52 protein-coding genes (2 of these 52 cut by a window edge) are annotated in these 57671 nt (G+C 50.6%); 21 read left to right on the top strand and 31 right to left on the bottom strand.

Annotated elements, in window-relative coordinates; genetic code table 11:
• From ybiJ to mcbA, 5 genes are all read right to left on the bottom strand, one after another.
• Window positions 1–170: the 5' portion of a DUF1471 family protein YbiJ gene (gene ybiJ, locus AACS05_RS06955; protein WP_045441180.1), read on the bottom strand. 91 nt of this gene lie to the left of the window's left edge; the window shows 170 of its 261 coding nt (coding positions 1–170); it begins with the start codon at window positions 168–170; its stop codon lies beyond the left edge, outside the window.
• Between the two features lie 301 nt (window positions 171–471).
• Window positions 472–738 carry a DksA/TraR family C4-type zinc finger protein gene (locus tag AACS05_RS06960; RefSeq protein ID WP_045441181.1) on the bottom strand — a complete coding sequence of 89 codons (267 nt, stop codon included), beginning with the start codon at window positions 736–738 and terminating at the stop codon, window positions 472–474.
• A 76-nt stretch (window positions 739–814) separates the two neighbouring features.
• Window positions 815–1492: a PKHD-type hydroxylase YbiX gene (gene ybiX / locus AACS05_RS06965; RefSeq protein ID WP_045441182.1), complete on the bottom strand. Its 678-nt coding sequence runs from the start codon at window positions 1490–1492 to the stop codon at window positions 815–817.
• A gap of 43 nt (window positions 1493–1535) precedes the next feature.
• Window positions 1536–3821 (bottom strand): catecholate siderophore receptor Fiu, encoded by a 2286-nt coding sequence (locus AACS05_RS06970; RefSeq protein ID WP_045449509.1) that lies wholly within the window; start codon window positions 3819–3821, stop codon window positions 1536–1538.
• Window positions 3822–4113: 292 nt separating this feature from the next.
• The gene (mcbA, locus tag AACS05_RS06975; protein ID WP_045441183.1) at window positions 4114–4374 is read right to left on the bottom strand and encodes a DUF1471 family periplasmic protein McbA; all 261 of its coding nucleotides are present in this window, start codon (window positions 4372–4374) and stop codon (window positions 4114–4116) included.
• 218 nt (window positions 4375–4592) lie between these two features.
• Between mcbA and rlmF the strand changes: the two genes are divergently transcribed.
• Window positions 4593–5519 carry a 23S rRNA (adenine(1618)-N(6))-methyltransferase RlmF gene (gene rlmF, locus AACS05_RS06980; RefSeq protein WP_045441184.1) on the top strand — a complete coding sequence of 309 codons (927 nt, stop codon included), beginning with the start codon at window positions 4593–4595 and terminating at the stop codon, window positions 5517–5519.
• Here rlmF and ybiO read toward each other — a convergent pair.
• From ybiO to rhtA, 6 genes are all read right to left on the bottom strand, one after another.
• Entirely contained in the window at window positions 5516–7750 is a 2235-nt protein-coding gene (gene ybiO, locus AACS05_RS06985; protein ID WP_045441185.1) for a mechanosensitive channel protein, read from the bottom strand. The genes rlmF and ybiO overlap by 4 nt on opposite strands.
• 117 nt (window positions 7751–7867) lie before the next feature.
• Window positions 7868–8590, bottom strand: a complete 723-nt coding sequence (gene glnQ / locus AACS05_RS06990) for a glutamine ABC transporter ATP-binding protein GlnQ (protein ID WP_045441186.1) — start codon at window positions 8588–8590, stop codon at window positions 7868–7870.
• The gene (gene glnP, locus AACS05_RS06995) at window positions 8587–9246 is read right to left on the bottom strand and encodes a glutamine ABC transporter permease GlnP (protein WP_003035248.1); all 660 of its coding nucleotides are present in this window, start codon (window positions 9244–9246) and stop codon (window positions 8587–8589) included. Before glnP ends, glnQ begins: the two co-directional genes overlap by 4 nt.
• Window positions 9247–9376: 130 nt before the next feature.
• Window positions 9377–10123, bottom strand: a complete 747-nt coding sequence (gene glnH, locus AACS05_RS07000; RefSeq protein ID WP_045441187.1) for a glutamine ABC transporter substrate-binding protein GlnH — start codon at window positions 10121–10123, stop codon at window positions 9377–9379.
• Between the two features lie 365 nt (window positions 10124–10488).
• Entirely contained in the window at window positions 10489–10992 is a 504-nt protein-coding gene (gene dps, locus AACS05_RS07005; RefSeq protein WP_045441188.1) for a DNA starvation/stationary phase protection protein Dps, read from the bottom strand.
• Between the two features lie 304 nt (window positions 10993–11296).
• Window positions 11297–12184, bottom strand: a complete 888-nt coding sequence (gene rhtA / locus AACS05_RS07010) for a threonine/homoserine exporter RhtA (protein ID WP_045441189.1) — start codon at window positions 12182–12184, stop codon at window positions 11297–11299.
• Between the two features lie 411 nt (window positions 12185–12595).
• Between rhtA and ompX the strand changes: the two genes are divergently transcribed.
• Complete coding sequence (gene ompX / locus AACS05_RS07015) at window positions 12596–13111, top strand: outer membrane protein OmpX (RefSeq protein WP_045441190.1); 516 nt, start codon at window positions 12596–12598, stop codon at window positions 13109–13111.
• Between the two features lie 64 nt (window positions 13112–13175).
• Here ompX and AACS05_RS07020 read toward each other — a convergent pair whose 3' ends face one another.
• Both AACS05_RS07020 and mntS read right to left on the bottom strand, forming a co-directional pair.
• The gene (locus AACS05_RS07020) at window positions 13176–14762 is read right to left on the bottom strand and encodes a phosphoethanolamine transferase (protein ID WP_045449511.1); all 1587 of its coding nucleotides are present in this window, start codon (window positions 14760–14762) and stop codon (window positions 13176–13178) included.
• Between the two features lie 276 nt (window positions 14763–15038).
• Window positions 15039–15167: a manganase accumulation protein MntS gene (mntS, locus tag AACS05_RS07025; RefSeq protein WP_045441191.1), complete on the bottom strand. Its 129-nt coding sequence runs from the start codon at window positions 15165–15167 to the stop codon at window positions 15039–15041.
• Between the two features lie 186 nt (window positions 15168–15353).
• On the opposite strand from mntS, the gene mntR reads away from it, so the two are divergent.
• Window positions 15354–15827 carry a manganese-binding transcriptional regulator MntR gene (gene mntR, locus AACS05_RS07030; RefSeq protein WP_045441192.1) on the top strand — a complete coding sequence of 158 codons (474 nt, stop codon included), beginning with the start codon at window positions 15354–15356 and terminating at the stop codon, window positions 15825–15827.
• On the top strand, window positions 15824–16933 hold the full coding sequence (locus AACS05_RS07035) for an anion transporter (protein WP_045441193.1): 1110 nt from the start codon (window positions 15824–15826) through the stop codon (window positions 16931–16933). The genes mntR and AACS05_RS07035 overlap by 4 nt, the downstream gene beginning before the upstream one ends.
• 62 nt (window positions 16934–16995) lie before the next feature.
• On the opposite strand, the gene ldtB is transcribed toward AACS05_RS07035, so the two are convergent.
• The gene (ldtB, locus tag AACS05_RS07040; RefSeq protein WP_045441194.1) at window positions 16996–17916 is read right to left on the bottom strand and encodes a L,D-transpeptidase; all 921 of its coding nucleotides are present in this window, start codon (window positions 17914–17916) and stop codon (window positions 16996–16998) included.
• A 221-nt stretch (window positions 17917–18137) separates the two neighbouring features.
• Here ldtB and AACS05_RS07045 point away from each other — a divergent pair, with 221 nt between their 5' ends.
• Window positions 18138–19733, top strand: a complete 1596-nt coding sequence (locus AACS05_RS07045) for an ABC-F family ATPase (RefSeq protein ID WP_045441195.1) — start codon at window positions 18138–18140, stop codon at window positions 19731–19733.
• A gap of 86 nt (window positions 19734–19819) precedes the next feature.
• Here the strand turns inward: AACS05_RS07045 and AACS05_RS07050 are convergent, their stop codons facing one another.
• A complete protein-coding gene (locus AACS05_RS07050; protein ID WP_045441196.1) occupies window positions 19820–22183 on the bottom strand; it encodes a glycoside hydrolase family 31 protein in 2364 nt (787 codons plus the stop codon).
• Between the two features lie 17 nt (window positions 22184–22200).
• Window positions 22201–23502 carry an MFS transporter gene (locus tag AACS05_RS07055; RefSeq protein ID WP_045441197.1) on the bottom strand — a complete coding sequence of 434 codons (1302 nt, stop codon included), beginning with the start codon at window positions 23500–23502 and terminating at the stop codon, window positions 22201–22203.
• 287 nt (window positions 23503–23789) lie between these two features.
• On the opposite strand from AACS05_RS07055, the gene AACS05_RS07060 reads away from it, so the two are divergent.
• The gene (locus tag AACS05_RS07060; protein ID WP_045441198.1) at window positions 23790–24863 is read left to right on the top strand and encodes a LacI family DNA-binding transcriptional regulator; all 1074 of its coding nucleotides are present in this window, start codon (window positions 23790–23792) and stop codon (window positions 24861–24863) included.
• Here the strand turns inward: AACS05_RS07060 and AACS05_RS07065 are convergent.
• From AACS05_RS07065 to AACS05_RS07080, 4 genes are all read right to left on the bottom strand, one after another.
• Entirely contained in the window at window positions 24860–26122 is a 1263-nt protein-coding gene (locus AACS05_RS07065) for a DUF1479 domain-containing protein (protein WP_045441199.1), read from the bottom strand. The two genes, AACS05_RS07060 and AACS05_RS07065, sit on opposite strands and share 4 nt — an antisense overlap.
• Before the next feature lie 151 nt (window positions 26123–26273).
• Window positions 26274–27089 (bottom strand): Cof-type HAD-IIB family hydrolase, encoded by an 816-nt coding sequence (locus AACS05_RS07070; RefSeq protein ID WP_045441200.1) that lies wholly within the window; start codon window positions 27087–27089, stop codon window positions 26274–26276.
• A gap of 248 nt (window positions 27090–27337) precedes the next feature.
• A complete protein-coding gene (locus AACS05_RS07075) occupies window positions 27338–29770 on the bottom strand; it encodes a glycyl radical protein (protein ID WP_045441201.1) in 2433 nt (810 codons plus the stop codon).
• A 5-nt stretch (window positions 29771–29775) separates the two neighbouring features.
• Window positions 29776–30675 (bottom strand): glycyl-radical enzyme activating protein, encoded by a 900-nt coding sequence (locus AACS05_RS07080; RefSeq protein ID WP_045441202.1) that lies wholly within the window; start codon window positions 30673–30675, stop codon window positions 29776–29778.
• Between the two features lie 130 nt (window positions 30676–30805).
• Here AACS05_RS07080 and fsa point away from each other — a divergent pair, with 130 nt between their 5' ends.
• Together fsa and AACS05_RS07090 are read left to right on the top strand one after the other, a co-directional pair.
• Entirely contained in the window at window positions 30806–31468 is a 663-nt protein-coding gene (gene fsa, locus AACS05_RS07085) for a fructose-6-phosphate aldolase (protein WP_045441203.1), read from the top strand.
• A gap of 177 nt (window positions 31469–31645) precedes the next feature.
• Window positions 31646–32587 carry an Rpn family recombination-promoting nuclease/putative transposase gene (locus AACS05_RS07090; protein WP_045441204.1) on the top strand — a complete coding sequence of 314 codons (942 nt, stop codon included), beginning with the start codon at window positions 31646–31648 and terminating at the stop codon, window positions 32585–32587.
• Window positions 32588–32637: 50 nt separating this feature from the next.
• On the opposite strand, the gene moeB is transcribed toward AACS05_RS07090, so the two are convergent.
• On the bottom strand, window positions 32638–33387 hold the full coding sequence (gene moeB / locus AACS05_RS07095) for a molybdopterin-synthase adenylyltransferase MoeB (RefSeq protein WP_045441205.1): 750 nt from the start codon (window positions 33385–33387) through the stop codon (window positions 32638–32640).
• Entirely contained in the window at window positions 33387–34622 is a 1236-nt protein-coding gene (moeA, locus tag AACS05_RS07100) for a molybdopterin molybdotransferase MoeA (protein WP_045441206.1), read from the bottom strand. Before moeA ends, moeB begins: the two co-directional genes overlap by 1 nt.
• 201 nt (window positions 34623–34823) lie before the next feature.
• Between moeA and iaaA the strand changes: the two genes are divergently transcribed.
• The 5 genes from iaaA to gsiD are packed head-to-tail and all read left to right on the top strand — an operon-like array spanning window position 34824 to window position 41095.
• Window positions 34824–35789 (top strand): beta-aspartyl-peptidase, encoded by a 966-nt coding sequence (gene iaaA / locus AACS05_RS07105; RefSeq protein WP_045441207.1) that lies wholly within the window; start codon window positions 34824–34826, stop codon window positions 35787–35789.
• Window positions 35776–37647: a glutathione ABC transporter ATP-binding protein GsiA gene (gene gsiA / locus AACS05_RS07110; RefSeq protein WP_045441208.1), complete on the top strand. Its 1872-nt coding sequence runs from the start codon at window positions 35776–35778 to the stop codon at window positions 37645–37647. The genes iaaA and gsiA overlap by 14 nt, the downstream gene beginning before the upstream one ends.
• Window positions 37648–37674: 27 nt before the next feature.
• On the top strand, window positions 37675–39213 hold the full coding sequence (gsiB, locus tag AACS05_RS07115; protein WP_045441209.1) for a glutathione ABC transporter substrate-binding protein GsiB: 1539 nt from the start codon (window positions 37675–37677) through the stop codon (window positions 39211–39213).
• A gap of 47 nt (window positions 39214–39260) precedes the next feature.
• On the top strand, window positions 39261–40181 hold the full coding sequence (gene gsiC, locus AACS05_RS07120; protein ID WP_045441210.1) for a glutathione ABC transporter permease GsiC: 921 nt from the start codon (window positions 39261–39263) through the stop codon (window positions 40179–40181).
• 2 nt (window positions 40182–40183) lie between these two features.
• Window positions 40184–41095, top strand: a complete 912-nt coding sequence (gsiD, locus tag AACS05_RS07125; RefSeq protein ID WP_045441211.1) for a glutathione ABC transporter permease GsiD — start codon at window positions 40184–40186, stop codon at window positions 41093–41095.
• Between the two features lie 95 nt (window positions 41096–41190).
• On the opposite strand, the gene rimO is transcribed toward gsiD, so the two are convergent.
• Entirely contained in the window at window positions 41191–42498 is a 1308-nt protein-coding gene (gene rimO, locus AACS05_RS07130; protein ID WP_045441212.1) for a 30S ribosomal protein S12 methylthiotransferase RimO, read from the bottom strand.
• A gap of 225 nt (window positions 42499–42723) precedes the next feature.
• Between rimO and AACS05_RS07135 the strand changes: the two genes are divergently transcribed.
• Both AACS05_RS07135 and glgP read left to right on the top strand, forming a co-directional pair.
• Window positions 42724–42909, top strand: a complete 186-nt coding sequence (locus AACS05_RS07135; RefSeq protein ID WP_223306978.1) for a glycine cleavage system protein T — start codon at window positions 42724–42726, stop codon at window positions 42907–42909.
• A 53-nt stretch (window positions 42910–42962) separates the two neighbouring features.
• A complete protein-coding gene (gene glgP / locus AACS05_RS07140; protein WP_045441214.1) occupies window positions 42963–45413 on the top strand; it encodes a glycogen phosphorylase in 2451 nt (816 codons plus the stop codon).
• 10 nt (window positions 45414–45423) lie between these two features.
• Here glgP and AACS05_RS07145 read toward each other — a convergent pair whose 3' ends face one another.
• Window positions 45424–46371 (bottom strand): LysR family transcriptional regulator, encoded by a 948-nt coding sequence (locus AACS05_RS07145; protein ID WP_045441215.1) that lies wholly within the window; start codon window positions 46369–46371, stop codon window positions 45424–45426.
• A gap of 239 nt (window positions 46372–46610) precedes the next feature.
• On the opposite strand from AACS05_RS07145, the gene bssR reads away from it, so the two are divergent.
• Window positions 46611–46994 carry a biofilm formation regulator BssR gene (bssR, locus tag AACS05_RS07150; RefSeq protein ID WP_045441216.1) on the top strand — a complete coding sequence of 128 codons (384 nt, stop codon included), beginning with the start codon at window positions 46611–46613 and terminating at the stop codon, window positions 46992–46994.
• A gap of 102 nt (window positions 46995–47096) precedes the next feature.
• Window positions 47097–48206 (top strand): PQQ-dependent sugar dehydrogenase, encoded by a 1110-nt coding sequence (locus AACS05_RS07155; protein WP_045441217.1) that lies wholly within the window; start codon window positions 47097–47099, stop codon window positions 48204–48206.
• A gap of 20 nt (window positions 48207–48226) precedes the next feature.
• On the opposite strand, the gene AACS05_RS07160 is transcribed toward AACS05_RS07155, so the two are convergent.
• Window positions 48227–48853, bottom strand: a complete 627-nt coding sequence (locus tag AACS05_RS07160; protein WP_045441218.1) for a glutathione S-transferase family protein — start codon at window positions 48851–48853, stop codon at window positions 48227–48229.
• A gap of 319 nt (window positions 48854–49172) precedes the next feature.
• Between AACS05_RS07160 and dacC the strand changes: the two genes are divergently transcribed.
• Window positions 49173–50375: a serine-type D-Ala-D-Ala carboxypeptidase gene (dacC, locus tag AACS05_RS07165; RefSeq protein ID WP_045449513.1), complete on the top strand. Its 1203-nt coding sequence runs from the start codon at window positions 49173–49175 to the stop codon at window positions 50373–50375.
• 45 nt (window positions 50376–50420) lie between these two features.
• Here the strand turns inward: dacC and deoR are convergent, their stop codons facing one another.
• Both deoR and ybjG read right to left on the bottom strand, forming a co-directional pair.
• Window positions 50421–51179, bottom strand: coding sequence for a DNA-binding transcriptional repressor DeoR (gene deoR / locus AACS05_RS07170; RefSeq protein ID WP_045441219.1), 759 nt, complete (start codon window positions 51177–51179; stop codon window positions 50421–50423).
• Window positions 51180–51245: 66 nt separating this feature from the next.
• Window positions 51246–51854 carry an undecaprenyl-diphosphate phosphatase gene (gene ybjG / locus AACS05_RS07175; RefSeq protein WP_045441220.1) on the bottom strand — a complete coding sequence of 203 codons (609 nt, stop codon included), beginning with the start codon at window positions 51852–51854 and terminating at the stop codon, window positions 51246–51248.
• Between the two features lie 319 nt (window positions 51855–52173).
• Between ybjG and AACS05_RS07180 the strand changes: the two genes are divergently transcribed.
• Window positions 52174–53406: an MFS transporter gene (locus tag AACS05_RS07180; protein ID WP_045441221.1), complete on the top strand. Its 1233-nt coding sequence runs from the start codon at window positions 52174–52176 to the stop codon at window positions 53404–53406.
• Window positions 53407–53450: 44 nt separating this feature from the next.
• Here AACS05_RS07180 and AACS05_RS07185 read toward each other — a convergent pair whose 3' ends face one another.
• The 3 genes from AACS05_RS07185 to AACS05_RS07195 form a co-directional block, all read right to left on the bottom strand.
• Window positions 53451–53732 carry a hypothetical protein gene (locus AACS05_RS07185; RefSeq protein WP_045449517.1) on the bottom strand — a complete coding sequence of 94 codons (282 nt, stop codon included), beginning with the start codon at window positions 53730–53732 and terminating at the stop codon, window positions 53451–53453.
• Window positions 53733–53839: 107 nt separating this feature from the next.
• Entirely contained in the window at window positions 53840–54655 is an 816-nt protein-coding gene (locus AACS05_RS07190) for a Cof-type HAD-IIB family hydrolase (protein ID WP_045441222.1), read from the bottom strand.
• A complete protein-coding gene (locus tag AACS05_RS07195) occupies window positions 54655–55863 on the bottom strand; it encodes an MFS transporter (RefSeq protein ID WP_045441223.1) in 1209 nt (402 codons plus the stop codon). Before AACS05_RS07195 ends, AACS05_RS07190 begins: the two co-directional genes overlap by 1 nt.
• Window positions 55864–55948: 85 nt before the next feature.
• Between AACS05_RS07195 and AACS05_RS07200 the strand changes: the two genes are divergently transcribed.
• Window positions 55949–56497 (top strand): TetR/AcrR family transcriptional regulator, encoded by a 549-nt coding sequence (locus AACS05_RS07200; RefSeq protein ID WP_045441224.1) that lies wholly within the window; start codon window positions 55949–55951, stop codon window positions 56495–56497.
• Between the two features lie 5 nt (window positions 56498–56502).
• Here AACS05_RS07200 and AACS05_RS07205 read toward each other — a convergent pair whose 3' ends face one another.
• On the bottom strand, window positions 56503–57417 hold the full coding sequence (locus AACS05_RS07205) for a LysR family transcriptional regulator (protein ID WP_045441225.1): 915 nt from the start codon (window positions 57415–57417) through the stop codon (window positions 56503–56505).
• 102 nt (window positions 57418–57519) lie between these two features.
• On the opposite strand from AACS05_RS07205, the gene AACS05_RS07210 reads away from it, so the two are divergent.
• Window positions 57520–57671: the beginning of a DMT family transporter gene (locus AACS05_RS07210; protein ID WP_045441226.1), read on the top strand. 763 nt of this gene lie beyond the right edge of the window; 152 of the gene's 915 nt are visible here — the first part of the coding sequence; the start codon lies at window positions 57520–57522; its stop codon lies beyond the right edge, outside the window.

Here is a 57671-nt window from a genome sequence, read left to right on the forward strand (position 1 = left end):
TCAGCCAGTTTTGCTTCCAGGCCATCCAGCGTACTGGCACCATCAGCGGATACCACACCAATTTTATTCATGCTTTGTGCCTGGGTTGAAGTAACCGGCTCGGCAGCAAAAGCGCCAAATGACAGGGTAGAGAGGGCGATGGCGGCAACAGCATATTTGATATTTTTCATGATTAATCTCTCGCAGGTTGTTCTGTTAGTCAGTTGTTTTGTTAAGTAGACGTTGTTCTGTCGATGTGAGAAGTATCACGCTTTTTTATGTGAGAGAAAATCGAATAGAATTGACGGCATCCATCAAATAAATTGAATGACAAATAACTTATTGAATATTAATAAATTAGAAGGGGAGATTTACAGTTCTTGCCATTGCACTTTACAGAGAAAGTCTGGACGGCACATTTTGCTACACAGTGTGTGAAAAACCGTGCTCGTAAAGTAAATCGTATGCGCTGAAACTTTCGGTAAAGATAGGTCAACGTAGCTGGCTGTCTTTCGAACCTCTGCGATTATATCCTGAGAAAGCCGAATTATGTGAATCTTTGTCCTGCTGGCAGGTGATGCATAAGCGCACGCCAGGAACGGCCTCACGTCTGGCCTGAGGGATAGGATCACCACATTCCTCACACTCATAAAGACTTTCTCCCGTGGGTAATTCACCCTGGGCGCGGGCAACAGCATCTTCAATAGTATTGCTGATCTGTTCGTTTACCGCGTCGTCATTTGCCCATCCGGATGCCATATATGCCTCCCCATAGTCGGTATACAAATAAGTATAGCGAATGCTATGGGTGAAAAACGACCATCAGGGAGACGCATCAGATTTCGGACCATTCACGCAGCAGGTTATGGTAGAGATTGAGCAAGGAAAGGATCTCTGTGTTTTCTCCATGGCGTGACTTCAGGGACTGGATGTTTTTATCCAGTTCAAAGAGCATTGCGCGTTTTTTATCATCACGGATCATAGACTGGATCCACATAAATGAAGCGACGCGAATGCCGCGAGTGACCGGCGTTACACAATGCAGGCTGCTGGAGGGGTAGAGAACCAGATCGCCTGCCGGGAGCTTCACCGCGTGTTGACCGTAGGTGTCATTCACCAGCAGTTCTCCACCTTCGTAACTGTCGGGATCGCTTAAGAATAAGGTGGCAGACAGATCTGTACGCATCCAGCCGTTTTCCGGGTGACTGCGTACCGCACCATCGACGTGAAAACCGTAAGTTTCGTTGTTCTGATAGCGATTGAACAGCGGAGTTGAAAGTGTTTTTGGCAGTGCAGCGGCAAAGAAAAGCGCGTTGTTGTTAACGGCGTTCTGCACTGCTTGTTGCAATGCTGCATAGCGTTCGTCGCGTGTATCAACCTGTTGGTTATTCTTAACCTGCGCCCCCTGAGCGCCCGTGGTTACGCGGCCATCAACCCACCCTGTGGTGCTCAGTTGTTCGCGAAACCAGGTTACATCCTGCGCCGACAGGATGCCGGGAATGTGGTACATCATTAGTGTCTCTCCTGAGAGTGGGGCTTGCGCCCCACGTAATGGATCAGAAATGCATGTTGGCGGTGAGCAGGAAGGTTCTTGGTTCACCTGGATGGTAACGGTATCCGCTCTTGTTGATTGAGGATACGTAATCGGTATCGAACAGGTTGTAGACGTTCAACTGGAAGTCGAGATTGCGGTTCACTCGGTAACCCAGCTTGACGTCGGCTACCCAGTACCCTTCGGTATAGGATGGTGTACCCACCGCACCGTCAGAGCCGCGATGCATGCTGCCAACGTAGCGTGCGCCTGCGCCTACGGAAACATCATCAGTGGCCTGATACTGGCTCCACAGCGTGAACGCATGTTCCGGAGTATACGGCAGCGAGGATGAGCCATCCTGGGCAACATCTTTACCGTTGTGCACCGTAGCACGCTGCTGGGTATAACCCCCAATCACCTGCCATGCAGGAGTGATATTACCTGCGACAGAGAGTTCGTACCCTTCAACACGTTTCTCTCCGTACTGGGACCAGGTCCCGTCGTCATTCTGTTCAACTTCGTTCTCAATATCCGTGCGGAAAATCGCTGCGGTTAACAGCAGACGTTTATCCAGTACTTCCCACTTGGTGCCGATCTCGCTGGTTTTCGCTTTTTGCGGTTTGAAGTCGGTACGGTTTGCGCTGTTACCTGTTCCGCTCTGGGCAAGGGCGAAGTTGCTGCCGCCCGGCGGTTGCTGAGAAACGGCGTAGTTAATGTAAACGTTGCCGTTATCGGTCAGATGATAAAGCGCACCGGCTTTCCAGTTCACCAGATTATCTGACTTTGCGGTATCAATGGTGGTGACTGGTGACCCTTTAGCTACCCCTGCCGGGCACGCAACTGCGCCACGACCAGAAGCGCCGCATGCAGTCGCGCTGTCATACTCGGTACGATAATTATCCAGTCGGATACCGCCGTTCAGTTCGATATCACGGGTAATTTGCAGGGTGTCGAAGGCGTAAATGCCGAAGGTGTCAGTCTGACCGTTGGCGTTTGCGCCATTGCGGGACAATCCGCCCAGGTTCACGTTGCTGTTGGGATGGTAAATATTAACCGGTGGAGGCGTGAGTGGAACCAGGCCGTAGTTGGTCTGTGTTTCGCGCGTCAACTCTACGCCAGTGCTGATGTCATGCCCGACAGAGCCGGTATAAAATTTTGAGGTCAGGTTAGTCTGGTTAGTCAGGATCTTATTGCTGACATCTTTGGTATTCGACAGGCGTGACCAGGTCCATGTATCGACGCTGCTGGTCGGTTGCGTAATGTTTGACGCACCACCCATTACCGCAGTCATCAGGTAATCCTGTTTAATACGTGACCAGCGCGTGGTGTTACGAATGGTTGTGCTGTCGTTCAGATCATGCTCAAACCGCATAGTCGCGGTGTCGGTCGTCGAGTCGTCGTAATCTGAGTCGGTACCGTAGAAATTATTTGTATCCACTTTCCCTGAATGGTTCAGGGCGGAAGTCCCTGCAGAAGGCGCAGAGTAGCCCGGCAGACCAATTGTGGGAATGCCTCCGTCTGGTGTGTTGTGCTGGGTAACATGCAGATAGTTCAGGTAAAGTCGATTTTCGGTGCCTAGCCCAAAGGCGATAGATGGGGCAACGCCATAGCGCTCGTTTTTAATGTTATCGCGTCCGGCATCGTGCGTTTTTTCGCCCATCAGATTTAAACGTGCCGCAGTGGTGTCACCGATGACCTGGTTGATGTCAAGCGTACCCCGACGAAACCAGGCGCTGCCTACACTGGCAGACGCATCAATTCCAGAGTCGGTGCGCGGCTGTTTGCTGATCATATTGATAGAGCCGGTTGGCGCGCTGCGACCATAATCGGTACCGGAAGGGCCCTTAATCACTTCAACTTGTTCGGTGTTAAAAGTATCGCGTGTGACGCTACCGATATCACGAACACCGTCAATATAAATGCTGTTTGACGTATCAGCTCCGCGCATATAAACAGTGTCACCGGTGGTGGAGTTTCCGTTTTCACCGGCGAAAAATGCGCCCACACCCGGTACGTTTTTCAGCGCATCGGTCAGATTTGTTGCCCCTTGATCCTTGATAACCTGCTCAGAAATTACCGTCATGGTGCGTGTGGTATCCGCAATCGGACGAGAAAATTTCGGATCGGCAGACTGCGTAGGGGCATACAGCGATGGCTTAGCTGCTTCTACAACCAGCGTATCTTCCTGTTTCTTATCTTGATCACCCGCGGCGACAGCCTGAGCTACCGGAGTCAGGCTAATGCACAACCCGGCAAAAAAGGTGAGGGAGTGAAAACTACTGGACGGCAAATTGCGATTTTTATCCATATTAATGAGTAACTTATTATTTTTTGAGTAGAAGGTTTCACTCATGCGAAGGGACATTTCTGTGGATGTTGTGCCCTGCAGGTCTCGCCGGAATGAAAGATGTAATTGATAATGATTTTGATTAGCATTGCTAATCAGTGCAGCTTTTTAGCATTCATTAATTCAAAAATAAATACATTTATTTACATTGGATTCAAAATTCCAACATGATGGTCACATTTTGTGCGGGTAGTGGTGAGAACATCAAAAAGAAAACTGCATTCAGGGCGAATGCAGTTGAGCTGAGGGTGAGTTACTTATAGATAGTTGCTGTACCATACATCTGGTTTTTGCCGCCAGCAGAATTAACCACAAAGCCTTTTGCGCCTTGCTCCTTCGCTTTTTCCGCTAACTTATCTTCAAGATCGCTCAGGTTGGACGCCCCTGTAGCGGATACTGTGCCGGAAGCCTGTAGTGGACCGGTGGCAGGACTGGTGATGGGCTGTGCAGCAAAAGAAGCAAATGTCATGCCGGTGAGTACGGTAGCGGCAAGTAATGTGAGGCATTTTTTCATGATGATATCCTCTGAGAAACAACAGGTAGTACCTGATAAGTTTAGGACGTCATCACATGACAATTAACGCAAAAAATTGATGTTGAACTGCGCATTTTTTGAACAACTCATTTTGTGTTAATCAGCGCTATACCCAATTAATTCGAGATTCCCTGTTGTGTGTGTTTACCACTTAGCGTTATGCGGGTATCTTACGCCGCTGTTAAAAGGAGAAAGCTATGCCCCCCCAGAAACCGGGATTACACCCACGAAACCGCCACAATGGCCGTTATGATCTTGCGACTTTATGCCAGGTTACGCCCGAACTGACGCAATATCTCACCCTTACACCGGGTGGTGAGCAGAGCGTTGATTTCGCGAATCCCCAGGCTGTGAAGGCGCTGAACAAAGCATTGCTGGCACATTATTATGCGGTGGCAAACTGGGATATTCCGCAAGGTTTCCTGTGTCCGCCAGTGCCGGGGCGCGCGGATTACATTCATCATCTGGCCGATCTACTGGGGGAAACGACGGGAACTATTCCTGCCAATGCGAGCGTGCTGGATGTCGGGGTGGGGGCAAACTGTATTTATCCGCTTATCGGCGTGCATGAATATGGCTGGCGATTTACCGGTAGTGAGACCAGTGACGAAGCGTTTAGTAGCGCACAGGCGATCATCAACGCTAACCCTGGGTTAACTCGAGCTATCCGTTTGCGTCGTCAGAAAGATGCGTCGGCTATCTTCACCGGTATTATTCATAAAAATGAACAGTACGAAGCCACGCTTTGCAATCCGCCATTTCACGATTCTGCAGCCTCCGCCCGTGCAGGAAGCGAGCGCAAACGCCGCAACCTGGGGCAGGACAAAGATGATGCGCTGAACTTTGGCGGACAGCAGCAGGAGCTGTGGTGTGAAGGCGGTGAAGTGGCATTCATCAAGAAAATGATCGCTGAAAGCCAGACCTTTGGTCGGCAGGTCATGTGGTTCACAACGCTGGTATCGCGCGGTGAAAATTTGCCACCGCTGTATCATGCGTTAACGGACGCAGGTGCGGTGAAAGTGGTTAAAAAAGAGATGGCCCAGGGGCAAAAGCAGAGTCGCTTTATTGCCTGGACCTTTATGGATAACGATCAGCGCCGACGTTTTATGACGCGTAAACGCTAAATCGTAGGCTCAGTTGGCGGCAGTTGCCCACCGGACTGCGTTGAGCTATTTCCCGGTGCAGGCAGTACCTGATAGGTCTGCACCGGCGCGCGAACATTGGCCAGATCAAAATATTTTTTCACCTGACTGTCGAGCGCGAAACGCACGGTCCATTGCTTCAGCGGTAGTGTGGTAAAGGAGACCCGTAGCGTAAACGCCGTATTCGTTAAGCCGACAATTCCGGCGAACGACGGCTCACCGATGATGAGTCCCCGGATATCCTCCATGCCCATCACAGCGGCGACTGCATCTTTTAGCGCCTGATTGGCTTTATCAGCATCCTCATGCCGGTCAACGTCGTAATTGGCGACTACTGACCCAATCCCCCGCACGAAGTTGGCGAAGGTCGTTATCGAAGACCAGGGGATGATATGGTACGCCCCGGTGTCCTGCCGCACGCCTACCGAGCGAATAGACATGCGCTCAACCGTACCGGTTAACGGACCGATGGTAACTAAATCACCGGTGTTCATACCGTTTTCGAACTGGATAAAAATCCCGGTAATAATGTCTTTCACCAGCGTCTGTGAGCCGAAAGAAATCGCCAGACCCAGTGCACCTGCGCCCGCCAGTAACGGAGCGATATTGACGCCAATTTCTGACAGTACGATCATAATGGTGATAGTGCTGATAATCACCGCCAGCGCGTTGCGAAACAGTGTGAGCAGAGTTCGGGTTCGTGCGCTGGGTAACGGGCGGCCATGAATATCCGATGCCAGTCGGTTTTCAATCAGGCTGGCGAGGATCGTCCAGCCGATGGCGGAGAAAAATAATATCAGCGCGATGCGGATCAGGATATCAACCGTTTTTTCGCCCGCGCCGTAATGCAGCCAGTTCCAGAAATCGAACAGACCCCAGGCATTAAGTAGCAGCATTACCGCAACGCAGACGGTCAGGATCCGCGCAACGCTTAATGCCGTCGACAACCAGCCATTGAGTCGTTTTTGTAGTTCCGGATAGCTGCGCTGGGTGTGTGGCGATAGCGTAATCGTTTTGGCTATCCAGCGGGAGAACATACCGGATACAAACGCCGCAATACCGATAATCACCAGGCTGCGTAGCGTCGCGCCCATCATAAATTTCAGGCTGTTGCCTGGATCAAACAGTGAAAAGAAAAACAGCACAATAAAATAAGCACTGGCCAGCCAGTGCCAGACAAGCGCAAAGGCGCGGATAAACAGGCTAAAAAAAGCCAGCGAGCGCTCCGCCAGATTCTGCAAATGCTGTGTTATCTCTTTCTTGTTCCTGAAAATCAGATACAGCGCCCACAGCGTGATACATAACATGATGATAACGTTAGCCATGGCGCCGACCTGCACATTGACCTGATTAGAAATGATGGGAACCGCCACGATAAGTCCATAGCCAATCAGACTGCTTAATGAACTCAGACGCCGATTCCAGTAGCGTGCGCCCGCATCCTGAATGTTGAAGGGGCGTAGTTCTGCCACTGTCGGGCAAAATATCAGGCGCAGAATAGCCTTGAAAAACTCAATCAGCGCGAAAGCATTGAGAAACAAGCTTTGCTGGAAAGCGATGGTACGGCTACCGGCGTTCATTCTGTCACTCAGTATCTGTCCGATAAACAGCGTGAGCGCCAGCAGTAGTAAATCAATGATAAACGCGCCGATGATCATTGCGGGAAGTTGTAGCCAATTGCTGCGTTCGCGGTTTTTCCGCCGCGCCCATTGCCCCATTTTTCGATATAACGGCAACGCACACAGGCGTATCAGCCAGTAAAATCCGAATACCGAAACAGCCAGCATTAAAAAATGGGTCAGGGCATTGGTGAACGTTTGCGAATTAAAGGTTTTATGCGGCGCATCAGTGATGTTGCGATAAAGCTGAGCAAAGCGGCCGGAGAGAGCTTCACCGTAATGACGGCTGATATCAGTAACGTTTTCCAGAACCGTTTTTTCTTCAGTCAGTGTGGGTGGGACGATAGTTGGTACGGGATCGGGAGGAGGAGTTGCCGCGACTTTTCGCAACTGGCCAATCAACTCCTGACGGGAAGCTTCATTCTCCAGAACGTCTGCCAGCGCACCGTAGGCGGCTTTCTTTTGTTCAACGTCAGGTTCAGGCGCTGGTTCTGTTTGTGGGCTGGTGGACGCTGTTGACGTCACACCGGGTATTGTCACCGCCTGAGCCGGGACGCTCAGCAGACAAAAGAAGATGAACAGGATCCACCGCATGACTCCTCCCATGAGAAAAGAAATTCAAAAGGATAAGTATAGATGTCAGTGCGGGAGAAAATTGAAATGAGAGGATTCTGGTGTAGAACCTCCCTTCGGGGAAGGGAGGTATTTGTATCAGGAAACGTGCTGTAAAAATTCCTGCAAACGCTGGCTTGGCGGATTTTCAATCAGAGCTTGCGGATTACCATCTTCAGCAATACGGCCCTTATCAATGAAAATCAGACGAGAGGCCACTTTTTCGGCAAAGCCGATTTCGTGGGTCACAATCACCATCGTCATACCTTCTTCCGCCAGATCCTGCATGACCTTCAATACTTCGTGACGCAGTTCCGGGTCAAGTGCTGAAGTCGGCTCATCGAACAGCATCATTTTCGGCTTCACCGCCAGTGCGCGGGCGATAGCTACGCGCTGCTGCTGACCGCCGGAAAGCTCAGAAGGATAGTGATGAGCACGCTCGGCCAGACCAACTTTCGCTAATAATTCTTTGGCCTGTTTCTCTGCCTGCTCTTTCGTCGCTCCACGTACGCGCAGTGGACCAAACATGACGTTTTCCAGCGCCGTCAGGTGTGGGAAAAGGTAGAACTGCTGGAACACCATTCCCGCTTCCTGGCGGATCAATCGTTCGTCTACCTTCGGGTCATTTACCTTCAGGCCATCGACGATCAGTTCACCCGAGGTGATTTCTTCCAGCTTGTTAATGCAGCGTAGTAGCGTGGATTTACCAGAACCGGAAGGTCCGATAATCACCACCACTTCACCCTGACCAATATTCAGATCAATGTTATGCAGCACCTGGGTTGGGCCAAAATGCTTAGAGACGTTTTTAAATTCAATCACAGGATTTTCATCCTTCTTTCCAGACGACGCAGAATGAAGCTCAGCACCAGCGTAATGATCAGATAGAACACCGCGACGGCGCTCCAGATTTCCAGTGCGCGGAAGTTACCGGCAATGATTTCCTGACCCTGACGGGTAAGTTCAGCGACACCAATGACAATAAACAACGAAGTATCTTTGATACTGATGATCCACTGGTTGCCCAACGGTGGCAGCATACGACGCAGTGCGAGAGGTAAAATAACGTGGCGAATGGTCTCAGTACGTGAGAGGCCAAGCGCCAGTCCAGCTTCGCTGAAGCCTTTATGGATTGAGAGTACCGCGCCGCGCGTGATTTCCGCGATGTAGGCCCCTGAGTTAATCATGATGGTGACAACGGCGGCGCTGAAGGGATCAATACGCAAGTCGTTAAACGCCATTGGCAGGGCGAAGTAGATAAACATCACCTGTACGACGATCGGCGTACCGCGGATGACTTCGATAAAGACCAGCGCAACGTGGTTGGCAATCCAACCTCCGAAGGTACGCGCAAATCCCGCTGCTAGTCCGATGATCAGACCGCCTGCCAGACCGAGGACCGAAATCCACAGGGTCATTTTGGCGCCTTCTATCAAAAGCGGAATGGCGGGCCAGATGGCACTCCAGTCAAACTGCATATGTCGTTCCTGTTACCGTGGTGAAAATATTCAAACAGCCAGCAGTGTCGGATTATCCGACCTGGGGCCAAAACGTAGGCCCGGTATGCGTAAGTGCTACCGGGCTCGACGAGCCGATGTTCAGGCTGTTTTATTTAGGTTCAGTACCGAACCATTTTTTGTAGATTTCGTTATAGGTGCCGTTTTCACGCAGTGTTTTCAGCGCACCGTTTACCTTCTCACGCAGTTCGTCGCTGCCTTTCGGGAAGGCGATACCGTACTGTTGGGCTTCCAGAGAGTCGCCTACAGCTTTGAACTGGCCATTACCCGCGGTTTTGATAAAGTAAAGAATGTTTGGTGTATCGTGCAGTACTGCATCTGCGCGATTTGTACCCAGTTCCATATATGCGTTATCGATGTTCGGGAACTGACGCAGATCTTTGGTTTTAATGTTCGCTTTCGCGTAATCCACTGAACCGGTGCCGCTCTTCACTGCAACGACTTTACCATCCAGATCTTTCACGCTTTTCACGTCGTTATTGTTTGCTTTAACCATCACTAACAGACCGCTTTTGTAGTAGCCGTCAGAGAAGTCGATCGCTTTTTTACGTTCTTCGGTGATGGTGATACCAGCCAGAGCCAAATCGATATTTTTGGTTTGCAGCGCCGGGATGATGCCGCTGAAATCCATAGGTTTCAGTTCATAATCCAGCTTCAGTTCTTTAGCTACGGCAGCCCACAGATCCACATCAAAACCAACGTATTTATCACCTTGTTTAAACTCAAATGGAACAAAGGCGGTGTCGGTTGCGACAACGAGTTTCTTATCCGCGGCATGAGATGACACCGCAAAAGCCAGGGTAAGTGCAGCCAGTGAAACTTTAAATACAGACTTCATAGCATTTCCTTTTATATCCACGGGGCGATCCCCTGCGAGAGCTTAAAACGTAATGAAAAAATCGTGCCAGTTTTGCAACTTATTGTTTTAAAAAGGAGACCTTTCGTTTTACTGCACAATAAGTAAGGCAATGCTGGTGATTTGCACCGTTTCGGGGCACTGATTTGGTGCATGAATAGTGCAGTACAAACGGTATGACTATTTAGCGTAAAAATTGTAGATAAAACAATCTTTCGTTAACGATTGTGTGAGGTGATTATTACAAATATTTTACTTTGAAGTGACGAACGATCAATGTTGTGCACCATAAAAGTGCAAAACCCCCGCGGGAGCGAGGGTGTTATAGGGAATACTTATGACAGTTATTATTCGATGTTAGCTTCGATAAACCACAGGAATTTGTCGAGATCGCGTGATGCTGCTGTAAAGATATCGGCAGTATCTTCGTCTTTTGCTTCGTTAATGGCTTTACGCACGCTGTTAGCGACCACGGCATAACGTTCGGCCAGCTCTTTTAAGTGATCCTGAACGCTGTGGATGTCCAGCGGATAGCTTTTTAGTGACGTTTTGCTGTTAATTACCTGCGTTGTACCCAGTGCAACACCGCCCAGCTGTACGGCGCGCTCAGCCATGGTATCAAGGTGATCGGTTAGCGCAGTACGGAAGCCATCGAGCATTTCATGTACGGCAATAAAATTGGCACCGCGCATATTCCAGTGAGCCTGTTTAGTGATGAGTGACAGGTCGATGAACTGGATCACCTGCTGATTCAACAGCTCCACAGTAGCTTTTTTATCACTGTCGGATACATCGTTGCGGGTATAAAGGAGAGTGGATGCTTTTGTTTTTACCAGTTTTGCGGTAGTCATAATTTCATATCCTCTTGATATTTACGTCCCAGGTCATTCAACGGGAGTAAGTATAGACCTTATTTTGGATTTATTTTTCTGGCCTTACCTATCACTTTAATAGTGGAGAGCGAGGTGAATATAAAATGTTCAATAAAATCATTTGGATATATTGTTATTGTGTCAGTATCGGATATTTATTTTGCGTGCATCTGATGCAGATGAATATGATTATGAGAATGGATTAAGTGTAAGAATAATAATTACTGCGATAAACAGCAGGATATTCTGCATGGTTATGCAAACCATGCAGAATAATGGAAGGTTATTTAACGTCTAGTTCCTTAATTTGTGGCTCTCTGCGGATGGTAAGTGTCGACCCCATTGAGGCGGCAATGATTGCCCCTAAGGCCAGCGTCTGTACCATCGTCAGCGTTTCTCCAAGGAAAATCATCCCGGAAACGGCGGCCAGCGCGGGTTCCATGCTCATTAACGTACCAAAGGTACGCGTCGGTAATCGGGTCAACGCGATCATCTCCAGTGAGTAGGGAAGGGCCGTGGAGAGAACAGCCACCGCCAAACCTAGCGGGAGTATTGACCAGTGCCACAGCGCATCTCCAGCCTGCATCACGCCAATCGGAACAAAAATGAGTGCTGCTATCAATGAACCTACCGCCACGGTTGCAGGTCCATGTTCTTCGCCGGCCCGCTGCCCAGTCAGAATATAGACAGCCCAGCAGGCGCCAGCACCCAGAGCAAGCGCAGCACCGGTTAAGTCAACGTGTGATACGTCCTGGCCCAGCGGCAACAGGAACCAGAGTCCGAGTACGGCCAGCGCAACCCAAATAAAATCAACGGGACGTCGGGAAGAGAACAGCGCCACCGCGAGCGGTCCGGTAAATTCCAGTGCCACGGCAATACCCAACGGCACGGTCTGAATTGACAGGTAGAAAAGATAGTTCATCCCGCCTAGTGACAGGCCATAAAACAGCAGAGGAAGACGCTGTTCTTTTGCAAATCGTAAACGCCATGGTTTAAAGAATGCGATGAGGATTATCGTTCCCAGTGCAAGACGCAGCGCGGTAACACCAGGCGCGCCGACAAGGGGGAACAGTGATTTCGCCAGCGATGCTCCGCTTTGAATGGAGGACATAGCAATAAGCAAAACCAAAATAGGCAACCATACTGGCGCTTTACGTGACGACCCCGGCATCCTTTCTCCTGTCAAATGATGTTAATACACCTGCTCCTGCGGGCCGCCTCTGTTGGACTGCGGCCTGGATGAGTTTGTGTATAGAAAAGTAAAAGAGCGAGTGTAATGGAAATACGCTCAGCTGGTTGAGTATTCGTTGAAAAAAAAATTACTGAGATCCGTACAATGGCATGAAAATGATGGATTAATAATCTGCGTGATTAGGAATCATCTGGATGAATGTGCCATGTTGTGCGCGCAATAATGGCATAATTCGTTGGAAAAGTGATGTTAATTGAAAGAGATAGCGGTGTTTTGAAACGTTCTGTTACATGAAAAGCCTCGTTAGACATCGCTAATCGCAAAGAGTTTCCCATCAATTTTTGGTATATTTAAAACTTAGGATTTACTTGAAGCACATTTGAGGTGGTTATGAAAAAAATTGCATGTCTTTCAGCACTGGCCGCTGTTCTGGCTTTCTCCGCAGGTACCGCTGTAGCTGCTACTTCTACCGTTACTGGTGGTTACGCTCAGAGCGATGCTCAGGGCGCAGCGAACAAAATGAACGGTTTTAACCTGAAGTATCGCTACGAGCAGGACAACAGCCCGCTGGGCGTAATCGGTTCCTTCACTTACACTGAAAAAGATCGTACCGACGCTTCTGGCGACTACAACAAAACTCAGTACTACGGCATCACTGCTGGTCCTGCGTACCGTCTGAATGACTGGGCGAGCATCTACGGTGTTGTAGGTGTTGGTTACGGTAAATTCCAGGATGCAGCAACTCCTGCTGACAACCACACCACCAGCGACTACGGTTTCTCTTACGGTGCCGGTGTGCAGTTCAACCCGATCGAAAACGTTGCTCTGGACTTCTCTTACGAGCAGAGCCGTATTCGTAGCGTTGACGTAGGTAGCTGGATCGCGGGTGTTGGTTACCGCTTCTAATCACTTCGGTGATATAAAAAATCCGCCTCTTGGGGCGGATTTTTTTTGCGTGCGGTTCTGGATGCTAGCGTGATTTTGTCTCGAAAATGTCGGTACCCAGATGGTTGTAATCTACCTTCTGCAATTTGAAGTTGGTGATGTAAACCGGCCCGGCTTTTTTCTCTGAGATAAAACGGTAGCTGTTGGTAATTTCCTTCGCACTGATCCCTGTCCACTGAGAGAAGAAACTCAAGAAATCATTCGCGGAGCGACGGGCTTTAATCACCCGATGTGCTTTATCATCGCTGGACAGTACCATAAAAGGAACCTGGAAGTTCTGCTGGAACTGATCGTCATGTGCCAGATACTGCACCTCTTTTCCACGTTCTTTAAAGGCCAGTCCATGATCGGAGAAATAGACCATCGAGAAGCTATCCCCGCTGTTACGTAGCTGATCGTAAAGCTGGCGCAGCAGGTCATCCGTTTGCGTCATGGTGTACAGATAACAGGAGGTCTCTTTCGACTGGACGAATGTTTCGTACTTCCCTTGTGTACGATCGCAGGCCTGCGGATGTGAACCCATTAAATGCAGCACAATCAGTTGTGGCTGGGTGCGCTCGGTTGCCAATACCTGAGCGGTCATCTTCAACAGCGCTTCATCACGGGTGTTTTTATCGGCTTCGAAGTCACCGTTTTTGAGGAAATGTACTTCGTCGGCCCGCTTCGCGATGCTTGCTATCGCTGTATCATATTCTCCAATCTGCCCCTGATTAGAGAACCACCATGTCTGGAAGCCAGCGCGGTTAGCCAGGGTGACAAAGTTGTCCTGGAACTGAGGCTTATTATCGACCACCCGATTCAGTGTTAAGCCAAGTGACTTCTGCGTTGAACCGCTCGCGGCAATGTAATCGGCAAAGATATAGCCATTAACGCTACTGGCAAATGGGGTATTATCCCAGTGACCGCCAAACGCACCTAGCGCATCGCGTCGGGCGCTCTCACCAATCACCACGACATAGGTATGGTATTTGGGTTTTACCCCTGTCACTGTCCAGCTATCTTTGACGCTTGCCAGTTTCGCCATCCGCTCCTGTTCATCGAGCACTTCGTTGTTGTTAACGATGACGTCTTTAGCAAAACGAAATACCGGGTAGCCAGTGTCTTTCAGTTTAAATACACCACCCCAGGCCAGGTTTTGCACGGGAGTAACAAAGAACGCCACGATGCTAAACAGCAAGCACAGGCTATCGAGCTTATTCCAGCGTGGTCTGTTCATCTCTTTTTTACGGCGAACGGCGATAACGCCAAGCGCAAAAATAAATACCCCAACCAGGTAGTTGTACCAGGGGAAGATCGTCAGGATCTCGGTGGACTCTTCCATGTTGGTCGAGTGCAGCGCCAGCAAGGTATTAAAGTTTGGCGAGCCGTAAGCCTGGCCGAACGGAAAGTACATCGCCGCAATCAATGAACAAATGCCAATCAGCACTTTCTGCGTGCGCGGCGCATAACGCCAAAGTAGCAGCAATATACAGGTAAAAGCGGCGCTATAGAGCAGGCTAAGCGAGTAGCCCAGTGCAAGGTTGATCAGCAGAGACTGTAAGAAATAAAGGCCAGTCCACGGGCTAATAGCCCGGCTACGAGCAATAAGTGAGTCTTTGAGGGTTAAATTCATATGCCACTGTTGCAAAAACGCCATGTGCTTACCCTGGCGCAAAGGGTCATTGCCTGCCTGAGAGAGCGAGAAGAGGGATGAGGTCCGCATCTGCGAGCCGCAATATACGCAGGGCTGCGAAAAGATAGAGTGTGCGCAGGAGAAGGTCAACTACTACAAAGAAATTGTTTTGGGATGGCAGTGGCAAAACGGACAAAAAGAAGGGTTATTGGCGCGTAATCTGTCACCGTAACTACGTTACAGCAGGAAAATGAAGCGGCGTACCGCGACGCCGCATTATTTACTTGAAGGTTTTTCCTGCTCTGGTTTGCTGTTAATCATGTCGCACAGCATAGAGATCAGCATCAACCGTACTTTAAAGGGAGAATGGCTAAACACGCGTATACACCTCTTGAATTCATTCATATGAACCTCCTGACTTCACGATCCCATCAGTCCTTGAGGGATGTCTTTATTATATACAGATATAGCACAGGCTATATTATATAGCTATTGCTAAAACGTTAATTTTTTGTGCCCACGCAACTCTGGTTTACAATGAGCGCTCTCTAATCAGATGCCGTTAACGCGTCACAGTAACGAGGAAGCAGAATGAGTCGTCGCGCAGGTACGCCAACAACAAAAAAAGTGACGCAATTGGTGAATGTTGAAGAACACGTTGAAGGGTTTCGCCAGGTCAGGGAGGCGCATCGACGCGAACTGATTGATGACTACGTTGAGCTGATTTCCGATCTCATTATCGAAGTCGGTGAAGCGCGCCAGGTGGATATGGCGGCACGTCTTGGGGTTTCCCAGCCCACCGTTGCCAAAATGCTGAAGCGCCTGGCGTCAGTAGGATTGATTGAAATGATCCCCTGGCGCGGTGTGTTTTTAACCGCAGAGGGCGAGAAGCTGGCTCAGGAGAGTCGCGAGCGTCATCAGATTGTGGAAAATTTTCTGCTGATGTTAGGGATCAGTCCAGAAATTGCCCGTCGTGATGCGGAGGGCATGGAACACCACGTGAGCAAGGAAACGCTGGAGGCTTTTAGCCGGTTTACGCAACAACATGGAACAGGCTCTGAATGAGTTTTCCTTTACTACGCGCTTTGCAGCGCGATCGCTTTTTCCAGTTGCTAATCATCGTCGGGATTATTCTAAGTCTGTTGACGCCGTTTGCGCCCCGGAGCTGGCCGGGGGCAATTGACTGGCACACGATCATTACGCTCAGTGGTCTGATGCTACTCACCAAAGGCGTGGAGTTAAGCGGTTGCTTTGACGTGTTAGGGCGAAAAATGACTCGCCGTTTCAACACGGAACGTCAGCTGGCAATATTTATGGTGCTGGCTGCGGCGTTACTGTCGACGTTTTTGACCAACGATGTTGCTTTATTTATTGTCGTTCCGCTGACGATTACCCTGAAAAAACTGTGCGCTATCCCGGTTAACCGCCTCATCATCTTTGAGGCGCTGGCGGTTAACGCCGGATCGTTGCTGACGCCGATAGGAAATCCGCAGAACATCCTGATGTGGGGACGCTCTGGCCTTTCATTTGCGGCGTTTACCTGGCAAATGGCACCGCTTGCTGGCGCCATGATGCTGACGCTGGTGGTGCTCTGCTGGTTCAGTTTTCCGCATAAAGCCTTGCATTATCATACTGGTACATCTGCGCCTGACTGGCAACCTCGGCTGGTGTGGAGTTGTCTGGTGTTCTATATCGTCTTTTTGACGGCTCTGGAATTGAAGCAGGAACTCTGGGGGCTGGCGATTGTGGCTGCGGGGTTCATGGTCCTGGCTCGTCGCGTGATACTCAGCGTGGACTGGACGTTATTGCTGGTGTTTATGGCGATGTTCATTGATGTACATTTGCTGACGCAATTACCCCTGTTGCAAGGGATAGCTAACCAGATTGGGGCGCTCTCAGCGCCGGGGCTATGGTTGACGGCAATCGGCTTGTCACAGTTTATCAGTAATGTTCCCGGTACGATTTTGCTGTTGAACTATGTGCCACCGACGCAGTTGCTGGCCTGGGCTGTTAATATTGGCGGTTTTGGCCTGTTGCAGGGATCGCTGGCGAATATTATTGCATTACGGATGGCAAACGACCGGCGTATCTGGTGGCGTTTTCATCTGTACTCGGTGCCGATGCTGATATGGGCGATGCTGGTAGGATATGGATTGTTGTTGCTGATGTGATAGCGGCAAAGAGGCAATAAAAAAGGCGGATGATTCATCCGCCTTTTTCGTTTCTGGTCTGCTTAGTTCAGACGAACCGGCATACCGGAACGGTTTTGTACTGCCTGCTCAACGACGGACTGATCAACATCAGACTGACCGGTGATGCTGGTAATGCTCTTGTTCAGGGTAATCGGAACAATTTCCCCGCCTTCGAACTGCGCTTCAGTGGTTGACAGTGGGTTATGCACCTCAATGTAACGGCTACCATCTGGTTCAGTGGTGGCTTTCACTGGTTCATCGATAAACTGTACGCGAGTGCCGACCGGAACATTTTCAAACAGGAATTTGATGTCTTCGTTACGCAGACGCACGCAGCCGTGGCTGACGCGTAGGCCGACGCCGAAGTTAGCGTTGGTCCCGTGGATAGCGTACAGACGACCGATATACAGTGCGTACAAGCCCATCGGGTTATCCGGGCCTGCCGGAACTACGGCTGGCAGAGGTTCACCCGCAGCGCGGTACTCAGCGTGCATTTTCGCCGTTGGCGTCCAGGTTGGGCCCGCTTTCTTACGTTCCACTTTGGTGGTCCAGTTGATAGGCGTGTCTTTGCCTAACTGGCCGATACCAATTGGTAAAACGATCACGGTATTGGTACCTTTCGGATAGTAGTACAGACGCATTTCAGCGCTGTTGATAACAATACCTTCATGTACGGTATCCGGCAGAATCAACTGCTGCGGAATGTTCAGTACGGTACCGCCTTTCGGCAGGAAGGTGTCCACGCCTGGGTTTGCTTCCAGCATGTTGGACAGACCCATCTGGTATTCAGCCGCATAATACTCCAGCGGTTGGGTATTACCTTCAGGGATGGTGATGACCTGGTTCTGGCCAATCAAGCGACTACCATCGGTAGGCAGCGGATACGTGACGGCTGAAGCGGTATTACAAAAACCAACTACCGCGAGCGCCGCCGCGAAAAGCGTTGTCAATTTCATATTCATTTTTGCGAGATTCTGAAGCCAAGCAGGCTAGTGGGTTGAGATTTATGTAGTGTTGGGCACGCATTATATGTGCATTCTGAGCAACAAGGAATTCGGATGTGTACTAAATCACATTTTTTTCCGTTTGCTTTCACTTTATCCCTTCAGCACGAAGGCGCGATCTTATTTTAGAGTTATGGCATAATAAGCGGTTTGTCACATATTTCTTTCAGGATACGCCAGTGTTAGTTTCCAGCAACGTCACCATGCAGTTCGGCAGTAAGCCGCTGTTTGAAAATATTTCCGTCAAATTTGGCGGCGGCAACCGTTACGGCCTGATTGGCGCGAACGGTAGCGGTAAATCCACTTTTATGAAAATTCTCGGCGGCGATCTTGAGCCGACGCTGGGTAACGTTTCACTCGATCCGAACGAACGCATCGGTAAGCTGCGTCAGGATCAGTTTGCTTTTGAAGAGTTCACTGTGCTGGACACCGTTATTATGGGGCACGCTGAACTGTGGGAAGTGAAGCAGGAACGCGATCGTATCTATGCGCTGCCAGTAATGAGCGAAGAAGACGGCTATAAAGTTGCCGACCTCGAAGTGAAATACGGCGAGATGGACGGTTACTCCGCAGAAGCACGTGCGGGCGAATTGCTGCTGGGTGTGGGTATTCCGGTAGAACAACATTACGGACCGATGAGCGAAGTCGCTCCTGGCTGGAAACTGCGTGTGCTTCTGGCACAGGCGCTGTTCTCTAACCCGGATATTCTGTTGCTCGACGAACCAACGAACAACCTGGATATCGATACCATCCGCTGGCTGGAGCAGACGCTGAACGAGCGTGACAGCACCATGATCATCATTTCGCACGACCGTCACTTCCTGAACATGGTCTGTACGCACATGGCGGATCTGGACTACGGCGAGCTGCGTGTTTACCCAGGCAACTACGACGAATATATGACGGCGGCAACGCAGGCTCGCGAGCGTCTGTTGGCAGATAACGCCAAGAAAAAAGCGCAGATTGCCGATCTGCAATCTTTCGTCAGCCGCTTCAGTGCTAACGCGTCGAAATCTCGTCAGGCGACCTCTCGTGCGCGCCAGATTGATAAGATCAAACTCGATGAAGTGAAGGCCTCCAGCCGCCAGAACCCATTCATCCGTTTCGAGCAGGATAAGAAACTGTTCCGTAACGCGCTGGAAGTGGAAGCGCTGGCTAAAGGCTTTGATGAAGGCCCACTGTTTAAAAACTTCAACCTGCTTTTGGAAGTGGGCGAGAAGATTGCCATCCTGGGCGCTAACGGCGTGGGTAAATCAACCATGCTGAAAACGCTGGTGGGTGAACTGCAGCCGGATAACGGTACGGTGAAGTGGTCTGAAAACGCGCAAGTAGGTTACTACGCGCAGGATCACGAATATGAGTTTGAAAACGATCTGACCGTATTCGAGTGGATGAGCCAGTGGAAACAGGAAGGGGACGATGAGCAAGTTGTACGTAGCTTCCTCGGTCGCCTGCTGTTCAGCCAGGACGATATCAAAAAGCCTGCGAAGGTGCTGTCCGGTGGTGAAAAAGGGCGCATGCTGTTCGGTAAGCTGATGATGCAGAAACCGAATATTCTGGTGATGGATGAACCAACCAACCACCTGGATATGGAATCGATTGAATCGCTGAACATGGCGCTGGAAATGTATCAGGGCACGCTGATCTTCGTTTCTCACGACCGCGAGTTCGTGAGTTCGCTGGCAACTCGCGTGATTGAAATTACGCCGGAACGCGTAATCGACTTCACCGGTAACTACGAAGATTATCTGCGTAGTAAAGGGATCGACGGCTAAACATTGTGGCCCGGTGGCGCTACGCTGACCGGGCCAATAGTCTGCCTTGTAAGCCGGGTAAGGCGAAGTTGCCACCCGGCATTCAATTACACCACCCACTCACTCCCGTCTTTACCATTCACCAACAGTTGGCGTTGTTCCCCTATCGGTAACGAAACTTTCAGCGCTTTCCACGCCGGACGATAATCGCCACGGGATTTAACCTTGAGGTTAATGGTTGAACTGTCACATATCATCTCCCATTCAACCCACAAGGCATTACCGTTCTGATAGCCCCAGCTTTCACCATCGTCTTCAAACAGCAGACCTGTTGCCGTTCCCACACCTTTGACTGGGAACAACTTCAGCTCACGCTTATTGTCTTCCTCTACACTGACGTGACTGATACGTTCGCTGACTGGCAAACCGGCACCTGCACGCACCAGTAGCGGCAGTTTTTCCAGCGGGGCATCGCGGGTGATCCACTGACCGCCGGAGAACCATTCGTGGGTGTAGAAATCGTACCAGCCGGTTTCATTGTCCGGTAACCATACGCGACGCTGGCGTTGGCCCGCCTCGACCACGCTGGCGACTAAAATATCGCGGCCAAGCAGAAAGTCATCGCACTCTTCGAATGTCTGCTCATCGTGTTCATGGTCGAGGAACGTAGGACGCAGCATTGGTTCGTCGTCGGCATGCGCCTGCCAGAGCAGCGTATAAAAGTAGGGCAGCAGACGGTAACGTAGTTCAATCGCGCTGCGAATGGCCGGGGTGACGCCTGGGTACATCCAGGGTTCATTGACTGTATGGTCATCATTCCAGGAATGGATGGTAAAGCGTGGGTGCATCACGCCGTTTTGTATCCAGCGTACAAACAGTTCGGCATCTGGTTTGTTGCCTGAAAAACCGCCAACGTCGTGACCGACGTTATACAGCCCGGAAAGACTCATCCCCAGCCCCATCCGCGTGTTATAGCGCAGTGTGTCCCAACTGGTACGGTTATCGCCGCTCCAGGTTTGCACGTAGCGTTGCATTCCGGCGCAGCCTGAACGCGAGATCAGATAGGGACGTTTTTCCGGGGCAAACCGCTGTTGTGCTTCCAGCGAGGCACGCATCATGAGCAGTGGCATCACTGGTCGAATGTGCTTGATAGCAATCTCCTGACCAAAGCCGTTGCAGCGTGCTTCACCGTCCCAGACTTCAAACTCGTTGTTGTCGTTCCAGGTCGAGTCGATGCCCATTTCCAGCAGTTGGGTAGTAACTCCTTCCTGCCACCACTGAATGGTTTGTGGGTTGGTAAAGTCGAGGTTAGACCCTTCGTCATCCCAGAAACTTGAGCGTTCCGGCGCATTCGTTTCTGAATCACGAATGAACAGGCCCTTTTCGGCGACTTCGTTATAGCGTGGGTGGTCTTGCAATAAGCACGGTTTGATGTTTGCCGCGAGTTTCAGTCCAGCTTCATGGAAGGCGCGGGACATCACTTTCGGCTGCGGCACTTTATCGTAGTTCCAGTTGAAGACGTAGCGCTTACCATTGATCGAGGTATAGCCGGAAGAGAGCTGAAATGAATCGCACGGTATTGCATGCTCATCGCACAGGCGAATGAAGTTCATTAGCTGATTCTGTGCATCCGGGGCGTCAGTGTAATGCATCGTCGAGCCGCTATACCCCAGGCTCCACTTAGGTCCGAACAGGGTTTTTCCGGTCAAACGTACAAACGCTTTGGTGACGTCCAGGACGCGTTTTCCGGTAAACATGTAGTAATCAATATCACCAGCTTCTGCCTGCCAGCGGCGATACGCGGTGTGATAGTTGTCGATTTCATTTCCCAGATCCAGCCAGCAACTGCTCAGATTGTCATAAAACAGACCGTAGCTCACATCATCACGACGGGTAATAGTAAACGGAATATGTTTGTACAACGGGTCGGTGCTGACAGCGTTATAACCCATTGCATCAAGATTACGCATTTCATAGCGTTTGCCATTGCGCTGCAAATTACCTGCTTTTTCACCTAAGCCATAAAAACGCTCATCTTTGCGACGACTCAGGTAGTGTGCCACGCCATCTCCGTGCGCATTTAGCAGGTAGGCACTGGTTGCGCGATCGCTGGCAAGCGGTTGCCATTCTCCGGCGTCATTACGATAGTGCCATTCCAGCCACAGGGGGTGATGTACAGTGACCCGTAGCTGTTTAGTGCTGATTGTCACCGTTTCATCCTGTTGTTCCAGAGTCCACGCAGGGCAGGTAAAACCGCTTAAATCATCGCGATGACGCCCCTCCCAGGGGACATCTTGCTGCGGGGCGATGCTCCAGGTTCTGTCCAGCGCCAGTTCACCTTTGCGTCTAATCAGTACGCGGAACAGATTGTCTTCCAGTACGTACAGGCACAGGTGGTGCTGGTTATCCACCAGCAGTTCCAGATGATGAGCCGACTGCTTATTAACGGTCCAGGTCTTCAGGGTTTTCATATGCAATACATCCACTATCAAGCGCGCTTGGCGCGACGTTCAGCAATAAATGCCACCAGGAAAATAGCGCCAATCAGGTCGAAGAAACCCATGGCGATGAATAGCGGGTTAAAGCCGATTTTGTCAGCGGTAACCCCAATTAAAAGGGAGAACAGGAAGCTGGCGATCCATGCCGCCGAACCACGCATGCCGTTCACGGTCGCCATCTGGCCTTTATCAAACGACTCTACGACCAGCGCACTTAACATGCAGGAGATGATCTGATGCCCGAAGCCGCCAATGGACATCAGGATCACGGCAATAATCGGATCCCGGGTGAGCGCTACCACGGCAAGTGAAATCATCAGGAATGCGCCGGTGACAGAACTGGCGATGGTTGAGTTAACTCGTGAACAGCCGAACAGGCGGGTATAGAGTTTGGTCAGATAACCACTTGCTACGCTACCCAGGTCGGCGGCGAGAAACGGTAGCCAGGCGAATAAGGCAATCTGCTTCAGATCCATATCGTATTCTTTGGCGAAGTAGAGCGGCATCCAAAAACTGAACACTGCCCAGGCCGGTTCGGCCATAAAAGCAGGGATGGCAATACCGTAAAAACGTTTGTTTTTAGCGACATCTTTCAGAGAGGTGAAAAAGGGCAGTTTTACCGGGGCGGCTTCATTATCCTGCTTGATCCAGGCCAGCTCGTCTTTGCTAAGATTCGGGTGCTGTTCCGGATTATGGTAGAACACCCACCACAGAATGACCCACAGCAGCGCCAGCACACCAGTGAACATGAATGCGCCCTGCCAGCCAAATGAGGCGTGCGCGAAATAAATAATTGGTGGAGCCAGCATTGCGCCAATCGAGAAACCCACACCAGCCCAACCGGCAGCAACAGGACGTTCAGCTTTCGGGAACCATTCGCCAAGGGTTTTGGCGTTGGCTGGGGTGGCGGCGGCTTCCGCACCGCCCATAAAGAAGCGCAGGATCGCCAAATGCAGCCAGCTACCAGCACCCGCGTGAGCGATACAAGCAATAGCCCACAAGCATGCGCAGACCATAAAGCCGAGCTTCAGACCGATTACATCAATTAACCAGCCGCACAGAGGTTGAAAAAGTGTATAGGCAAGCTGGAAGGCACCGACAATCCAGGAATATTGTTCGGTGGTAATACCCAGGCTCAGTTTTAGCTCCGGAGCCAGAATACCCAAAGAGTTTCGGGTGATGTAGTTAACCGTCACGCCAAGTAAAAAAAGCACCAGCACATACCAGCGCAAATTTTTAATCACCCGGCGAGTTTTATTTGCCGCAACCGTGTTGTTAATGTCCTGACTCATTTTTTCTCTCCACAAGACGGACGATGTAGGGGGAAATCCATTTCGATTGATATATATCTATCACTTTGATAGTTAATTGTTTTTTTAATTAATACTGATATCAAACTAGTATGGAAGCGTTGTGCAAATTAACCTTAAGCGAGAAATTTGGTCGGTAATAGCAGAATTTGTGCAAGCTTTCTCATAACCATGCATATGAATTTGGCATCATGCTTTCGAGGTCAGTTACTGCTTAATCTGAACGCTGTGAAAATTTTTTCATTTACCTGGTGGACCGAGATCACAAAATGGATAAAAGGTTAAAAATCGCAGAAATTGCTGCCCGGACGCAGCTCTCTATCAGCACTGTTTCCCGCGTTCTCGCAGGGAAGGCCAACACCAGCGAAAAAGCACGGAGTAAGGTGCTGGCATGTGCGCGGGAACTGGGGGTGATGGAGGGAATGGCTGCGGGTCGACTGCTGCTGAATAATCTGTTGGTTTTTGCACCGCAACGGGCATTCGATGAGCGGTCTGATATCTTTTATTTCCGCGTTCTGCAAAGTTTAAGTAAAGGCTTGGCTTCCCATGAAGTACGGCTGCGTTACTGCGCGCTGGAGGAGTTGGATAGTGATGCACAGCTTTTTCTGACACGCATCAATGAGCCGGAAACGCAGGCGGTGATTTTGCTGGGCATTGACGATCCGCATATTCATGATCTTATGGTTGATGTCGGCAAACCGTGTGTGTTGATCAATTGTCGCGACAGGCATGTTCGTTTGCCTGCAATCGCTCCCGATCATCGTGCGGTTGGCGAACTGGCGGCCGAATACCTTTTTGAAATGGGACATCGGGAAATCATCAACGTGCTTTGTCTGCGTCGTTACACCATGGAGCTTCGGCTGGCAGGGATCCGCGATGCGTGGCAATCGCGAAATCTGAAATTTAATGACAAACGCGATCTACTGGTGGTGCCCAGTTTCAGTGCAAAAGAAACGGAGCTACAAATAAGCGAATGGCTGAAGCAGACGTCGGCGAAAACGCTACCGACCGCGTTTCTGGTTGGCGGGGATTTTATGGCGGCAGGGACGATCAGTGCCCTGCAAAAGCACGGGCTACGGGTACCACAGGATGTCTCGGTGATGAGCATTGATGGCTTTAATCTGGCGGCAGTTCAGGATGTTCTCTTAACTGCAGTACACGTTCCACGTGATGAGTTGGGCATTGAGGCGGTACATATGCTCCAGCAACGGCTGGTGCGACCCGATGCCCCGATTGGCACTCTGTTGCTTAATGGCGCGTTGACAATACGTGAATCAGTCCGGCGGATACGTCAGGGAAAACGACGCACCGCCGTAGAGAGAGAAGGCCTGTATGATGATTAAATCATTCCCAGTGCGCGTTTGCCGTGGATATTCAAATCCTCCAGCCTAAAGCGTCCTTCCCAGTCGGTTTCATAATCTTCGCGCGGAAAATCGCCCGGTGATGCGCCTTTTTCCAGTGCCGCCTTCACTTTATGGGCGTAGGCGAGATTTTTCTCGCACATCGGTGCGGCGGGAATGTACATCACATTACCCCAGCCCTGTTGATTTTCTACAGGGGCTACGGAGTGGATCACATCGCAATGCCACCAGACGGAATCTCCGGCCTCCAGTTGTGGAATGCTGGTTAGCGCTTCGATCAGCAGCGGATGCCATTGTTCTGAAACCGGCAGCACTCTTCCTGGCGCTACGCCGCACAGTTCATCTTCCGGGACATCATCCAGAAGTGGCCGCAACAGAATATAGGCCATGGCTTCAGGAACAGGCACTACGTGCAACAGCCCCTGGCCTGGCAGCATATCGGACAACGCTGTCCAGCCCTGGAATGTACGAAACACCGAACATTTGGTCGTGTTATCCACCGTGTACTCTTCGACTTCAGTGCGGTGCGCCGCATGCCACGGATCGTATTTCGCCAGATTGCCATTAAAGACGTTGGCGAAAACGCGCTGATAGGCCGGAAGCAGCCAGCGTTCCAGTGCACCTGAGTCAGTATGTGCTCCAAGGCCTTTAGAGGTGGTTCCCGGTGGGCGGCGGCGAATACGGTCCGGATAGATGACGCTGACGTCCGGGTTAAACCACTGTTTACCCTCGCTTTCAAACGTCCACAGCCGGTTGAGAAGCGACTGCGCATTAGCCATCTCCTCGCTCTGGCGGGCCTGCATTTGCGCCTGTGACCAGTAAATCGGATAGATCTCAGGACGTGATGCGCTCAGGGTACCGAAGAAATTGTCTCCCGGTCCTTTGTAGACCTCATCAAAGCGGTTGCGGTCCAGATAGTCCAACATTGACTGATCCCAGCCGAGAGCCTGTTCGCGGGGGAAATGGCCTTTGATAACCGCGCATCCGCGACGTTTAATCAGCTCACGCTGTTCTGATGTGACAGTACCTGCTTTGATATCGGCATAAGAGAGCATCGGCCAGACGGCATCACCCTGCGCTTTGAGGGCGTTGATCTCTGCCACCCTCGTGGCAATGGTATCGCTAAGCTGGTTGAAGATCTGTTGGACATCACCAAGTTGCGCCCGCAGTTCCTGCTTCATCTGACGGATTGCTGCTTTATGATCAGCAGGCAATGTGTCGCTGGTAAAAGTAAAAGCCATAACCACCTCACATAAATCTTCATTCGAAACTAATTTAACTTACACATGACAATATAAGTTATAAATAAGTTAATGCAAGTTTAATAATTTGATGAGGGGCGCAGAATGCAAAAAGAGAGAAAACCGGAGTGGAGTACCCCGGTAGACAGGCTCAGGCGTTAAAGGGGGAGGTGTTATCCAGCACGGCCTGAATCACGTTCAGAGCACCCTGATGGTTGTTATCACTGGTCTGATAACGGGCAATGGATTTGATGCTCTCGGCTGCGTTTGCCATGGCGAAAGAGTAGCGTGCCATTTTCAGCATTTCTGCATCGTTGCCGCTGTCGCCAATTGCTACCACGTTCTGCGGAGACAGGTTCCAGCGTTTTAGCAGGCGGCTGATACCATTCGCTTTGTGCAAACCTGGAATAATCAGGTCAATAAAGCCAAAGCCGCTGGTGACGGGCTTCATAATGCCGTCCAGCGAGGTATGCAGATGGTCAATTACCAACGGGATTTGCTGATCGGGCAGATTTAGTGAGAACTTAAACAGCACATCATCGATATCCTGATAATCCTTTACCGGTTTTAGCCGGTGATAGTGTTTCGACATCAGGGAGACAAAGGCGTCCGGCGCATTTTCACTGACGTAGGCGCTTTGCAGACCGCAGGCTACGAAGTTGAGCTGTTCATCTTTTAGCAGCTCGCCAATGACGATACGGGATTCATGGCGGGTAAGCTCGCCGTGAAACAGCTGTTTACCATGCTCATACACCAGCGCACCGTTCTCTGCGACAAAAGAGATCTCATCTTTGAGTTCCGGGAAAAAGGAAATGAGCTGGTAATACTGGTTACCGCTGGCGACGACAAATTCAATGCCTTGTTTTTTCAATTGCTGATACTGCGCCATAAATCGTTCACGATCGTATTGCTTGGCGTCGTCGAGAAAAGTTCCGTCCATATCGGTGACGATAACTTTGATGGTCATAAATGCTCCTGGCTTTCACTGCAACCAGCAACATTCTAATAACAATGTGACCTACAGCACAAATTTAATTTCGAATGAAAGTTTCCACTTCGTCTTTCACGCCACAGGTGCGTTGGCAGTGGTGGTTCGCCCCAGTCGCTTACTGATGTAAGCTCCTGGGGACGTACCGCCTTGCCGCGTTCCTGCAACTTGAAATCCATTGGGGAATGGTTCAAGACTGGATAAACACGGTAGTTATCCGAGTGGTGCTACAGCATATGTTCCGTACGGGCGATGATATCGTCCTGCGCATCCGGAGACAGGGCGGTGAAGAAGGCGGAGTAGCCAGCGACACGCACCACCAGATCACGATACTGATCCGGATGTTTTTTGGCTTCCAGCAGCGTTTCACGGGAAACGATGTTGTACTGAATATGCCAGCCTTTGTGCTCTTCAAAGAAGGTGCGCAGCAGGATCATCAGTTTCTGCTTATCAGACTCATTCTCCAGCGTCGCTGGATTCAGTTTCTGATTGAGCAGTACGCCGCCGAGAATCGAGCCGGTAGGCAACTTGCCAACCGAACCAATAACCGCAGTCGGACCGAGATGATCGGTGCCGGAGGCCGGGCTCGCGCCTTCCGCCAGCGGAGTATGGGATTTACGGCCATCCGGCGTCGCCATAGTTGCTGCACCAAACGGCACGTTTGCGGAGATGGAAGAGGTACCGGCATAGTAATTGCCACCAACCGGGCCACGACCGTAACGTGGGTTATGGTACTGTTTCAGTTCGTCGATATAGGTCTGATAAGCGCGGGCCAACAGAGTATCGACGCTGTCATCATCATTACCGTATTTTGGCGCACCGTTGATCAGACGCTGGCGTAACTGCTCATGAGTCAGACCGTCAAAGTCATCTGCCAGTGCGGCAGCCAGCTGTTGCTGACCAATAACCCCCTGATCGAAGACTAATTTTTTCACTGCCGCCAGACTGTTGCCGAGGTTAGCAATACCGACCTGCAAGCCAGATACCCAGTCATACTTTGCGCCGCCTTGCTTAATGCTTTTTGCACGCTCAATACAATCGTCTACCAGTGCGGAGCAGAGAATGTCATGAACATTTTCCTCCAGCATGGTATCGACTACGTACTCAATCTCGATGGATTTACGTGTGTAATAGCGGATCTGCGTATCCCAGGCAGCCATTACTTCGTCGAAATTATCGAAGTTACCCGCGGAGAGTGCTTTTTCCTGTGGCAGGAACACTTTCCCGCTGGTGGCATCACGACCACCTTCCAGTGCAGCCAGCATTACGCGGGCAAAGTTGATAAAGCTCATTCCGGTGCAGCGGTAGCCCCACTTACCGCCAACGGCGGTTTCGATGCAGCCAATCGCCGCATAGTCGTAAGCGTCCTGAGGTTCAATACCGAGCTTAATGAATTCCGGGATGACGATTTCATCATTGTTAAAGGCCGGCATCCCGAAACCGCAGCGAATTACCTGTACGCAGGCATCAAGGAAATCGTTACTCATTCCCGCGTGATAGCGCACGCTGAGGTTTGGCTGAGTTGAACGAAGACGACCGCAAGATTCCAGAATGGCATAAGAGAGCGGATTGACCGCATCTGTTGGTTGACCGTTAAGCAGATTTTGCCCGCCAATGGTAACGTTTTGATATAACGGGCTGCCTGCTGACGCTTTTGAGTGGGACCCGGAGCGGATTTTGTTCACTTCCAGCAGTTTCAGCCAGCAGCTGTGCAGCAGTTCAATGGCATGCTCACGATCCAGTGACTGGTTCAGCTCCACGTCACGACGATAGAACGGATAGAGATACTGGTCCATGCGACCAAACGATACCGAGTGACCGTTTGATTCAATTTGCAGAATCAACTGGATGAAGTAGCACAATTGCAGCGCTTGCCAGAAGGTCTGCGGTGGCTGGTGGGCAATAACATCGCAGTTTTCCGCTATTGCCAGCAGTTCATCGCGGCGACTTTCGCGGGTCTCAGTGGCCGCCATTTCACGCGCCAGGTCGGCAAAACGCTCAATGTGCAGACTCACCGCGTCGAGGACGATATCAATGGCTTTCAGGAACTGATCGCCATGCAGGTCTTCCAGGCAGGTGAGGTTAATGCGGGCACGGCGCTCGTCGACTTTGTGGCGCAGACCATCAAGACCTTTTTCCAGCACCAGCGGGAAGTTTACCGCCAGATGCGCATCACCAGAGGTCATGTTGCCTTCGGCTTTGATAATACCGGTTTCCAGCAAACCTTTTTGTTCGTCGGTGAACATACCGTAGCAGCGATCCTGCACGGTCTGACCACGCCACCACGGGCAAATTTCATGCAGTACCCGCTTGTTTTCTTCGCTAACCGCAAAGCCTGCGCCTGGTCGATCCGCCAGGTCGTCGATCTCTTTTTCAATCCAGGAAACGGTATATTCCGGGAAGATAGGCGCGGCGCGCACTTCGCTTGCCTGGTTACCTATAATCAGCTCGTCATGCTTGATCCAGATTGTTCGTTCCGCCAGATGATGCGCCAGTGCCAGCGCGCGCCGAACCGGGACAGGCTTATCCAGATGTTGCTGATACATCTCGGTGTAGTGTTGGGCGCGCTCAGTACAGACTGGCGGTTTCACGATGTGGATCAGGGCCGTTTTGTGCGCTTTGATACGATCGCTGAGTATATCCAGTTTCAGTGTGGTCATGGCGGTTATCCTCGTAGGGTCGCGGTTAAACCTTTATGGCAGGCATACTGCTCGGCAAATTCAAGCAATGCAGGCGCATCAAGCGGTTTATCCGGGGCGTTGTAGGGTTGACTGAGTAAGTGGTATTTGTTGATGCCCAGGGTGTGGTAGGGCAAAAAATGAATCTCACCGACGTGAAGTTCATCGGCGGCAAAATCGGTAATGGCTTTGATGGCTGCTTCGTCAGCGTTGAATCCCTGAATTAACGGCACGCGGATAATCATTTTTTTACCGGCCGCGGCCAGTTTTTTCAGATTTTCCAGTACGCGTGAGGCGCTACCATCGGTCCACTGTTTAAACGGCGCATCGGCCACATGTTTTAGATCGGCAAGAAACAGATCGATGTCTGGTAATGAAGGTTCAATATACTTCCAGGGTACATGCAGACAGGTTTCGACTGCAGTGTGAATACCTGCGTCGTGGCTGGCTTTCAATAATTCTGCTGCCAGTTCCGGCTGCATAAACGGTTCGCCGCCGGAAAGCGTTATCCCGCCACCGCTGCGATCGTAAAACGGTTTATCGCGCAGCACGGTGGACATGATTTCTTCCACACTTTTGACTTCGCCGCAAACGGTCAGTGCCTGAGTTGGGCAGCAGTGGGTCAGTGCAGTGATCGCTTCATCACTTAGTTTTTCGCGATGGATTAACAGGCCGTTCAGCGCACGCTCAATCACAGCGGGTGCGGCCTGAGCACACAGGTCGCACCCGTCCAGGCACAGACGCGCGTCGTATAACAGATCCTGTGTACGGGCGCGACTCTCTGGATTCTGGCACCAGCGACAGCCCAGGGAGCATCCTTTAAGGAACACTACGGTACGGATACCGGGACCATCGTGAGTGGAATAGCGCTGAATATTGAAAATCATAAACGGCCTCTTTTCTTTCATATAAAGATTAAATTACTTTCGAATGAAAGTTATATTGACGTGCGTCAACTAACTGCGAGGTTTTGCCGTGCTACCTTTTATCCAGGCAAATATTCGTTGAGGAAAGGTTATGGAACTCTATTTAGATACGTCTGACATTGACGCGGTGAAAGCCCTGGCGCGTATTTTTCCGCTGGCAGGAGTGACCACAAACCCGAGCATTGTGGCAGCAGGCAAGAAGACGCTGGAGGTGTTACTACCGGCTTTGTATGACGCGATGGGAGGCCGGGGGCGTCTGTTTTCTCAGGTAATGGCGACGACCGCTGAGGGTATGGTTAGCGATGCGCGTAAACTTCGGGCCATTATTCCTGATATTGTGGTGAAAGTACCGGTCACAGCAGAAGGTCTGGCGGCGATTAAGTTACTGAAGGAAGAAGGGATCCCGACGCTGGGCACGGGAGTATATGGTGCGGCACAGGGATTGTTAGCTGCGCTGGCGGGAGCAGAATACGTTGCACCTTATGTTAACCGCGTGGATGCGCAGGGGGGCGATGGGATTCAGATGGTGGCCGATCTGCAGAACTTACTGAAAATGCACGCTCCGCACGCCAAAGTTCTGGCTGCCAGCTTTAAAACGCCACGTCAGGCGCTGGATTGCCTGCTGGTCGGCTGCGAAGCCATCACGCTGCCGTTGGATGTTGCTCAGCAGATGATAAGTTCCCCAGCTGTTGATGCCGCTGTAGCCAAGTTTGAGCACGACTGGCAGGGGGCGTTTGGTCGGACATCTCTTTAAGCCGAATATGCCGGGTTGGCCCGGCATTTCTGCGTACACTATCCCGCAAAAATGAATCCGTTACAGTTGAGGTGGTTTATCTCCGAACTGTGTTCGTATATCCGATAAAGTCTGGGTGTTATCCGTCACGATGGCGAGTACAGTCGCGTCATTATGTGAATCAGGTGACGGACCACCATGAAGAAATCGCCCACTTCCACACCGCACGATGCGCTATTTAAAACATTTTTAAAGTATCCGGAGACTGCCCGCGACTTTATTGAAATTCATCTTCCCTCCAGGTTACGTACATTATGCGATCTCACGACATTAGAACTTAAACCCGCCAGTTTCATCGAAGAAAACTTGCGCGCCTATTATTCCGATGTGCTCTGGTCGATGAAAACCAGTGAGGGTGATGGTTATATCTATGTGGTGATTGAACATCAAAGCAGTCCCGATACTCATATGGCGTTTCGCCTGATGCGTTATGCGATAGCGGCAATGCAAAGCCATCTCGACGCTGGGCATGACACGTTACCGTTAGTGGTACCGATGCTGTTTTATCACGGCATCGACACGCCTTACCCTTTCTCGTTGTGCTGGCTGGATGGGTTCGATAATCCGGCGTTGGCACATCAGCTTTACCTGTCGGCATTTCCATTAGTGGATATCACAGTCGTTCCGGATGATGACATCATGCAGCACCGACGCGTAGCGCTTCTGGAGCTGATGCAAAAACATATTCGTCGGCGTGATCTGATGGGGCTGGCAGACAAAGTGGCCTCGCTCCTGACTACTGGAACCACTAATGACAGCCAGCTAAAAGCGCTGTTTAATTACCTGCTTATCCGGCACGGACACAAACCGAGATTTAGTCGATTTATGCGTAAACTGGCGCAGCAGGTACCCGGATACAAGGAGAGTACAATGAACATGGTAGAAAAAATACGCAGGGCGGGACAGAGGAAAGGGCTGCGGGAAGGTATGCAACGTGGTCTTGAAAAAGGTCTAGCCGAAGGGCGCCGTGAGGAAGCGTTGCGTATTGCTGGCTCAATGCTGGAAGACGGTCTTCCACGGGAGTTGATCGTCAGAATCACCGGGCTTTCTGAGGATGATGTTAAATCACTGAGGCATTGAACACTGGCTTTATGCAGCCCCGGCGAGTGTGTGTCACCGGGGGCTACATATTACTGCCCGCACACCTCGCAGCCTGGGTTACGCATTAGCTTCATTTCGCGAAACTGGCAGGTCATTGCATCGTACATCACGATCTTTCCTGTCGCTGGTTTACCGTAGTTTGCCAGTAACTTAATTGCTTCCATTGCCTGCAATGAACCGATCACGCCAATTAGCGGAGACATCACCCCGGCTTCCACGCAGGTTAAGGCGTTTTCGCCAAACAGTCGGCTCAGGCAGCGATAGCAGGCCTCTCCGTCCTGCCAGGTAAATACGCTGATTTGCCCTTCCATGCGAATTGCCGCACCGGACACAAGTGGAATCTTAGTGGCAAAACAGGCGGCATTTAGCTGATTACGCACCGCGACATTATCGGTACAATCCAGCACCAGATCATGCTCAGCAATTAGCGTATGAATAGCGGCATCATCCAGCAGCGCATTGATTGGCGTAATCGTAATATGTGGATTGATCCGCGCCAGTGCGTCTCGAGCAGACTCTACTTTTGGCATCCCTACCGTAGCATCGCTGTGAAGCGTCTGGCGCTGGAGGTTAGAAACTGAAACGGTATCAAAGTCGAGCAGGGTCAAATGCCCGATACCCGCACCCGCCAGGTACTGGGTAGCAGCACAACCAAGTCCTCCCAGACCAACGACCAGTACCCGCGCCTCTTTAAGCGCTTCCTGACCTTCAAAATCAAAGCCGCGCAGGATGATTTGCCGGTTATAGCGCATCATCTCCTGGTCGCTGAGTTCTGCCATTACAGGCCTCCAAACAGTGCGTTAAACGGTTCGACCTCTACCCACTCTCCGGCCTCCACGTTACCGCGGTCGCGCTCCAGTACAATAAAACAGTTACCCTGGCTGAAGGAGCTAAAAATATGCGAGCCCTGATGACCGGTGGTGGTGACCTCCAGTTCGCCCTCTGCCGTGCGCTGCAATACTCCGCGTTGGAAATCCAGGCGCCCTGGCGTTTTTTTCAGGCGTGATGCGGTGCGCACGCGCTGGCGAGGTGGAAGCCCGCTGGCCGTATTACCACTGAGTTTCGCTAAAAGTGGCTGCACCAGTTGATAGAAGGTGAGGGCTGCAGAAACCGGGTTGCCCGGCAGGCCGCAAAACCAGCTATTGCTTAGTTTACCGAAAGCAAATGGCTTGCCTGGCTTGATCGCCAGCTTCCAGAACGCGATCTCTCCCAGTTCTTCCAGTATGGTTTTGGTGTAGTCTGCTTCACCCACAGAAACACCGCCGGAACTGATAACCACATCGGCCTGGCTGTCAGCTTCGATAAACGCCGCGCGTAACGCATTTGGATCGTCGCGGATAATGCCTAAGTTGATTACTTCGCAGCCCAACTGTTGCAGCATGAGATGCACGGTCAGGCGGTTGGTGTCATAAATTTGTCCGTCGCCCAGCGGTTGGCCTGGCAACTGCAATTCATCACCGGTGGAGAAGAGTGCTACGCGCACTTTGCGAACCACCTGGACCTCAGCTATACCCAGCGATGCCAGCACGGGGAGTTCAGCCGTCGTCAGGCGAGTTCCTGCGGGAAAGACAACAGCGCCGTTGGAAATATCTTCGCCGCGCCGACGGATATTTTGCCCGGTGCGGACATCCGCAGTAAAACGGATGCCGCCGTCAGTTTGTTCGGTTTGTTCCTGCATCACCACCGCTTCACAACCGGCAGGAACCGGTGCGCCAGTCATAATACGAATGCAGGTTCCCGCTGGCCATTCACCATGGTAAGGCTGACCGGCAAAGGCTTTACCTGCAACAGTGAGCGGCTGACCGGATTGTAGATCCTCTACACGTACCGCGTAGCCGTCCATTGCCGAGTTATCAAATCCCGGTACATCACAAGGGGAGACTACGTCAGTTGCCAGAATGCGACCGAAGCATTGAACCAGGGGCAACGTTTCGACTGCGGTGAGTGGGGTAATAGACGACAGCATCTGAGTGAGTGCCGTTTCGAGCGGCATCAGTCCGGTGGTAAATTCCATGAGAAGACTCCTGCGAGGCAAAATCGAATCTGGCCATTATGTCAGAAAACAGGCGTCGACAGTATGCCACCTCAGTCTTAGGTGCGGGGCTTTATCTTTACATGACGTCTGCATCTTTCTATATTCAAAAATCGAATCAATAACTCACAGAATTTCTGATATTTATAACCCCGATACCAGCCACCTTAATGGACGATAAAAATGAGCAAAGCAGTCATTGCAATTCACGGTGGTGCTGGCGCAATAACCCGCTCACAACTGAGTCAGGAGCAGGAGTTACGTTATATACAGGCGCTGTCAGATATCGTTGAGGTGGGGCAACGGATGCTTGAAGCGGGTCAAAACGCGCTGGATGTCGTCACCGAAGCCGTACGTCTGCTTGAAGAGTGCCCTCTGTTCAATGCCGGAATTGGTGCGGTGTTTACCCGTGATGAAACCCATGAGCTGGATGCTTGCGTTATGGACGGTAATACGCTGAAGGCGGGAGCTGTTGCCGGGGTTAGCCACCTGCGAAACCCGATCCTTGCTGCTCGTCTGGTGATGGAGCACAGTCCGCATGTCATGATGGTGGGGGAAGGGGCGGAAAATTTTGCCATTGCGCAGGGAATGACGCGCGTTGCTGCCGATATTTTCTCTACACCAGAGCGTTTTGCACAGCTTGTGGCGGCGCGTACGGCGGATGAGACGATACTTGATCATAGTGGTTCGCCATTGGACGAACGCAATAAAATGGGGACCGTCGGTGCGGTAGCGCTGGATCAGTACGGCAATCTGGCTGCTGCGACATCAACGGGTGGTATGACCAACAAATTGCCGGGGCGCGTCGGTGACAGTCCGCTGGTCGGTGCGGGGTGTTATGCCAATAATGCCAGTGTTGCTGTCTCCTGTACGGGAACTGGCGAAGTATTTATTCGTGCGCTGGCGGCTTATGACATTGCGGCGCTGATGGATTATGGCGGTCTGAGCTTATCAGAGGCGTGCGAGCGCGTGGTGATGGAGAAATTACCGGCGTTGGGCGGCAGCGGTGGGCTAATCGCCGTCGATCATGAAGGTAACGTCGCTTTACCGTTTAATAGTGAAGGCATGTACCGTGCCTGGGGATATGCTGGCGATACGCCAACTACCGGTATTTACCGGGAGAAAGGAGATACCGTTGCCACACAGTGATGAGCTTGATGTCAGCGATGTGCTGGCGGTCAGCAACCTGAATATTGCCTTTGAGCAGGAGCAGCAACGTATCAGCGCGGTGCGTAATCTGTCATTTCGCCTGAAGCGTGGAGAAACGCTGGCGATTGTTGGCGAATCCGGTTCAGGGAAATCAGTAACTGCTTTGTCACTAATGCGTCTGATAGAACAGGCGGGCGGTGAAGTAAGTTGCGATGAGATGCTGCTTCGGCGACGTAACCGACAGGTAATTGAGCTCGGTGAACAAAGCGCCTCGCAGATGCGTCATGTACGCGGTGCGGATATCGCGATGATCTTCCAGGAGCCGATGACGTCACTCAACCCGGTGTTTACCGTTGGCGAACAGATTGCCGAGTCTATTCGCTTACATCAGGGCGCAAATCGTGAAGATGCGATGGCGGAGGCCAAACGAATGCTCGACCAGGTGCGTATTCCCGAGTCGAGGGCCATTTTATCGCGCTACCCGCATCAGCTTTCCGGCGGCATGCGTCAGCGGGTGATGATTGCGATGGCGCTCTCTTGCCGTCCTGCGGTATTGATTGCTGATGAGCCGACAACTGCGCTGGATGTCACTATTCAGTCACAGATCCTTCAGCTGATTAAAGTGTTACAGCAGGATATGTCCATGGGGGTGATATTTATCACCCACGATATGGGGGTTGTTGCCGATATAGCCGATCGTGTGCTGGTAATGTATCAGGGGGAAGCTGTAGAAACCGGCAGCGTTGAACAGATTTTTCACGCCCCCCAACATCCCTACACTAAAGTGCTTCTGGCAGCCGTACCGCAGCTTGGAGCGATGAGCGGGCATGACCTTCCGCGTCGCTTTCCGCTTATTTCCCTGCATGATCCTGACCATATTGAACCAGAGACTGAACAGGACACCGTGGTTGAGGGGGAGCCGATTTTGCGGGTACGCAATCTGGTGACGCGTTTTCCATTGCGTAGCGGCATTCTTAATCGCGTAACTCGCGAAGTTCATGCAGTAGAAAACGTCAGCTTTGATCTCTGGCCCGGTGAAACGCTATCGCTGGTTGGGGAGTCAGGCTGCGGTAAGTCCACCACCGGGCGCGCGTTGTTGCGTCTGGTGGAGTCCCAGCGTGGGGAGATAACGTTCAACGGCCAACGTATTGATACGCTGGCGGCCAGCAAGCTGCAGCCGCTGCGCCGGGATATACAATTTATCTTCCAGGATCCTTATGCATCACTGGATCCTCGCCAGACGGTAGGATATTCGATTCTGGAACCGCTGCGGGTTCATGGTTTACTGCAAGGCGATGCAGCGGCAAAACGCGTGGCATGGTTGCTGGAGCGTGTTGGCTTGCTTCCTGAGCATGCCTGGCGTTATCCGCATGAATTTTCAGGCGGGCAGCGTCAGCGCATTTGCATTGCCCGGGCGCTGGCGCTGAATCCGAAAGTGATTATCGCCGATGAGTCTGTTTCCGCACTGGATGTCTCAATTCGTGGACAGATTATCAACCTGTTGCTCGACCTGCAGCGCGAAATGGGTATCGCATACCTGTTTATTTCTCACGATATGGCGGTAGTAGAGCGTATCAGTCACCGTGTGGCAGTGATGTATCTGGGACAAATTGTAGAAATTGGGACCCGGCGGGCGGTGTTTGAAAATCCTCAACATCCCTATACCCGAAAATTGATGTCGGCAGTACCAGTCGCCGACCCATCTCATCACCGGCCGCAGCGCGTACTGCTGTCGGATGATATCCCCAGCAATATCCGCAAACGCGGTGAAGAAATCTTCCCCGTCTCACTCCAGTTAGTTGGGCCGGGGCATTATGTTGCGCGTTCGCAAGCGGATAATGCGCTTTCGCGTTTATAACAGGCAGGCAGGGTTCAGGAGAATAACATGACAAAAATTGTTGCTCGAAAATGGCTGGTTGCTCTGGGGGTAGCCTCTGCACTGGCTGCGTCTCCTTCCTGGGCTGCCAAAAATGTGGTGGTGGCGGTAGGGTCTAATTTCACTACGCTCGATCCGTATGATGCGAACGATACGCTGTCACAGGCGGTGGCGAAGTCGTTTTATCAGGGATTGTTCGGTCTTGATAAAGAGATGAAACTGAAAAACGTGCTGGCGGAAAGCTACACCGTTTCCGCCGATGGCCTGACGTACCTCGTCAAACTGCGCCAGGGCGTGAAGTTTCAGGATGGGACCGACTTCAATGCCGCAGCGGTAAAAGCCAACCTTGATCGAGCCAGTAATCCGGAAAACCATCTTAAACGCTACAATTTGTATAAGAATATTGATAAAACCGAGGCCGTCGATCCGTCTACGGTGAAGATCACGCTAAAACAACCGTTCTCTGCATTTATCAATATCCTGGCGCATCCGGCAACGGCGATGATTTCACCAGCAGCACTGGAAAAGTACGGCAAGGATATTGGTTTCCATCCTGTTGGTACCGGCCCTTATCAACTGGATACCTGGAATCAGACCGATTTTGTTAAGGTGAAGAAGTTCCCAGGCTACTGGCAGCAGGGATTGCCAAAGCTTGATACGATTACCTGGCGTCCGGTAACGGACAACAATACCCGTGCGGCAATGTTGCAGACGGGTGAAGCCCAGTTTGCTTTCCCGATCCCTTACGAGCAGGCTGCGTTACTGGCGAAGAACAAAAATCTGCAACTGGTTGCCAGCCCGTCAATAATGCAGCGTTATATCAGTATGAACGTCACGCAAAAACCGTTCGACAACCCGAAGGTGCGCGAGGCGCTGAATTATGCCATCAACCGTCAGGCGCTGGTGAAAGTAGCTTTTGCCGGTTACGCGACGCCAGCGACAGGCGTTCTTCCTCCGGCGATTGCCTACGCACAAAGCTATACGCCGTGGCCTTACGATCCGGCAAAGGCACGTGAATTGTTAAAAGAGGCGGGTTATCCCAACGGGTTTACCACCACACTGTGGTCGTCGCATAACCACAGCACCGCGCAGAAAGTTCTGCAATTTACGCAGCAGCAGTTAGCGCAGGTGGGCATTAAAGCACAGGTCACGGCGATGGATGCCGGACAGCGAGCCGCCGAAGTTGAAGGGAAGGCGCAGAAAGAGAGTGGGGTGCGGATGTTCTACACCGGCTGGTCAGCGTCTACGGGCGAGGCTGACTGGGCGCTGTCGCCGCTGTTTGCTTCACAAAACTGGCCGCCAACCTTGTTTAATACGGCGTTCTACAGTAACAAGCAGGTGGACAGCGATTTATCGGCAGCATTGCAGACCAACGATCCGGCGCAAAAAGCGCAGTTGTACAAAGACGCGCAAGATATCATCTGGAAAGAGTCGCCGTGGATCCCGTTAGTGGTGGAAAAACTGATCTCTGCGCACAGTACAAATTTGACCGGATTCTGGATTATGCCGGATACCGGATTTAGTTTTGATGATGCGGATTTGCAATAAGCTATTCATTTGGCCCCTGAATAACGGGGGCCGCCGAAGGGAGTCTGATGCTTAACTATGTTTTCAAGCGCCTGCTGGGGCTAATTCCAACCCTGTTGATTGTCGCGGTGCTGGTGTTTTTATTTGTCCACCTGCTGCCAGGCGACCCTGCCCGACTGATTGCCGGGCCGGAGGCCGACGCTGAGGTTATTGAACTGGTGCGCCAACAGTTGGGTCTGGACCAGCCGCTGCATGTTCAGTTCTGGCATTACATCACTAACGTTTTGCAGGGCGATTTCGGGACATCAATGGTCTCCCGTCGGCCGGTGGCTGAAGAGATTGCCAGCCGCTTTATGCCGTCCCTGTGGCTGACGATCGCCAGTATGGCGTGGGCGGTTTTATTTGGTATGACGGCGGGGATCATCGCCGCCGTATGGCGCAACCGTTGGCCGGACAGGGTGAGCATGGCGCTGGCGGTAACGGGGATATCTTTCCCGGCCTTTGCGCTTGGTATGCTGTTGATGCAGATATTCTCCGTTGAGCTGGGCTGGTTACCGACCGTTGGCGCAGACACCTGGCTGCATTATATCCTGCCTTCCATCACTCTCGGTGCAGCGGTGGCGGCGGTGCTTGCACGTTTTACCCGTGCCTCGTTTGTCGATGTGCTTAGCGAAGATTACATGCGCACTGCTCGTGCGAAAGGGGTAAGTGAAACCTGGGTGGTGTTAAAACACGGTCTGCGAAACGCAATGATTCCGGTCGTTACGATGATGGGATTGCAGTTCGGTTTTTTGCTTGGTGGCTCAATTGTGGTTGAGAAAGTGTTCAATTGGCCCGGGCTTGGGCGATTGTTGGTAGACTCTGTTGAAATGCGAGACTATCCGGTGATTCAGGCCGAGGTTCTGTTATTTTCTCTGGAGTTTATTCTTATTAACTTAGTGGTGGATGTGCTCTATGCCGCCATTAATCCCGCTATCAGGTACAAGTAAGGATGCGATTTTTTAACTGGCGCCGGCAGGCGATTTTAAATGCGATGCCCCTCGTGAAGCCTGAACAGATCCGTACGCCATGGCATGAGTTCTGGCGTCGTTTTCGTCGCCAGCACGTGGCGATGATCGCCGGGATATTTGTGCTGGCCCTGATCCTGGTCGCGATATTTGCCCGCTGGCTGACGCCGTTTGATGCCGAGAATTACTTCGATTATGACCGTCTGAATGACGGCCCGTCGATGATGCACTGGTTTGGCGTCGATTCATTGGGTAGAGATATTTTCAGCCGCGTGTTGGTCGGTGCGCAAATCTCGCTGGCTGCGGGAGTCTTTGCCGTCTTTATTGGCGCGGCGATAGGGACGGTATTGGGACTGGTGGCGGGCTATTACGAAGGCTGGTGGGATCGGCTGATTATGCGCATCTGCGATGTGCTGTTCGCCTTTCCTGGTATTTTGCTGGCAATTGCGGTGGTGGCGGTGCTGGGAAGTGGCATTGCTAACGTCATCATTGCTGTCGCAGTCTTCTCCATTCCGGCCTTCGCCCGTCTGGTGCGAGGGAATACGCTGGTACTTAAGCAACAGACGTTTATTGAGTCGGCGCGTAGCATCGGTGCCAGCGATATAACTATCATCTTCAACCATATTCTGCCGGGAACCGTCTCCTCGATTGTGGTCTTTTTTACCATGCGTATCGGGACATCGATTATTTCAGCCGCGAGTTTGTCATTTCTTGGGTTAGGTGCTCAGCCGCCAACGCCGGAGTGGGGGGCTATGCTTAACGAAGCGCGGGCAGATATGGTGATCGCGCCGCACGTGGCGATTTTCCCGGCAGTAGCTATATTCCTGACGGTACTGGCGTTTAATATGTTGGGAGATGGCCTGCGCGACGCGCTGGACCCTAAGATAAAGGGATAAACCGTAGGCCTGATAAGATGCTTTAGCATCGCTATCAGGCATTGCCAGATGTCAGCATAAATGGCTTATCCGGCCTACGGTTCTGTTACGTGTGTTTAGACGCGGGAGCCCCACAGATCGTATTCGTCTGCGTTTTCAACTTTCACGCGGATGATATCGCCTGGTTTCACGTTGGTTTCCCCATTCATGTACACCGCGCCGTCGATTTCAGGTGCGTCTGCCATGCTACGGCCAATGGCGCCTTCTTCGTCAACTTCATCAACGATGACCATAATTTCGCGACCTACTTTTTCCTGCAAACGTTCAGCAGAGATCTGCTGCTGAAGTTGCATAAAGCGGTTCCAGCGCTCTTCCTTCACCTCTTCCGGGATTTGATCCGGCAGATCATTTGCGCCAGCACCCTCAACCGGGCTGTACTTAAAGCAACCAACGCGATCCAGGCGCGCTTCTTTCAGGAAGTCGAGCAGCATCTGGAAGTCTTCTTCTGTTTCACCCGGGAAGCCGACGATGAATGTCGATCGCAGAGTCAGCTCAGGGCAGATTTCACGCCATTGTTTAATACGCGCTAATTGTCTGTCCACAGAGCCAGGTCGCTTCATCAGCTTGAGAATACGCGGGCTGGCATGCTGCAGTGGGATGTCCAGATACGGCAGGATTTTACCTTCCGCCATCAGTGGAATTACGTCGTCAACGTGCGGGTACGGGTAGACGTAATGCAAACGGGTCCAGATACCCAGTTTTGACAGTTGCTCACACAGGTCAACCATGCTGGTTTTTACTGGTTCGCCGTTATGAAAACCAGTGCGATGCTTCACATCCACGCCGTAAGCAGAAGTATCCTGGGAGATTACCAGGATCTCTTTCACACCGGCATCAACCAGGCGTTTAGCTTCGCTGAGTACGTCGCCGATCGGACGGCTCACCAGATCACCACGCATAGATGGAATAATGCAGAATGTGCAGCGGTGGTTACAGCCTTCTGATATTTTCAGATAGGCGTAGTGACGCGGAGTCAGTTTGACGCCCTGCTCAGGTACCAGGCTCTGGAAGGGGTTATGCTTCGGCTTTGGCACATAGTGGTGAACATGCTCAAGAACCTGTTCGTAGCTATGTGGCCCGGTGATTTCCAGCACCTTCGGGTGAACTTCACGGATCTGATCGACTTTCGCGCCCAGACAGCCGGTGACAATCACCTTGCCGTTTTCGTTCAGCGCTTCGCCAATCACTTCCAGTGACTCTTGTACCGCACTGTCGATAAAGCCGCAGGTGTTAACGATAACCATATCCGCGTCGTCGTAGCTCGGTACAACATCATAACCTTCAGTACGAAGTTCAGTCAGGATGCGTTCGGAATCGACGAGGTTTTTCGGACAACCTAGTGATATAAAACCAATTTTTGCCATTTTCTTATACTGTACATTGCTCGTAATCGGGGGATTATACAGATGCCTTCACGCTACATCTATATCTGATAGCGAGAAGACGAACAGAATAAAGGGGAATTAATAGAATATCTGCTGGTGAAAGGTGTTTAGAGAGTCTAATTCCGGCTTTAAGTGCTACTTCTTGGCTATAGAAACGCATTGGCGTAAATTTTATTCCGTCGAGCGTTATCAATGAGGTTAAATTTGAAAGATATTGTTTTGCAGGCCAAACTTGAAATGGCTAAAACACTTTATGCTAATGGCGTGAGTTTATATTATATCTCTCTCGCGACAGGTCTAACTTGGCGTATTTTAATGGCAGAATTAAGTTTTATTACTCGCCACGAAGTTATCCTGCAAAAAAGTAAAAATCGAAAACCTGAGCTTTAAATAATTCGCCTGTCGATGTCTCATCCTACAATATTCTGAAAGGTAATGTTGATATGTATATTTCGCCACTTCCGGTCGCTGCAGATTCTGATGTTGATAAACTTAGAGATGATATTGCGAATAAACTCTTATTTACGATTGGTAAGGATCCCGCAATCGCGACAAAACGGGAGTGGCTAAATGCAACGTTATACGCCGTGCGCGATCGAATGGTCGAACGCTGGCACCGCTCTAACCGGGCCCAGTTTTCTCAGGATGCCCGCCAGGTTTACTATTTATCGATGGAATTTCTGATTGGACGCACTCTTTCCAACGCGTTGCTTTCTTTAGGTCTGTACGATGAAGTGAACTGCGCGCTTGAAGCTATGGGGCTGGATCTGGAAGAACTGATCGATGAAGAAAATGACCCTGGGTTAGGTAATGGCGGTCTCGGACGTCTGGCTGCCTGTTTCCTCGATTCGCTGGCGACGCTTGGGCTGCCGGGATGCGGATATGGTATTCGTTATAATTACGGTATGTTCAAACAAAATATCGTAAATGGAGTACAAAAAGAGTCTCTGGACTATTGGCTGGAATACGGGAATCCGTGGGAATTCAAACGACATAATACGCATTATAAAGTGCGTTTCGGTGGTCGCATTCAGCAGGAAGGGAATAAAACCCGGTGGATTGAAACCGAGGATATTCTGGCTGTGGCGCACGATCAAATTGTGCCCGGCTACGCGACAGACACCACCAATACATTACGCTTGTGGAATGTGCAGGTTAACAGCGAGGTTAATTCTGGCAAACTGAATCTGAATGATGATTTTTCTATTGAAGTGGAAAACAAATACCACTTTGAGAGGATCTCGCGGGTGCTATACCCGGACGACTCTACCGATGCTGGCCGTGAATTACGCTTACGACAGGCTTATTTCCTGGCGTCCGCAACAGTTCAGGATATTCTGAGTCGTCATTATCAGTTGCACAAAACCTACCATAATCTGGCAGATAAAATCGCAATCCATCTTAATGATACTCATCCGGTACTGGCGATCCCTGAACTGATGCGTTTATTGATCGATCAGCATCAGTTTTGCTGGGAAGATGCGTTTGATGTGACCTGTCAGATCTTTTCCTATACCAATCATACCCTGATGAGCGAAGCGCTGGAGACATGGCCGGTGGAGATGCTGAGCAGACTCCTGCCTCGTCATTTGCAGATTATTTTTGAAATTAACGATCGGTTCCTGAAATCGGTGAGCGATAAATATCACGATAATAGTGAGTTACTAAAACGTGTATCGCTGATTGATGAATCTAATGGTCGCGTGGTGCGTATGGCCTGGCTGGCCGTTGTTGTCAGCCATAAAGTCAATGGCGTGTCGGCATTGCATTCAAAACTGATGACGGAATCCTTGTTTGCTGATTTCGCACGTATTTTCCCTATGCGTTTTACTAATGTAACTAATGGTGTTACGGCCAGGCGTTGGCTGGCCCTGGCGAATCCTCCACTTGCCAGCGTGCTGGATGAGCATATTGGTCATACCTGGCGTACCAGACTTATTCAGCTTGGCGAATTGAAGCAGTACATCGATTATCCGTCCGTGAATGAGGCGGTGCATCGGGCGAAGCGGGAAAATAAACAGCGGTTGGCACACTACATTGCCACACAATTTGGTGTGGTAGTGAATCCTGATGCTTTGTTTGACGTGCAAGTAAAGCGTATCCACGAGTACAAGCGGCAATTACTGAATGTGCTCCACATCATCACCCGTTATAACCGCATTAAAGCTGCGCCGGATGCCAATTGGGTACCTCGTGTGAATATTTTTGCGGGAAAAGCCGCTTCGTCGTACTACATGGCGAAACAAATTATTCGCTTAATTAACGATGTGGCGCAGCGGGTCAATAACGATCCGCAAATTGGTGGCAGGTTGAAAGTGGTGTTTATACCGGATTACAGCGTCAGTCTGGCGCAATTGATCATTCCGGCCGCAGATCTGTCTGAACAGATTTCGTTGGCCGGTACTGAAGCTTCCGGGACCAGTAATATGAAGTTTGGGCTTAATGGCGCGTTAACAATCGGTACGCTGGACGGGGCGAACATTGAGATGCGGGAGTATGTCGGCGAAGATAACATCTTTATCTTTGGGAATACGGCACAAGAAGTAGAAGCCTTACGACAAAGCGGTTATAGCCCCAGAGCTATTTTTGAGAACGATATTGAGCTGCACCAGGTACTGACTCAAATAGGTACTGGCATGTTCAGTCCACAGGAACCAGGGCGATATCAGAATATACTGGATTCGTTGATTAACTTTGGCGACCATTATCAGGTTTTAGCGGATTATCGTAGCTATGTAGATTGCCAGGATGCGGTGGACGATTTGTATTGTAATCCTCGTGAATGGACGACAAAAACGCTGCATAATATTGCCAATATGGGTTACTTTTCTTCAGACAGAACGGTACAGGAATATGCTGATAACATCTGGCGTATTACCAAAATACACGTTTAACCTTTAATGACTACAGGTGCCCTTCCAGGTTTTCAGGACCGGGAGGCGCTTGTAATTCAGCCAGAATGGGAGCCAGTATCTTATGGGTACTGGTTTCTTTACGCGATGAAGCATAAATACTAAATTGCGGTAACGGGAATGGTGTGTTTATTTTTTTTAACCCGTAAAGTTTTGCGTGAGTGTTAAATACTTTTTCCGGGATCACGCCTACACATTGTGTATTAGATACAATGGTGAGTATTGCTGTAAAAGAAGAGGTTAGCAGGCAGCGCTCTCCAGTTCTGAATTTCTTATCAACGATGCTTCTGTGGTAAATAATCTTTTCATTTTTTGTGTTATAGCCGACGAGATTTGCGCGTCGGAACATTTCTTCACTAATCGAATTCTCATACAACGTATTATTCTGTGAAGCGGCCAGTACCAGGCGCATATCACATATTTTTTGGCAGGAGATCCCCCCTGATTCAACCGAAAAGGTTGAAAAAACAACATCCGCCTGCCGCATGTTTAACAACTCAATAATGCTTTGCTCATTTAAATCGGCGGTAAGATGCAGGAGGCTAATATCAGCGTCAGTGTTGATTATTTTGGCTGTGACATCGGGAATAACGATCGGAGAAATAAAAGATTCAGTGTACAGAGTAAGTCTTTTTTTTGTTGCCGGGGACGAATGTGGCATCAGCAGTGAGAGTTTATCGATAATTGGGATCGTATTGTCATAAAGCTCGTCGGAATAGACTGTCGGCAACAGAGCATTGCCGCTGCGGACAAATAAGTTATCCCCCATTAATTCGCGTAGCTTCCTTAATGATTGGCTGACGGCAGAGGGCGAAATATTCAGCATGTCAGCGACCCTGCTGATACTGCCTACGCTATAGATCAAACAGAAAATCGTCAGCAGATTGAGGTCTATCTTTGATAGCGTGCGTATTTTTTCTGCATCATTTGCTTTTGACATAGTCCCCTCATGCTAAGCGTCGCGCAGTAATCCCACAGGTATAGCAAAAAATGACCGGTAAGTCAGAGATCTGAGGGAGGTTGTCTCTCCGTGAGCACAACGACTCTGTCCGCAGCTACAGGTTGTAACATTGTAAATTATGTTAATCAATTAGGGTTTATTGATATAGAGCATCAATTTGTTCAAAAAACAACCATACTATTAAGTTGCACTATAGTTGGAAAGAGGAGGAACAAAGTATGGTTGTTGACAGACTGAGAACCGATCTTCTCAACAAGTTGATAAACGCCCGCATCGACCTCGCCGCTTATCTGTTGTTGAGGAAGGCGAAAGGCTACATGTCAGTCAGCGAGAACGATCGTCTGCGTGATGGTTTTTTTGCACTGAATCGCGAACTACACGATCAATCACAGCTCCACGGTATGCATCTTGATCAGGAAGAGTGGAATGCCCTTCATCGTGCTGAAGGGGCGTTAGCCGCCGCCGCTGTTTGTCTTATGAGTGGACATCATGACTGTCCAAATTTTATTGCTGTTAACGCAGAGAAACTTGAAAACTGCCTGACAACGCTGACGCTGAGTATCCAAAGCTTGCAGAGCTACTCAACATTGGAACACGTCTGAACCAGGGGGAGGGCGCTCCCCCTTTTCGTTAATATTATGTAAAAGTAGCAGGATATCTCCTCCTGCTGGCTACGCTTTATGCAGAGCCATTAAGGAGGTGTTATGCGTCGACTCTTTCTCTGTGTTGCCTCGTTTGCGTTACTTTCCCCTTTTGCCGGTGCTGAACTGTCTGCTGTGAAGGTTGAAGTGTTGCAAACCAAACTTGACCATCCCTGGTCACTTGCTTTTTTACCTGATAATCGCGGCATACTCATTACGCTTCGGGGAGGACAACTTCGACTCTGGCAACCCGGTAAGGGGCTTTCAGATCCGCTGACCGGTGTGCCAAAGGTTTGGGTAAATGGACAGGGAGGATTACTCGACGTGGTGTTAGCGCCGGATTTTGAACACTCCCGGCGGGTTTGGCTCAGTTATGCTGAAGCCAACCATGAAGGGAAAGCAGGGACAGCCGTAGGCTACGGACGACTGAGTGATGACCTCAAGCATCTGGAGGGATTCAAGGCGATTTTTCGCCAAATGCCTAAACTCTCAACCGGAAACCATTTTGGCGGACGCATGGTGTTTGATGGCAAAGGTTATCTGTTTATTGGACTGGGAGAGAATAATCAGCGTTCTACCGCTCAGGATCTGGATAAGTTGCAAGGCAAGGTTGTGCGTCTGACCGAGCAGGGCAAAATTCCGTCAGACAATCCCTTTGTGAATCAGGCTGGTGCTCGTCCTGAAATTTGGTCGTACGGCATTCGTAATCCGCAGGGCATGGCGATGAATCCCTGGAGTGAGGTGTTGTGGTTAAATGAGCATGGTCCACGCGGAGGCGATGAAATTAATGTCCCCGAAAAAGGTAAAAACTATGGCTGGCCGATAGCGACCTGGGGTGTTAACTACAGTGGTTTTAAAATTCCGGAATCACAGGGCGAAATAGTCGACGGTACTGAACAACCCGTCTTTTACTGGGAAAAATCTCCCGCAGTCAGCGGAATGGCTTTTTATAACCGCGATACCTTCCCGCAGTGGCAGCAGAAACTGTTTATTGGCGCGTTGAAAGAACAGGACGTGATCGTGTTAAGCGTCAACGGGAATAACGTGACGGAGGACGGACGCATTTTGCGGGAAAGGGGGCAACGGATCCGTGATGTGCGTGTCGGACCAGACGGTTATTTATATGTGTTAACCGACGAGTCCGACGGGGAATTACTTAAGGTGAGTCCCTGAATATTGCATCATTGACGCTATTAGCTGACTGGGATCATGACCACTTTCTGGAATGCCGGACGCTCGGTGAGCTGCTGATACCAGCGTTCAAGATGAGGTCGGTGGGTCCAGCTCAGGCCGACGTTAAACAGGTTATAGATGAACGGCGCGACGGCAATATCGCCGGTACCAAATTCAGCCCCGGAGAACCATGGTTGGTTTGCCAGCGCGTCGTCAAGAATGCTAAACAGGTTATCGCAAACCTTCGCCCCTGCGTCGATGGCTGCCTGGTCACGTTGTTCAGCCGGTGTTCTGACCAGACCGAATAAAATCACCCGGTGTGCAGGACTCAACGTCTGGTTAGCCCAGTCCATCCATTTTTCGCCTTCAGCGCGCTTTGCCGGAGCATCAATCCACAAACGCTTTTGCCCGTACTGGGCAGCCAGATAGCGGACAATGGTGTTGGATTCCCACAGTAATACGTCGGTTTCATCATCGCGCAGTAGCGGAACCAGGCCGTTGGGATTCATTGCCAGATAGTCCGCATCGTGGTTAATGCCATGCTGCCCGCCCGCCAGGATTTGGGTATACGGTAGTTCCAGTTCTTCGAGCGTCCACAACACTTTCTTTACGTTGGTCGAGTTATTTCGACCCCACAGTGTAATCATAGTAACTCCGCAAATTAATTGAGCAGCTTTATGTCTGCATTCGGCATCTGACAGGTTCACATGGTGGGGTAAACCTAATATTTACGCAACAAGGTGTAAAAAAATCGTGATGGGGGCAGCGCAGCGCAATGTTATTGCATAAACTTTAAAAACTTTACCAACTTACGGTTTCTTTAAGCTCGTTAGTGCGTTATTACTCACCGCACTTATTTTACACGTCATCCATCAGGCCTCTTCTGCGTTGGTTGGGCCGATGCAGTTTGTGTAAACACGGTGTGTTATGACGTGGTTTTTTGGAATGGATACTCGGGTGGCATTTATGACGCAATACTTCTCTTCCCTTCGCAGCCTGGCTGCAGGTTCAGCACTCTTATTCCTTTTTGCACCAACCGCACAGGCGGTGGAGCAACCAACGGCCCCGCCGAGCGTGGATGCGCGGGCGTGGATCTTAATGGATTACGCCAGCGGCAAGGTTCTGGCGGAAGGCAATGCTGACGAGAAACTGGACCCAGCCAGTCTGACTAAAATTATGACCAGCTATGTGGTTGGTCAGGCGCTGAAGGCGGGGAAAATTAATCTGACTGACATGGTGACCGTGGGGAAAGATGCCTGGGCGACGGGCAACCCGGCCCTGCGTGGATCTTCGGTGATGTTCCTGAAGCCTGGCGATCAGGTAGCGGTGTCCGATCTGAATAAGGGCATTATCATCCAGTCCGGTAATGATGCCTGTATCGCTCTGGCAGATTACGTGGCCGGTAGTCAGGAATCCTTTATTGGTTTGATGAACGGCTACGCGCAAAAACTGGGACTGACCAACACCACTTTCCAGACGGTACATGGTCTGGATGCGCCAGGGCAGTTCAGTACCGCGCGTGATATGGCGTTGCTGGGCAAAGCGTTAATCCACGATGTGCCAGAAGAGTACGCCATCCATAAAGAGAAAGAGTTTACCTTCAATAAAATTCGCCAACCGAACCGCAACCGCCTGTTGTGGAGCACCAACCTGAATGTTGATGGTATGAAAACGGGTACCACTACAGGTGCGGGATATAACCTGGTGGCCTCCGCGACGCAAGGTGATATGCGCCTGATCTCCGTGGTGTTAGGGGCGAAAACCGATCGTATTCGTTTCAATGAGTCAGAAAAACTGCTCACGTGGGGCTTTCGTTTCTTTGAAACCGTTACACCGATCAAGCCGGATGCAACTTTCGTGACCCAGCGCGTCTGGTTTGGTGATAAGAGTGAAGTCAATCTGGGGGCTGGAGAAAGCGGATCTGTGACTATCCCACGTGGTCAGCTTAAAAACCTGAAGGCCAGCTTTACTCTGACTGAACCGCAATTAACCGCTCCGTTGAAGAAAGGCCAGGTTGTCGGAACTATCGACTTCCAGCTTAACGGGAAATCTATTGAACAGCGTCCGTTGATGGTGATGGAAGCGGTTGAAGAGGGCGGATTCTTTAGCCGGATGTGGGACTTTGTGATGATGAAGTTCCACCAGTGGTTTGGTGGCTGGTTCTCTTAATTTCAGTCATTGCCGGATGGCGTTATCGCTGTCCGGCAAACCCCATCAATACATCAGCTTAATATGCTGTGCTTTAGCGTAATTAACAAATTCATCGTCAGGACGGTTATCACTGATGATGGTATTAAAGCGTTTTAATTCTCCCATCCGTGCGGGACGCACCTTGCCAAATTTACTGTGATCTACCACCAGAACGTGATATTGCGCCATCGACATCGCCCAATGTTTAACCGGTAACTCTTCCAGGTTAAAACAGGTCGCGCCCTTGTCAATATGAACGCCAGCGGCGGAGTAAAAGGCAATATCCGGGCACAGGTTATTCAGTGTTTCCTGGAAATCGAGTGGTTTGAAAATCGCATTGCTGGCATGGAATTCACCCCCACACAGGATGACGCGACACTGTGGTTTTTCCTGTAGTGCCAGAAACGTATTCAGCGAGTAACAGATAGCTGTGAAGGGCAGTTCATTATCTATCGCTTCGATGATCCACGGCGTAGTTGTACCGCAGTCAAAAAAAATTGTCTGATGCGCCTGAACGAGGCTTGCAGCCTGCTGCGCGGCGCGCCGTTTTTCATCCACCAGGCGGGATTTTTGGTCGCTGATTAGGTAGTGGCTGGCGCTGCGGGGTTCCAGAACAATATAACCCCCAAGCAATACCACAGGGGCATTGTTATTGTTCAGATCGCGACGGATGGTCATCTCAGATACGCCCAACAGCGTCGCGGCTTCTTTAAGGTGTAATTTATCGCTGCGTTTCAGTGCCTGCAGCAATTGACCAATACGCTCGTCGCGTCGTGTTTCCATATTTCCCCTGATGAGTAGAGTATGCGATCAGTATCGCGCGCCTAATACTACTCTTTTTACCAAGGGTTAGTCACGCACCCAGCCCTTACGGATGGGCAGGGCGAAGCAGGTGCGATAGCACGCTTGCAAACCGTTATACAGAGGGTCGCCAAATCGTTGCCAGATCATCTGTGCACTCAGGCAGCCGATCAGGCCTGCCAGCAATCCGCCCAGCATATCCAGCGGCCAGTGTACGCCGAGGTAAACCCGCGACCAGGCAATTGCGACAGCGATGACCATCAACAGTGCGCCAGACCAGAGGCGATGCCAGAACAAAAACGCCAGCGCAAAGGTAAAAATGACCGTACCGTGATCGCTTGGGAAAGAGTCATCTGGCGCATGGTGCAGGAAGTTGTAACCAATATGATTAACGAACGGACGATCGTGCGGGAAAAGATGGCCCATCAGCCACGAAATGGTTAAACCGACGATCAGCGCGATCGCCATTTTTATAACCAACTGACGCTGAATGATAACACGGCTACGCGGGCCCCAAAGCCAGAGTACAACGGCTAATATCGGTACGATATTGATCAGATCTTTGGCGATAAAAATGGCAAGCGAGATCGCCCACTGCGCAGAGTCTGGCGTGGCGTTGATCAGGTAAAAAAGCGAGTTATTCAGATTTTCCAGCATAACATCCAGACTCAGTACAGTGTTTAAAAAAAGGGCGAGCAATGCGCCTCATATCCGTATCAGACAGATCATAAAATCGCGGCCACCTGAGAAAAAGTGGTTTTGTCTTATTTATCTGTTAAATGAAGAGTTTTAATACAGCTATTGAGATTTAATCACCATGATAACGACTTCAACTTAAATTAACCTTAACGCGGGAGGATATTGTGAAAACGAGTGTAAAAATGTGCGCATTTTGCTTTCAATTCACATAATTCACTATCACCAGTTCGGCGCATTTATTACACTTTGCGCGTTTTTTCATTTGTTAAGAGACTGCATGCAGAACCGTTTATCTTCAGGCGCCCGTTTGGGGCGTCAGGCATTACTTTTCCCTCTCTGTCTGGTGCTTTACGAATTCTCTACTTATATCGGTAACGATATGATCCAGCCCGGAATGTTGGCAGTAGTGGAGCAATATCAGGCTGGATTAGATTGGGTTCCAACTTCCATGACTGCTTATCTGGCTGGTGGCATGTTTTTGCAATGGCTGCTTGGGCCGCTGTCGGATCGCATAGGCCGTCGCCCGGTGATGTTAACCGGTGTTGTCTGGTTCATTATTACCTGCCTGGCGACGCTGTTTGCGCAGAATATTGAGCAATTTACCTTCCTGCGTTTTTTGCAAGGGATCAGCCTGTGCTTTATTGGCGCGGTGGGCTATGCCGCAATTCAGGAATCCTTTGAAGAGGCGGTCTGTATTAAAATTACCGCACTCATGGCGAATGTGGCGCTGATTGCACCTTTGTTGGGGCCGTTAGTCGGAGCCGCCTGGGTGCATGTTCTTCCGTGGGAAGGGATGTTTGTTCTGTTTGCGGCACTGGCGGCCATCGCCTTTTTTGGCTTACAGCGCGCGATGCCTGAAACGGCAACCCGGCTGGGTGAAAAGCTATCCATTAAAGAGCTTGGCAAAGATTACAAACTGGTGCTTAAAAACGTGCGTTTTGTCGCCGGAGCACTGGCGCTGGGCTTTGTCAGCCTGCCGTTACTGGCCTGGATTGCGCAGTCCCCGATTATCATTATTAGTGGTGAACATCTCAGCAGCTATGAATATGGTCTGTTACAGGTGCCGATTTTTGGTGCGCTGATTGCCGGGAATCTGGTGCTGGCTCGTCTGACTTCGCGGCGCACAGTACGATCGCTGATTATTCTGGGCGGTTGGCCAGTTGCTGTGGGGTTGATTATCGCTGCGGCAGCCACGGTGGTTTCTTCCCATGCTTATCTGTGGATGACGGCAGGTTTGAGTATTTATGCTTTTGGTATAGGTGTGGCGAATGCAGGTCTGGTGCGCCTGACACTGTTTGCCAGCGAAATGAGCAAAGGGACTGTTTCAGCCGCAATGGGCATGCTACAGATGCTGATTTTTACCGTCGGTATTGAGTTGAGCAAACATGCGTATCTGAACGGTGGAAACGGCTTATTTAGCCTGTTTAATCTGGCAAGCGGTATAATTTGGCTGGTCCTGATGTTTATCTTCCTGAAGGATAAACGGGTCGGAGATTCCCGGGAAGGATAGGAATTCAATGCCTGATAGTTGTTCGCTATCAGGCATTGAAAGTGTTAGTGATGGTCGTCGATTTGATGTTCGATAATCATCCCTTCGCCAACGCTGGCAACATGACGTGCATAAGGATGCGCACGATAAACGGGGGCAGGTGCGGGGGCCGGTGCAACATAGACCGTTTGCGGTGCGGTCGTGACGCTTACCGCCTGTGGAACACTCACGGAAGAAGGGACCACCACCACTTTATACCCGTCTGGCACATCAACGGTTACGCTCTGCGCCATTGTCGTTCCCGCAACCCCCAGCAACAATGCTGCCATCAGTACACTTTTCTTCATCATCAGTTCACCTGAAATGTTCACTGGAGGTAATTATCCAGCGGGTTAATTTGATGCGGATTATGAAGAGATCATCCCAACGTTTTGTTGCCGTCCGTGCTAAGAGATTATTGTGTAAACGGCGCTTCGTTTTTGAGCACACGATCGATAATATCCAGCACGCCTTCTTCGTTATTTGAACCCGCGCGATATTTTGCCGCCGCGACCACCGTGTCTTTGGCGTTTGCCATCGCAAAACTAAAGCCCGCCTGGCGCAGCATCTCAATATCATTTCCACCATCGCCAAATACCACGACTTCATCGTCGGTAATATTCCAGCGTTTTTGTAGCAGACGCAGACCGTTTGCCTTATGCACTCCTGGAATAATTAAATCAATGCTGCCGTAGCCCGTATGAACCGGAACCATAATATCGCCAATTGCGTTATGGAGGTCCGCCTGAACCTGGGGGATACGATCGTCTGAGATATTCAACCCGAATTTGAAGAATACGTCGTTGATGTTGTCAAAGTTATCTACAAATTCAAGACGATGATAGTACATAGCCGCGACCGATTTTAGTTCATCACTGTATTGCTTCAGTGTGTAGGCGCTGCTTTTCCCGCAGGCAATAATGTCGATGTCCGTTCGCGTCAACAAATGTTCCACGACGACATCAAAATCATCCTTTGCCAGCTCACCGTTAAATACATCTTCCTCTTCGCTGACCACCCAGCCGCCGTTTTCCGCCACAAATGAGATTTCGTGAGCCAGTTCGGGGAAAAAGGAGATTAACTGGTAATACTGGTTACCGCTGGCGACAACAAAGCGGATCCCTTGTTTTTTCATCTGATGATACTGCGCCATGAACCGCTCACGGTTGTAGGTCTTTTGGTCACTTAAAAAAGTACCGTCCATATCTACCGCAATTAACTTGATACCCATTAGCCGTTCTCCATCGCAGTTTGAGTTTTTGAATCTGGTTTGGCGACAGCTTTCGCCACAATAGCCGCTACCAGCACCAGTGCCAGCACGACTAACATTGCGCTGCGTAATCCGTAGTGTTCACCCAGATAGCCCAACAGCGGCGGTCCAACCAGGAAGGCCAGGTAGCCGGTAGTCGCAACCACGCTCACGCGGGTTGGGGCATCGGGACCGGTATCACTGGCCGCCGAAATAGTCAGTGGGAAGCCAAGCGATGCGCCAAGTCCCCACAGGATGACGGAAACGCCCGCTAACCACGAGCTATCAACAAAAATAATCAGGCTAATCCCAAGCGCCCCCATTAGCGCGCTAGCACGCACGACAGCGACGCGGCTGTAACGGTCGATAAACCAGCCGCCAGTGAACCGTCCGACGGTCATTCCCAGCGTAAAACCGGCATAAATCAATGAACCGGATGTCGGGCTAAAGCCATGTCCGTCCACCATCAATAGCGGAAGCCAGTCGTTGGCGGAACCCTCGGCAAAAGCCATTGCCAGAACCACTACGCCGATGAGCAACAACTGGATATCACGGTAAAAAGGTAGCCCCTTTTCGCTCGAATGAGATCCGTCGGTGGCATTTTTGCCCGTGCCGTCAGGAATGGCTTTTATGGCGATGAATATTGGGGTAATCGTGACTACCGCCGCCAGCAGAATATGTACAGTCGCCGGTATGCTAAGGGCGGTAAGAATCATCCCGACGCCGGCACCGGCAAGAGTTCCCAGACTGTAAAAGCCATGCATCATCGGCAGAACGGTTTTGTTCATTTCGCGCTCAACTGCCGCGCCTTCAACGTTAATGGCAACTTCTGCGGCACCAAAGCTGGCACCAAATACGGCCAAACCAAATGCAAAAAACCATGGTGAGTGCAACCATAGCGCCAGGCTGAGGACCATCATTCCTGTGACTGCGCAAGACATGGTGGTGCGAATCACCTTTCGTGTGCCAAATCGTTTCACCAGCCAGGCCGAACATAGAATGCCACTCATCGAACCAATAGAGAGTCCAAACAATACTGCGCCCATTTCCGCAGTGGAAATGGAGAGGATATCTCTGATGGCTGGGGTACGCGTTGCCCAGGAAGCCATTAATAATCCTGGTAAAAAGAAGAATGTGAATAGCGCCCAGGTACGGCGTCTTAGGGCTTTGCGTGATGAGATGCCTGTCATGAATTCGAGCCAAAGAGAAGAGGAAAGAAGACAACATTAGCAAGGTTGTGTACATTTGTACATAAATGTACTCAGAGGAAATACAGTGCGACGCGCGAACGATCCACAACGGCGGGAAAAAATAGTTCAGGCTACTCTGGAAGCGATAATAACCCATGGTATTCATGCGGTTACACACCGCAAAATCGCAATAATTGCTCAGGTACCCTTGGGTTCTATGACTTATTACTTTTCGGGAATGGATGAGCTTTTAATGGCGGCATTTGGTCGTTTCACTGAAACCATGTCGCAGCAATATCAGGCATTCTTTGATGACGTTTCAAATGCGTCGCAGGCCTGTCATGCCATTACCAGTATGATCTACAGTTCACAGGTCACCACGCCGGACAATATGGAGCTAATGTACCAGCTTTATGCTTTTGCCAGCCGAAAACCAGCACTGAAAATGGTGATGCAAAACTGGATGCTACGCAGTCAGCAAACGTTAGAGCAGTGGTTCGATCCGGCCACGGCTCGGGCTCTGGATGCGTTTATTGAAGGGATGACTCTGCACTTTGTGACGGATAAAACGCCACTGCGTCGAGAAGATATTCTGGTTATGGTTGAACGTATTGCAGGGCTGCCGCAGGCGTGATTTTCTTAAAACGAACTGTCGAGGCGGGTAATCGCCTGACGTAAAAAGTCGATGACTCTCCGGGTTTCTGTTGTCAGCGGTTGATTCGCATTTGTCACGGTCCCGACATCCATATACGTAATAAAATCATCAATCGTTCTGCGCATGACGCGTAATCCGTCCAGCGACCAGGGGCGATATACCAGATCTGACAAAATAGTTATTCCTCTGCCTTTGGCGACCAGGCTGCGTATCGCCTCAAAAGAATTACTGCGAAAACAGATGTCAGGCGCGTAGCCACGCTGTTGCCAGTAGTCTGTGATGACGTCGGGATACTTGTCGGTTTCCAGCAGTAAAAACGGTAGCTTCACGACATCTTTCAGACGGATTGCTGGCTGGCTTTGCAACGGGTGCCCGATTGAGCTCCACAGGCGTCGTTGTGAGCGAATGAAGGTTTCGATTTTCAGGTCAGCGTCGTGGCTGATATTCGAAGTCAGTAGCAGGCAAAAATCAACGTTCTTTTGTCGCAGCGCCTGAACTAACTCTGGCGCTGTATCTTCATGAAAAATGATCTCCAGCAGCGGAAAACGGCGTTCAATGTCATCAAGTATATCCGGGATAAGATAGGCGGAGAGCGTTTCGGCAACCCCAATACGCACCGTACCGCAGAGGAGATCACTCCTGTCATGCAGGGCGTCAACGGCGGCCCGGCTACTGTTGATGATGTTACAGGCATGAGCCAGAAAGCGCTCACCCTCAGCGGTTAGCTTCACACCTTTGGGATATCGTACAAATAATTGTGCGTCTAATGCTTCTTCCAGGTTCCGCATGGCGATGGTCATCGATGACTGAGAGATATGACAACGTGCTGCTGCTTTGGAAATTTGTAATGTTTCGGCGAGCGCGATGTAAAACTCAAGTTGCCTTAGCGTGAATTTCATAGTTTTAATCTATGCACATGGATGAAAACGTTATATTAGCATTCATTCGGACACCGCCGTAGCCTTGTTGTTATACCGTGAATGTAACAAAAAGGCTTATTTATGCCCTATATTTTACTCAGTCTGGCAGCCTGTTTTTGGGGCGGGAATTATGTAATCGGCCACATACTGGTCGCTGACGTTAATCCTGTTGTTTTATCTGCGGTGCGCTGGATAGCTACCGCAATATTATTGATGACGCTTTATTTTCGCCA

The organism is Citrobacter sp. S-77, from assembly GCF_963864895.1.
Lineage (GTDB): Bacteria > Pseudomonadota > Gammaproteobacteria > Enterobacterales > Enterobacteriaceae > Citrobacter > Citrobacter murliniae.

Excerpts from the sequence above, each read along its gene's own strand:
- AACS05_RS07075 (WP_045441201.1), bottom strand. The coding sequence starts at position 29,770 with ATGACCACACTGAAACTGGATATACTCAGCGATCGTATCAAAGCGCAC.
- AACS05_RS07195 (WP_045441223.1), bottom strand. The coding sequence starts at position 55,863 with ATGACAGGCATCTCATCACGCAAAGCCCTAAGACGCCGTACCTGGGCG.
- AACS05_RS07160 (WP_045441218.1), bottom strand. The coding sequence starts at position 48,853 with ATGATTACACTGTGGGGTCGAAATAACTCGACCAACGTAAAGAAAGTG.
- AACS05_RS07185 (WP_045449517.1), bottom strand. The coding sequence starts at position 53,732 with ATGAAGAAAAGTGTACTGATGGCAGCATTGTTGCTGGGGGTTGCGGGA.
- rlmF (WP_045441184.1), top strand. The coding sequence starts at position 4,593 with ATGCCCCCCCAGAAACCGGGATTACACCCACGAAACCGCCACAATGGC.
- AACS05_RS07065 (WP_045441199.1), bottom strand. The coding sequence starts at position 26,122 with ATGGCTTTTACTTTTACCAGCGACACATTGCCTGCTGATCATAAAGCA.
- AACS05_RS07090 (WP_045441204.1), top strand. The coding sequence starts at position 31,646 with ATGAAGAAATCGCCCACTTCCACACCGCACGATGCGCTATTTAAAACA.
- moeB (WP_045441205.1), bottom strand. The coding sequence starts at position 33,387 with ATGGCAGAACTCAGCGACCAGGAGATGATGCGCTATAACCGGCAAATC.
- AACS05_RS07055 (WP_045441197.1), bottom strand. The coding sequence starts at position 23,502 with ATGAGTCAGGACATTAACAACACGGTTGCGGCAAATAAAACTCGCCGG.
- dps (WP_045441188.1), bottom strand. The coding sequence starts at position 10,992 with ATGACTACCGCAAAACTGGTAAAAACAAAAGCATCCACTCTCCTTTAT.
- gsiC (WP_045441210.1), top strand. The coding sequence starts at position 39,261 with ATGCTTAACTATGTTTTCAAGCGCCTGCTGGGGCTAATTCCAACCCTG.
- AACS05_RS07180 (WP_045441221.1), top strand. The coding sequence starts at position 52,174 with ATGCAGAACCGTTTATCTTCAGGCGCCCGTTTGGGGCGTCAGGCATTA.
- moeA (WP_045441206.1), bottom strand. The coding sequence starts at position 34,622 with ATGGAATTTACCACCGGACTGATGCCGCTCGAAACGGCACTCACTCAG.
- ybiO (WP_045441185.1), bottom strand. The coding sequence starts at position 7,750 with ATGCGGTGGATCCTGTTCATCTTCTTTTGTCTGCTGAGCGTCCCGGCT.
- AACS05_RS07070 (WP_045441200.1), bottom strand. The coding sequence starts at position 27,089 with ATGACCATCAAAGTTATCGTCACCGATATGGACGGAACTTTTCTCGAC.
- AACS05_RS07080 (WP_045441202.1), bottom strand. The coding sequence starts at position 30,675 with ATGATTTTCAATATTCAGCGCTATTCCACTCACGATGGTCCCGGTATC.
- dacC (WP_045449513.1), top strand. The coding sequence starts at position 49,173 with ATGACGCAATACTTCTCTTCCCTTCGCAGCCTGGCTGCAGGTTCAGCA.
- gsiB (WP_045441209.1), top strand. The coding sequence starts at position 37,675 with ATGACAAAAATTGTTGCTCGAAAATGGCTGGTTGCTCTGGGGGTAGCC.
- ybjG (WP_045441220.1), bottom strand. The coding sequence starts at position 51,854 with ATGCTGGAAAATCTGAATAACTCGCTTTTTTACCTGATCAACGCCACG.
- gsiD (WP_045441211.1), top strand. The coding sequence starts at position 40,184 with ATGCGATTTTTTAACTGGCGCCGGCAGGCGATTTTAAATGCGATGCCC.
- AACS05_RS07190 (WP_045441222.1), bottom strand. The coding sequence starts at position 54,655 with ATGGGTATCAAGTTAATTGCGGTAGATATGGACGGTACTTTTTTAAGT.
- AACS05_RS07155 (WP_045441217.1), top strand. The coding sequence starts at position 47,097 with ATGCGTCGACTCTTTCTCTGTGTTGCCTCGTTTGCGTTACTTTCCCCT.
- iaaA (WP_045441207.1), top strand. The coding sequence starts at position 34,824 with ATGAGCAAAGCAGTCATTGCAATTCACGGTGGTGCTGGCGCAATAACC.
- mcbA (WP_045441183.1), bottom strand. The coding sequence starts at position 4,374 with ATGAAAAAATGCCTCACATTACTTGCCGCTACCGTACTCACCGGCATG.
- glgP (WP_045441214.1), top strand. The coding sequence starts at position 42,963 with ATGTATATTTCGCCACTTCCGGTCGCTGCAGATTCTGATGTTGATAAA.
- mntS (WP_045441191.1), bottom strand. The coding sequence starts at position 15,167 with ATGAATGAATTCAAGAGGTGTATACGCGTGTTTAGCCATTCTCCCTTT.
- deoR (WP_045441219.1), bottom strand. The coding sequence starts at position 51,179 with ATGGAAACACGACGCGACGAGCGTATTGGTCAATTGCTGCAGGCACTG.
- AACS05_RS07050 (WP_045441196.1), bottom strand. The coding sequence starts at position 22,183 with ATGAAAACCCTGAAGACCTGGACCGTTAATAAGCAGTCGGCTCATCAT.
- AACS05_RS07035 (WP_045441193.1), top strand. The coding sequence starts at position 15,824 with ATGAGTTTTCCTTTACTACGCGCTTTGCAGCGCGATCGCTTTTTCCAG.
- AACS05_RS07060 (WP_045441198.1), top strand. The coding sequence starts at position 23,790 with ATGGATAAAAGGTTAAAAATCGCAGAAATTGCTGCCCGGACGCAGCTC.
- AACS05_RS07205 (WP_045441225.1), bottom strand. The coding sequence starts at position 57,417 with ATGAAATTCACGCTAAGGCAACTTGAGTTTTACATCGCGCTCGCCGAA.
- mntR (WP_045441192.1), top strand. The coding sequence starts at position 15,354 with ATGAGTCGTCGCGCAGGTACGCCAACAACAAAAAAAGTGACGCAATTG.
- AACS05_RS06960 (WP_045441181.1), bottom strand. The coding sequence starts at position 738 with ATGGCATCCGGATGGGCAAATGACGACGCGGTAAACGAACAGATCAGC.
- rimO (WP_045441212.1), bottom strand. The coding sequence starts at position 42,498 with ATGGCAAAAATTGGTTTTATATCACTAGGTTGTCCGAAAAACCTCGTC.
- AACS05_RS06970 (WP_045449509.1), bottom strand. The coding sequence starts at position 3,821 with ATGGATAAAAATCGCAATTTGCCGTCCAGTAGTTTTCACTCCCTCACC.
- bssR (WP_045441216.1), top strand. The coding sequence starts at position 46,611 with ATGGTTGTTGACAGACTGAGAACCGATCTTCTCAACAAGTTGATAAAC.
- ompX (WP_045441190.1), top strand. The coding sequence starts at position 12,596 with ATGAAAAAAATTGCATGTCTTTCAGCACTGGCCGCTGTTCTGGCTTTC.
- glnH (WP_045441187.1), bottom strand. The coding sequence starts at position 10,123 with ATGAAGTCTGTATTTAAAGTTTCACTGGCTGCACTTACCCTGGCTTTT.
- AACS05_RS07020 (WP_045449511.1), bottom strand. The coding sequence starts at position 14,762 with ATGAATTTAACCCTCAAAGACTCACTTATTGCTCGTAGCCGGGCTATT.
- ybiX (WP_045441182.1), bottom strand. The coding sequence starts at position 1,492 with ATGATGTACCACATTCCCGGCATCCTGTCGGCGCAGGATGTAACCTGG.
- fsa (WP_045441203.1), top strand. The coding sequence starts at position 30,806 with ATGGAACTCTATTTAGATACGTCTGACATTGACGCGGTGAAAGCCCTG.
- glnP (WP_003035248.1), bottom strand. The coding sequence starts at position 9,246 with ATGCAGTTTGACTGGAGTGCCATCTGGCCCGCCATTCCGCTTTTGATA.
- rhtA (WP_045441189.1), bottom strand. The coding sequence starts at position 12,184 with ATGCCGGGGTCGTCACGTAAAGCGCCAGTATGGTTGCCTATTTTGGTT.
- ldtB (WP_045441194.1), bottom strand. The coding sequence starts at position 17,916 with ATGAATATGAAATTGACAACGCTTTTCGCGGCGGCGCTCGCGGTAGTT.
- AACS05_RS07145 (WP_045441215.1), bottom strand. The coding sequence starts at position 46,371 with ATGTCAAAAGCAAATGATGCAGAAAAAATACGCACGCTATCAAAGATA.